The 57,671-nt window shown below is 47.0% G+C and carries 48 protein-coding genes and 2 pseudogenes; 23 read left to right on the forward strand and 27 right to left on the reverse strand.

What is annotated here, in order from left to right:
- Window positions 1-131, forward strand: a pseudogene (locus ACFS25_RS31905) (IS110 family transposase); the annotation flags it as partial.
- A 325-nt stretch (window positions 132-456) separates the two neighbouring features.
- Here ACFS25_RS31905 and ACFS25_RS27695 read toward each other — a convergent pair.
- The 4 genes from ACFS25_RS27695 to ACFS25_RS27710 form a co-directional block, all read right to left on the reverse strand.
- Window positions 457-723, reverse strand: a complete 267-nt coding sequence (locus ACFS25_RS27695; RefSeq protein WP_381507816.1) for a hypothetical protein — start codon at window positions 721-723, stop codon at window positions 457-459.
- A gap of 443 nt (window positions 724-1,166) precedes the next feature.
- Complete coding sequence (locus ACFS25_RS27700) at window positions 1,167-2,144, reverse strand: quinone oxidoreductase family protein (RefSeq protein ID WP_381507817.1); 978 nt, start codon at window positions 2,142-2,144, stop codon at window positions 1,167-1,169.
- 21 nt (window positions 2,145-2,165) lie between these two features.
- Window positions 2,166-2,579 carry a DoxX family protein gene (locus tag ACFS25_RS27705; protein ID WP_381507819.1) on the reverse strand — a complete coding sequence of 138 codons (414 nt, stop codon included), beginning with the start codon at window positions 2,577-2,579 and terminating at the stop codon, window positions 2,166-2,168.
- 96 nt (window positions 2,580-2,675) lie between these two features.
- Window positions 2,676-3,251 (reverse strand): Crp/Fnr family transcriptional regulator, encoded by a 576-nt coding sequence (locus tag ACFS25_RS27710; protein WP_381507821.1) that lies wholly within the window; start codon window positions 3,249-3,251, stop codon window positions 2,676-2,678.
- A gap of 815 nt (window positions 3,252-4,066) precedes the next feature.
- On the opposite strand from ACFS25_RS27710, the gene ACFS25_RS27715 reads away from it, so the two are divergent.
- Window positions 4,067-5,215, forward strand: coding sequence for an ATP-binding protein (locus ACFS25_RS27715; protein ID WP_381507823.1), 1,149 nt, complete (start codon window positions 4,067-4,069; stop codon window positions 5,213-5,215).
- A 501-nt stretch (window positions 5,216-5,716) separates the two neighbouring features.
- On the opposite strand, the gene ACFS25_RS27720 is transcribed toward ACFS25_RS27715, so the two are convergent.
- From ACFS25_RS27720 to ACFS25_RS27750, 7 genes are all read right to left on the reverse strand, one after another.
- Window positions 5,717-6,298, reverse strand: coding sequence for a TetR/AcrR family transcriptional regulator (locus tag ACFS25_RS27720; protein WP_381507825.1), 582 nt, complete (start codon window positions 6,296-6,298; stop codon window positions 5,717-5,719).
- Window positions 6,299-6,348: 50 nt separating this feature from the next.
- Window positions 6,349-7,098 (reverse strand): SDR family NAD(P)-dependent oxidoreductase, encoded by a 750-nt coding sequence (locus tag ACFS25_RS27725; RefSeq protein WP_381507827.1) that lies wholly within the window; start codon window positions 7,096-7,098, stop codon window positions 6,349-6,351.
- Window positions 7,099-7,701: 603 nt separating this feature from the next.
- A complete protein-coding gene (locus ACFS25_RS27730; protein WP_381507829.1) occupies window positions 7,702-7,941 on the reverse strand; it encodes a carbohydrate-binding protein in 240 nt (79 codons plus the stop codon).
- A gap of 351 nt (window positions 7,942-8,292) precedes the next feature.
- The gene (locus tag ACFS25_RS27735; RefSeq protein ID WP_381507831.1) at window positions 8,293-9,828 is read right to left on the reverse strand and encodes a RagB/SusD family nutrient uptake outer membrane protein; all 1,536 of its coding nucleotides are present in this window, start codon (window positions 9,826-9,828) and stop codon (window positions 8,293-8,295) included.
- Window positions 9,829-9,878: 50 nt separating this feature from the next.
- On the reverse strand, window positions 9,879-13,259 hold the full coding sequence (locus tag ACFS25_RS27740) for a SusC/RagA family TonB-linked outer membrane protein (RefSeq protein WP_381507833.1): 3,381 nt from the start codon (window positions 13,257-13,259) through the stop codon (window positions 9,879-9,881).
- A gap of 53 nt (window positions 13,260-13,312) precedes the next feature.
- Window positions 13,313-14,182 carry a hypothetical protein gene (locus tag ACFS25_RS27745; protein ID WP_381507835.1) on the reverse strand — a complete coding sequence of 290 codons (870 nt, stop codon included), beginning with the start codon at window positions 14,180-14,182 and terminating at the stop codon, window positions 13,313-13,315.
- A gap of 654 nt (window positions 14,183-14,836) precedes the next feature.
- Window positions 14,837-15,274: a hypothetical protein gene (locus ACFS25_RS27750; RefSeq protein ID WP_381507837.1), complete on the reverse strand. Its 438-nt coding sequence runs from the start codon at window positions 15,272-15,274 to the stop codon at window positions 14,837-14,839.
- Between the two features lie 244 nt (window positions 15,275-15,518).
- Between ACFS25_RS27750 and ppk1 the strand changes: the two genes are divergently transcribed.
- A complete protein-coding gene (gene ppk1 / locus ACFS25_RS27755) occupies window positions 15,519-17,678 on the forward strand; it encodes a polyphosphate kinase 1 (RefSeq protein ID WP_381507839.1) in 2,160 nt (719 codons plus the stop codon).
- On the opposite strand, the gene ACFS25_RS27760 is transcribed toward ppk1, so the two are convergent.
- The 9 genes from ACFS25_RS27760 to ACFS25_RS27800 form a co-directional block, all read right to left on the reverse strand.
- A complete protein-coding gene (locus tag ACFS25_RS27760; RefSeq protein WP_381507842.1) occupies window positions 17,652-19,475 on the reverse strand; it encodes a cytochrome c peroxidase in 1,824 nt (607 codons plus the stop codon). The genes ppk1 and ACFS25_RS27760 overlap by 27 nt on opposite strands.
- Before the next feature lie 69 nt (window positions 19,476-19,544).
- Entirely contained in the window at window positions 19,545-21,023 is a 1,479-nt protein-coding gene (locus ACFS25_RS27765) for an alkaline phosphatase PhoX (RefSeq protein ID WP_381507844.1), read from the reverse strand.
- Window positions 21,024-21,412: 389 nt separating this feature from the next.
- Window positions 21,413-21,856, reverse strand: coding sequence for an energy transducer TonB (locus tag ACFS25_RS27770; RefSeq protein WP_381507846.1), 444 nt, complete (start codon window positions 21,854-21,856; stop codon window positions 21,413-21,415).
- Window positions 21,857-21,984: 128 nt separating this feature from the next.
- Window positions 21,985-22,266 carry a hypothetical protein gene (locus ACFS25_RS27775; protein ID WP_381507848.1) on the reverse strand — a complete coding sequence of 94 codons (282 nt, stop codon included), beginning with the start codon at window positions 22,264-22,266 and terminating at the stop codon, window positions 21,985-21,987.
- Between the two features lie 298 nt (window positions 22,267-22,564).
- Window positions 22,565-23,947 (reverse strand): metallophosphoesterase, encoded by a 1,383-nt coding sequence (locus ACFS25_RS27780; protein ID WP_381507850.1) that lies wholly within the window; start codon window positions 23,945-23,947, stop codon window positions 22,565-22,567.
- Between the two features lie 26 nt (window positions 23,948-23,973).
- Window positions 23,974-24,528, reverse strand: a complete 555-nt coding sequence (locus tag ACFS25_RS27785; RefSeq protein ID WP_381507852.1) for an alkaline phosphatase — start codon at window positions 24,526-24,528, stop codon at window positions 23,974-23,976.
- Window positions 24,462-25,820 carry an alkaline phosphatase gene (locus tag ACFS25_RS27790; RefSeq protein ID WP_381507853.1) on the reverse strand — a complete coding sequence of 453 codons (1,359 nt, stop codon included), beginning with the start codon at window positions 25,818-25,820 and terminating at the stop codon, window positions 24,462-24,464. The genes ACFS25_RS27785 and ACFS25_RS27790 overlap by 67 nt, the downstream gene beginning before the upstream one ends.
- Window positions 25,821-25,896: 76 nt before the next feature.
- Window positions 25,897-27,414, reverse strand: coding sequence for a RagB/SusD family nutrient uptake outer membrane protein (locus ACFS25_RS27795; RefSeq protein WP_381507854.1), 1,518 nt, complete (start codon window positions 27,412-27,414; stop codon window positions 25,897-25,899).
- A 12-nt stretch (window positions 27,415-27,426) separates the two neighbouring features.
- Window positions 27,427-30,546: a SusC/RagA family TonB-linked outer membrane protein gene (locus ACFS25_RS27800; RefSeq protein ID WP_381507856.1), complete on the reverse strand. Its 3,120-nt coding sequence runs from the start codon at window positions 30,544-30,546 to the stop codon at window positions 27,427-27,429.
- A 21-nt stretch (window positions 30,547-30,567) separates the two neighbouring features.
- Here ACFS25_RS27800 and ACFS25_RS27805 point away from each other — a divergent pair, with 21 nt between their 5' ends.
- From ACFS25_RS27805 to ACFS25_RS27815, 3 genes are all read left to right on the forward strand, one after another.
- The gene (locus ACFS25_RS27805; protein ID WP_381507858.1) at window positions 30,568-30,732 is read left to right on the forward strand and encodes a hypothetical protein; all 165 of its coding nucleotides are present in this window, start codon (window positions 30,568-30,570) and stop codon (window positions 30,730-30,732) included.
- 344 nt (window positions 30,733-31,076) lie between these two features.
- The gene (locus tag ACFS25_RS27810) at window positions 31,077-31,448 is read left to right on the forward strand and encodes a hypothetical protein (protein WP_381507860.1); all 372 of its coding nucleotides are present in this window, start codon (window positions 31,077-31,079) and stop codon (window positions 31,446-31,448) included.
- A gap of 208 nt (window positions 31,449-31,656) precedes the next feature.
- The gene (locus ACFS25_RS27815; RefSeq protein ID WP_381507862.1) at window positions 31,657-32,334 is read left to right on the forward strand and encodes a recombinase family protein; all 678 of its coding nucleotides are present in this window, start codon (window positions 31,657-31,659) and stop codon (window positions 32,332-32,334) included.
- A gap of 295 nt (window positions 32,335-32,629) precedes the next feature.
- Here ACFS25_RS27815 and ACFS25_RS27820 read toward each other — a convergent pair whose 3' ends face one another.
- The gene (locus ACFS25_RS27820; protein WP_381507864.1) at window positions 32,630-35,383 is read right to left on the reverse strand and encodes a bifunctional YncE family protein/alkaline phosphatase family protein; all 2,754 of its coding nucleotides are present in this window, start codon (window positions 35,381-35,383) and stop codon (window positions 32,630-32,632) included.
- Window positions 35,384-36,307: 924 nt separating this feature from the next.
- Window positions 36,308-37,547 (reverse strand): annotated as a pseudogene (locus ACFS25_RS27825) (IS3 family transposase).
- On the opposite strand from ACFS25_RS27825, the gene ACFS25_RS27830 reads away from it, so the two are divergent.
- Both ACFS25_RS27830 and ACFS25_RS27835 read left to right on the forward strand, forming a co-directional pair.
- Entirely contained in the window at window positions 37,546-37,716 is a 171-nt protein-coding gene (locus ACFS25_RS27830; RefSeq protein WP_381507866.1) for a hypothetical protein, read from the forward strand. The pseudogene ACFS25_RS27825 and the gene ACFS25_RS27830 overlap by 2 nt on opposite strands.
- A 289-nt stretch (window positions 37,717-38,005) precedes the next feature.
- Window positions 38,006-38,203, forward strand: a complete 198-nt coding sequence (locus ACFS25_RS27835; protein ID WP_381507868.1) for a hypothetical protein — start codon at window positions 38,006-38,008, stop codon at window positions 38,201-38,203.
- A 264-nt stretch (window positions 38,204-38,467) separates the two neighbouring features.
- On the opposite strand, the gene ACFS25_RS27840 is transcribed toward ACFS25_RS27835, so the two are convergent.
- Window positions 38,468-38,563: a barstar family protein gene (locus tag ACFS25_RS27840; RefSeq protein ID WP_381507870.1), complete on the reverse strand. Its 96-nt coding sequence runs from the start codon at window positions 38,561-38,563 to the stop codon at window positions 38,468-38,470.
- Window positions 38,564-39,201: 638 nt separating this feature from the next.
- Here ACFS25_RS27840 and ACFS25_RS27845 point away from each other — a divergent pair.
- The 8 genes from ACFS25_RS27845 (at window position 39,202) to ACFS25_RS27880 (ending at window position 47,522) form a co-directional block, all read left to right on the forward strand.
- The gene (locus tag ACFS25_RS27845; protein ID WP_381507872.1) at window positions 39,202-39,618 is read left to right on the forward strand and encodes a hypothetical protein; all 417 of its coding nucleotides are present in this window, start codon (window positions 39,202-39,204) and stop codon (window positions 39,616-39,618) included.
- Between the two features lie 1,266 nt (window positions 39,619-40,884).
- Entirely contained in the window at window positions 40,885-41,013 is a 129-nt protein-coding gene (locus ACFS25_RS27850) for a hypothetical protein (protein ID WP_381507874.1), read from the forward strand.
- A gap of 516 nt (window positions 41,014-41,529) precedes the next feature.
- Window positions 41,530-42,192 carry an AAA family ATPase gene (locus ACFS25_RS27855; protein WP_381507876.1) on the forward strand — a complete coding sequence of 221 codons (663 nt, stop codon included), beginning with the start codon at window positions 41,530-41,532 and terminating at the stop codon, window positions 42,190-42,192.
- Window positions 42,164-42,457 carry a hypothetical protein gene (locus ACFS25_RS27860; RefSeq protein ID WP_381507879.1) on the forward strand — a complete coding sequence of 98 codons (294 nt, stop codon included), beginning with the start codon at window positions 42,164-42,166 and terminating at the stop codon, window positions 42,455-42,457. Before ACFS25_RS27855 ends, ACFS25_RS27860 begins: the two co-directional genes overlap by 29 nt.
- 1,083 nt (window positions 42,458-43,540) lie before the next feature.
- Entirely contained in the window at window positions 43,541-44,449 is a 909-nt protein-coding gene (locus ACFS25_RS27865) for a replication initiation protein (protein WP_381507881.1), read from the forward strand.
- 546 nt (window positions 44,450-44,995) lie between these two features.
- Window positions 44,996-45,565, forward strand: a complete 570-nt coding sequence (locus ACFS25_RS27870; protein WP_381507883.1) for a hypothetical protein — start codon at window positions 44,996-44,998, stop codon at window positions 45,563-45,565.
- A 184-nt stretch (window positions 45,566-45,749) separates the two neighbouring features.
- On the forward strand, window positions 45,750-45,983 hold the full coding sequence (locus ACFS25_RS27875; RefSeq protein WP_381507885.1) for a PG0870-related protein: 234 nt from the start codon (window positions 45,750-45,752) through the stop codon (window positions 45,981-45,983).
- 381 nt (window positions 45,984-46,364) lie between these two features.
- Window positions 46,365-47,522: a DUF819 family protein gene (locus tag ACFS25_RS27880; RefSeq protein ID WP_381507887.1), complete on the forward strand. Its 1,158-nt coding sequence runs from the start codon at window positions 46,365-46,367 to the stop codon at window positions 47,520-47,522.
- A 259-nt stretch (window positions 47,523-47,781) separates the two neighbouring features.
- Here ACFS25_RS27880 and ACFS25_RS27885 read toward each other — a convergent pair whose 3' ends face one another.
- On the reverse strand, window positions 47,782-49,302 hold the full coding sequence (locus tag ACFS25_RS27885; RefSeq protein WP_381507889.1) for a sensor histidine kinase: 1,521 nt from the start codon (window positions 49,300-49,302) through the stop codon (window positions 47,782-47,784).
- Window positions 49,299-50,012, reverse strand: a complete 714-nt coding sequence (locus ACFS25_RS27890) for a response regulator transcription factor (RefSeq protein ID WP_381507891.1) — start codon at window positions 50,010-50,012, stop codon at window positions 49,299-49,301. The genes ACFS25_RS27885 and ACFS25_RS27890 overlap by 4 nt, the downstream gene beginning before the upstream one ends.
- Window positions 50,013-50,244: 232 nt before the next feature.
- Between ACFS25_RS27890 and ACFS25_RS27895 the strand changes: the two genes are divergently transcribed.
- Entirely contained in the window at window positions 50,245-50,487 is a 243-nt protein-coding gene (locus tag ACFS25_RS27895; RefSeq protein WP_381507893.1) for a pentapeptide MXKDX repeat protein, read from the forward strand.
- An 85-nt stretch (window positions 50,488-50,572) separates the two neighbouring features.
- Here the strand turns inward: ACFS25_RS27895 and ACFS25_RS27900 are convergent, their stop codons facing one another.
- Entirely contained in the window at window positions 50,573-51,343 is a 771-nt protein-coding gene (locus tag ACFS25_RS27900; RefSeq protein ID WP_381507895.1) for a hypothetical protein, read from the reverse strand.
- 79 nt (window positions 51,344-51,422) lie between these two features.
- On the opposite strand from ACFS25_RS27900, the gene ACFS25_RS27905 reads away from it, so the two are divergent.
- On the forward strand, window positions 51,423-51,656 hold the full coding sequence (locus tag ACFS25_RS27905) for a hypothetical protein (RefSeq protein WP_381507897.1): 234 nt from the start codon (window positions 51,423-51,425) through the stop codon (window positions 51,654-51,656).
- Between the two features lie 484 nt (window positions 51,657-52,140).
- Window positions 52,141-53,481 (forward strand): lactonase family protein, encoded by a 1,341-nt coding sequence (locus ACFS25_RS27910; RefSeq protein WP_381507899.1) that lies wholly within the window; start codon window positions 52,141-52,143, stop codon window positions 53,479-53,481.
- A 387-nt stretch (window positions 53,482-53,868) separates the two neighbouring features.
- Here ACFS25_RS27910 and ACFS25_RS27915 read toward each other — a convergent pair whose 3' ends face one another.
- Entirely contained in the window at window positions 53,869-54,846 is a 978-nt protein-coding gene (locus ACFS25_RS27915) for a GlxA family transcriptional regulator (RefSeq protein ID WP_381507901.1), read from the reverse strand.
- 145 nt (window positions 54,847-54,991) lie between these two features.
- Here ACFS25_RS27915 and ACFS25_RS27920 point away from each other — a divergent pair, with 145 nt between their 5' ends.
- The 4 genes from ACFS25_RS27920 (at window position 54,992) to ACFS25_RS27935 (ending at window position 57,624) form a co-directional block, all read left to right on the forward strand.
- Window positions 54,992-55,702, forward strand: coding sequence for an SDR family NAD(P)-dependent oxidoreductase (locus ACFS25_RS27920; protein WP_381507903.1), 711 nt, complete (start codon window positions 54,992-54,994; stop codon window positions 55,700-55,702).
- Window positions 55,703-55,858: 156 nt separating this feature from the next.
- Window positions 55,859-56,722 carry an SDR family NAD(P)-dependent oxidoreductase gene (locus ACFS25_RS27925; RefSeq protein ID WP_381507905.1) on the forward strand — a complete coding sequence of 288 codons (864 nt, stop codon included), beginning with the start codon at window positions 55,859-55,861 and terminating at the stop codon, window positions 56,720-56,722.
- Window positions 56,723-56,754: 32 nt separating this feature from the next.
- On the forward strand, window positions 56,755-57,216 hold the full coding sequence (locus tag ACFS25_RS27930) for an SRPBCC family protein (RefSeq protein WP_381507909.1): 462 nt from the start codon (window positions 56,755-56,757) through the stop codon (window positions 57,214-57,216).
- 30 nt (window positions 57,217-57,246) lie between these two features.
- A complete protein-coding gene (locus ACFS25_RS27935; protein ID WP_381507911.1) occupies window positions 57,247-57,624 on the forward strand; it encodes a SnoaL-like domain-containing protein in 378 nt (125 codons plus the stop codon).
- Window positions 57,625-57,671: the final 47 nt, after the last annotated feature.

Below are 57,671 nucleotides of genomic sequence, written 5' to 3' on the forward strand. Positions count from 1 at the left end.
GGAAAGTAGGCGATGGCAAAAACAAAATGTTAGTACTGAACGCGGTTCGCAACAAACTCATCCATCGTGTCTGCTCGGTGGTTCACCGCCAACAGAAATATGATAAAAACTATGCGCCAACGCTTGCATAAGCCATGGAAATCCGTGCGGTCGAATTGCATAACTTTACAGGGTAAAAAGTAAACGAGTTGACCGACACATAGACACCTTCAATACGCCACGGGGCGCCCCGCTTGCTCATGGGCCACGAACCCGCATTTCTATGGCTCCGGCCACCCGGTTGAAGACAACGTCTAAAAATCCCAGCAGAGTCTTTAATCGGTCCGCACGGGCGGCCCCGCATAGGTCGTTAGCCTTGCCGACGCGTTAAGGTGTATCTGCTGGGGTTGGTCGCTCACGCTTTGTGAGTGGCATCAAGTTACACGACTCATCTTGGAATCGTACAGCGGCTCAAATCTAAAGGCCGATGCGGCCAAACTTTTTTCGGATCGGGAGTTGTAGCTCATCCTGGGCTATATCGAGCATCGCGTTTAGCAGCTTATTGCGTAGGCAATCCTGCTCTAAAAGCTTCTGGAGTTGCTCAACGCTGGCCAGTTGATCGGGTTGGGGCTTCATGGGATCTGAAGATAAGCCCACGCCTTTTAGTTTGGCCTGTTGACGCGCTTTATACTTGATCACACATCGATTTAGTGTGGCATGGCTGATGCCATACTTTTCTTCCAATTGTGTCGGTAGCTACACCCACCCAGCAAGTATTCTCGTACTGCTTTTTGTCGTTCGTCCAACTTACAGTTCAGTTGGGGGCTGTAAACCTATTTTAGGACGTGACAGCAACAATCCTGCGGCATGAGCTACCATTAGATTATAACGACTATACCGGGAAAGCAGTGAATTCACCGACGAATCGGGCGGAGTCGTCCATTAATAGGACGTGGTATAGTAGGTATGATTGGGATAACACGAAGCCACATGCGAATCTGGATATTGGCGTCTTGAACAGTTGTTAAACAGCAACAGTAGCCCTAATATACTGCCAAGCAGACATATGTAGTTGAGCCGGTGGACAGGCATGAGTAGGAGGTTTTGAGCGAAAGGTCGATTGAAGAGTCTTAATTTAGCCAATCCTGTAAAGCGTCCACATACGTCCTAGACCTTCTATACAAGCGTTAATTCATGGTCATGACGAGTCGCTTTCCATCAGAGATGGCTATGTTGTAGATGGATTCAATTTCGGATAAGTCCACCGTAACCGTATCCACCTCAAGCCCTCCGTCAGCCGCCAATTGAAACATTTCAGGTAAGATTTCATTAAACAGTTTATCCACTTCTTGACGCGTCCAACTACCCAGACCCGAGCCCGACAGTTGAAGATTAACACTCCGCAAATTTTCAGCCGATAGCTGTAATTTATCGCCGGTTATACTTCCGATTGAGACAAAACGTACTGGATGGGTAAAGGCTCCTCTGCCTTTCAGCGAAGCCAGTAGCAGTTCCGCCGAGTGACCCCATAGATAATCGATGATTACATCGAATGGCGTACTACTATAGATCGTCCGGATTTGAGCCAGATAGTCTTCGTCGCTTTGATTTACTGAAATAATCTCATCCGCTCCTAAGCGTAGCAAGGCCTGCAAGGAGTCGGGATTGCGCCCCGTGGCAATCACTTTTTTAGCGCCATAATGTTTGGCGATCTGTACGGCCACCCGGCCTGTAAAGCCTGTTGCGCCATTGATCAAGACTACATCGCCGGGCTGAATACCTGCCCGGAAGCGTAACCCCATAGCCGCCCCAATTACGCCGTTAGGCAAGGCCGCTGCCGTGGCATCATCTAACCCATCAGGTATGAGAACCATACGGTTTTTTTCTACTACAGCTTGCTGGGCGACCATACCACTCACACCCATCGCATAGACGCGGGTGCCATCGGCCAACAGGCCCACTCCGTCGCCCCCAATGACCTTTGCCTGATTGGCTTGTTGAGCATCGGCTGAATAATGTTTGCCACTCGCCTGGCCACGGTCAATATGCTTAATCGCAGCCGCCTTAACGGTCATTAATACTTCATCCTCGTTGGCGACAACGGGACTGGGAACCTCCGCATAATGCGGCCCATCCCCTGGCTGATACATGATGGCAGCTTTCATGATTGTTTTCAAGTTTACAGGTTAAACTACGGCCGTCAAAACACCTATAGCTGTTGATTTAGTAATCGATTTAATTGGTTGTAAGCGGTGGTAGCTGGCATAAGAAACCAACACCAACACCAAGGCCAGCAGAGCCGATGTCGACTCGCGGAAGGAGTCACCAGATGCTAGATGGGCAATAAAGCCTGACACCACGGTGATGAAAAAGCCGGCGTAGGCCCATTCTTTGACCCTCCCTTTTAGCCTAGGTAGCACCAGTACGATTACGCCAATCAGTTTAGCCACTGCCAACTCGATGCGGAAATAGTTGGGGAAACCAAAGTGAACACACAGGCGTCGGGCTTCTTCTGAGGTTATATACGCATAGGCATTGGCGAGCATCCACAGGCTGAACAGGGCCGTCGTCACCCAATAGAGAATCGTTAGTCGTTTCATTGTATCGCTTATTTTGCTTGTTGCTGATACAAAAGTAGAGGGGCAATAGCCCCTCCAACGATAACATTTGTTATTAAATATAAACGCCTGCCTTTCCTATTTTGCCCGGGCGATTTTGGCTTTGATCCGGCTGAGGTGAACACTGCTCACGCCGAGGTAGGAAGCAATATAATGCTGAGGGACACGCTGGACGATATGCGGGTCTTGAGTCAACAGCTTCTCATAGCGTTCTTGAGGTGTATCCCGGATAAATGAAAGAAAATGCTTCATATAATCCAGGGTGCGCCCAAATAAAGCCTCCAGAATTTGGCTCCTCATAGCCGGTAGCGCACTGACTTCTTCTATAATTTTATCAACACTAGTTTTGTCAATCCACCATAAGGTACAGGGCTCAATCGTCTCAATGGAAAACAAGCTCGGAATACTCTTTCTGAAGCTTTCAATGGAAGAGACGGTCCTGTTCTCAAAAAAGAACTGGAAGGTGATATCCTCCCCCTTGTTATTGAACCAAACACGCAGGCATCCTTTCTCGATTAGATACGCTTTGCGGGAAATATCACCTTCTCGAAGCAGAATGGTCTTGGCCGGTACATGGATGGGTCGGAAGTAGCTGATATACTCATCCCATTTTTCGGGCGACAATGGAAAGTTTTTTCTAAATTTCTCGAACATAATGGATTAGCTAATTTGGCTACTAAGAATGGCTGCCGCAAAGTAACCAATCGACGGGTGGGTTTTGCCATCTGTCCACCGCAGTTATGCTATAAGCGGTCGATAGAGAGAGCCCTGAGGTGGAGAAGTCATGCGTAGAACTGAACAAACAACACCATCTCGAAAAACGCCCCTTTCCCCAAGTAAGTGCAGTAGTCTTGTCAATTAAGATCTAGAGCTGTTGACAATATTCTCAAATTGCCACCTGCATGGGCGGTCCCATCACTAATCAATGTCTCATTTATGCGCAAGGGATGAGTTTGTAAAACACAAACCATCTTCTACATCAGGTTTAACATTTATCAAACGGGCATTCAATAAATGAAGCTTCAAAGCAGTTTAACGTTTATTAAACGTCCCTTCAATTAAGGTTGGAGACATCTACAAAAAAGTACGGAAGGGGCCGCCCCGATAATCCTCACTGCTTGGTTGCGGTCTCACTCCGACGTACTTCGCTACGGTAGATTTCATAGCATTTTGACCGGGTCGCCCGAGGGTTAGCCGTCGTTGTTCTATGGAAAGGGAATTAAGCGGGGCCGCACTGCGGTGGTCACCGTGATGCGGTCAGTACCATCCAAATCTTCACTTTACACCAGATAGCTTGAGCTATTTCATGGCCAATAATCTGGCGCTTTTACCGCCCCGGTCCAGCGTTTAAGCAACTATTCCACATAATTATTCAACGTAACTAAATATATAAGAAATAAATGTTAATTCAGTCACTACGCAAGACAAATTAATAGTTAATTTGCTACTTAACTAGCTGAATTAACAGTTTGATCTATCCGCGAACGATCTTTCCCGCTATTCAAGAACAACTTCAAAGCAATAAAGTCATTGTTATAACGGGCACACGTCGAGTGGGCAAGACGGTGCTACTTCGACAGATTCAAGAACAAACAAGGCTAGTAACCTTATGGCTGAACGGAGAAGACTTTGACGTGCAGGCACTGCTGGCGCAGCGGAGTGTGGCAGCCTATGGACGATTGTTGGGTGATACCGAACTACTACTTATCGACGAAGCCCAAGCAGTACCCGAAGTTGGGCGGGTGTTGAAGTTGATGATCGACTCCTTCGCCAAACTAACCATTGTTGCCACAGGCTCATCGGCGTTTGATCTAACCAACCAGACAGGCGAACCGCTAACCGGTCGACGGATACATTTTGACTTGTTTCCTCTTGCCCAATTGGAATTAGGGCGTAATGAGAATAGCCTGCAAACTCGACAGCAACTCGAAGACCGACTCGTTTTCGGGAGTTATCCCGAGGTAGTCGGCTTGGCAACTTCTGTCCAGAAAATAGATTACTTACGTGAGTTGGTCAATTCTTACCTGCTCAAAGATATCCTGATGTATGAACAGGTGAAGAACTCGGCCAAGTTGCTCCAGCTTCTGCAACTCATCGCCTTGCAAGCGGGTGGTGAAGTATCCTACGACGAGTTAGGTCGGCAATTAGGTATCAGTAAAAGCACGGTCGAACGATACCTGGATCTGTTAGCCAAAGTGTTCATCATCTTCCGACTGGGTGGTTACAGTAATAACCTGCGCAAGGAGGTTACCAAAAGCTCCAAGTGGTATTTCTTTGATAACGGCATTCGAAATGCCCTGATTCCCAACTTTAGCTTATTGGCCCAACGCCAGGATATAGGGGCGTTATGGGAAAATTATCTGATAGCCGAACGGCGTAAAGTCAATAGCTACCAGCGTCGTGCGGTCGAATCCTATTTCTGGCGCACGTATGATGGGCAAGAGATTGATTTGCTCGAACAAGAGGATGGCCATCTATCCGCGTTTGAGTTTAAATGGCAAAATCGGCGGGTACGGGTACCGGGTTCGTTCGACAAGGCTTATCCGAATGCGACATTCGAGGTGGTTCACCAAGAGAATTATGTAGACTTTATCGTGCCCTCCTATCCTGCCAGTTGACATAGGTTATTCTGGCCACGACTGGATAATATACCATAACCGTTCAGTAAAACCTCCCGCCTATCAAAAACTCTGAACGATTAAACTGAACGGGTTTATTGGACGCAAAAAGGGCAGTTTAGGAGCACTTCACTCCTACTCAGATACCGTTCAGAAAAATCTCCAAATATGAGATTGAGGGTATCTCACAATTAGCTGTACGCTAACAGGGATAGAACGGTAAAGCTATAGCCAAGTTGTGACTGCCACGGCGGACCGTGATTTTTCAGAGCGGCAGCAGCGGCTGACGAACTGTGCTGTATCTTTTTGTCATTGCACCCTGTTGACATCGGTCCCGCTATTTCGCAGCGCTCTACCCGAAAGGTCATAACTGGCTTTGCCGAATAAGGCATCGTGCCGATTAAACTAAACAGACCGGATTATCTGTCTGGAACAGGCTTAAACAATGCGTTTAATCGTATATATAAAGCTTTGCCATCGAGACGCTTCAATGGGGATGAGTTAGTCCAGAACCAGGAGTGTTGTCCGAATGATATCATCAAAAAAGCGACGGTCATTGATAGACTTAACGGAAACCTGCATGCCTTTAATCGTGTTGTTTAAAAAGCGGGCGAGCGCCTGGGCATTTTTCTCTTTTCCGATTTCCCCTTTTTCCTGGCCTTGATCAATAATCCGGATAAAGGCCTCTTCCAATTGCTGTTCGGTTTCGCTCACCAGCTTACTGACCTGCGGGTCGTAGCTGGCCAGTTCAACACCGGCATTAACCATAAAACACCCTTTACGCTGTTCGTCGCTGAGCAGGTCTGTGACGACCATGTCTAATAGCTTTTGTATGGAGGCCTTGGCCGAAGCGGCTTCGCCGGTCAGTCTACATAACTGACTTCCATACTGTTGTTTGTACGTTTCAAGCGCTTTCAGGTAAAGCTGGTACTTATCACCAAAGGTATCATATAGGCTGGACCGGCTTATACCAAGGCCATCCACCAAGGCCTGCATAGACGTGCCATTGTAGCCTTTTTCCCAGAAAAGGCACACCGCTCGCTGCAACACGGCTTGTTCATCAAAATCTTTTGTTCTGGCCATAAACGATAAAAGCCCGCTCAAGGCGGGCAATTTAACAATTTCTACCTGGATTAGCGTATGCCACCGCTGGCAACCAGTGTTTCGCCGGTTAGCCAACCGGATTCGTCGGACGCTAAGAATACCGCAATCGGCGCAATATCAGTGGGCTGACCGATACGGCCAAGCGGGGCCGTTTTTTCAGCATTTTTATGAAAATCACTGCCAATAAAACCAGCGGTATGAGTCCCTTCGGTTTCAACCATCCCTGGATTGATCGAGTTGACACGGATATTTTTGACGCCCAATTCTTTCGACAATACCTGCGTTATGGAATCGACCGCTGCTTTTGTTGCCGTGTAAATAGCGCTTCCAGGCGGTGTAATAGCCGTAACGGCAGACCCAATATTAATGATGCTGCCTCCTTTTTCGCCAAAATGTTTAACCGCACCCTGGGTCGCTAAGAGTAGCCCAAGTACGTTAATATTAAATTGACGATGAAAATCTTCTTCATTAATGTCCTCAATGCTACCAAATTTGTAAACGCCCGCATTATTGACTAAAATGTCGGCTTTACCAAACGCTTTTTCGGTTTCCCTAAATAGACGATCAACATCGGCCGGGTTAGCGACATCGCCTTGTACTGCAATTGCCTGGCCGCCATTCGTTACGATTTCGGCGACAGTTTGTTCAGCACCTTCTCTGGCGGAAGCATAGTTTACAACGACAGAAGCTCCTTCTGCAGCCAACTGTTTGGCAATACCAGCACCAATCCCTTTCGAAGCCCCGGTGACGACCGCTACTTTACTCGCTAATTTTTTCATAGTCTAAGACGGTCATTATTTTATCGGAATGAACGTTCCATATATACCAACATTCTGGACTATTCGTTCCGGAATTGGAAAAATAAATAATGAAATGAATCGCAAGCGATGAATATAGAGCTATGCTTGATTAGCCCGGCCTTTTAAACAGAGTAAATACGTCTTCAAACAAAATGCCGGGTTTGTAAGCGTCATACCTTCGTGCGTCAGCTTTTTACTCGTATGACTCCATTAGATCAGGTTCTGGTCACCGGCGAATCAGGTTTTATCGCCAGTTAGTGTCTTGTTGGACTTTTAAAAAAGGGAAAGGCCTTGAGTTGGCCTCCATTAACCTGGTTGGCATTTTGGGATCTGTGCTTGGTACCGATTATTCCCATTCGATCCAATTCATCAACCAGATGTTAAACAGCTAGTTGAAAGGCGTCTCCAAGATTACATCAGTTATGTAAACGTTCGTGTTGTCGCCGATTTGCACCTTAAGGCCATGACGCATCCGAAAGCGAATGGCCATCATTTTCTGGCCACATCCGGTGACTCCATTTCCTTGTTAGACATCGCCACTATTTTAGATGTGAATTTGGTAATAAGGCAGGGGTTAACGACTTATGGTTGAAATTGAATGCGGGAGATATGCAGTAAGGGCTCATCTACCTTAGCTCTGGTATTCCGACCGATAATGTAACGTGTGTGGAAATCTGAAGTAGGCAAAGACGCTATCTTGATGGTACTATATTTAGTGGTTTTAGCTGCCGAAACAGGCGGTGATGTCCCCACGAGCGTACCCGTGGGCGAATCCAGGTGCAGTTCGAGGGTTACACCCAGCTCGACCATTAACGAGAGCACAACCGGTTAAGTCAATTCCATTCATCGCCAGGTACGATTGCAGATTGCACTATTTCTTGCACAGACCTGTCGGGTTTAAACCAAGTTGGTAAAGTCAAATGAAAACTGGCTCGTACAGCTTGATTAAGAATTGAATTAGAACCTGCTGCAAAAAGCAAATTCAGTAAATCATCCGTTGCAAATGGGAGGTTTTTTAATAAGTGTTATAGAAACTTAAGTTAAGGCCAGGGTCAGAATTTGTGTATGTGCGTAAATTCTAAGCATTGACAAATTCAGATTTAGGCAACAAAACCCTGCAACTGTATAAAAAGTGGGACGCGGCCAGTACATCCCACGGTTTGACTACATAGATTAATAACCCGGATTTTGGTACATACCCGTTGGATTCAGCTTGGCCTCGTTGAATGGAATAGGATAGTAATAATCCTTCGTGCCGAAGTTGACTAATTGAGCAGCCCCAAAATCAGCCTGGCTTTTCGAACGGATATACGTAACCAGGTCTGCCGGTGTGAAGAACCGCAACAGGTCAAACCACCGCTGATTTTCGAAGGCTAATTCTATGCGCCGTTCATGCAGAATGGCGAGCTTAAGCGTTGGGAATTTGGCGCTGTAGGTCGGGTTTACTTTGGCAACACTATAAAGCGGCAGTTTGGCCCGATCACGAACCTGATCCAGAAAGCTGATAGCTGAGGTTTCGTCACCCATGTATAGATTTACTTCAGCCAGCATCAGTATAACATCAGCATAGCGCATCAGAATCCAGTCGTTCCCCCCATACCCGTTGGGTCCAGCCGTCGAACTGGCATCCCGAAATTTAGTAATGAAGTAATCTTTCACTACAGCTGCATTAGCGAACTTGATCGAGAAATCTTTCCGCAGATCACCATCTTCGTACTCTTTCACTAAATCAGGCGTAACGTTGCCACCCACACCAGTTGTGGTTTTAAGTGAATTGATGGTTTCGCCCTGGGCCTGGGTATTAGCCGCAATGCTGGACGAGTAATTTATGTCACCCTGTTTATACACAATCTGGAAAATCGTTTCCGGATTAGTCGTTTTCTTGCTTACATCGAATACATCAGCATACGGAATCTCTTTTAACAGACCGAATGTTCGTTTGGTATACGCGTTGGTCAGAAAGGTTTTGGCCTGCGTCAGATTAGCGTTTCGGTTCGCCTGATCAAGTGTGGTTGCCATGGTCAGATAGACCTGTCCTAGCAGTGCATTACCAGCTACTTTCGAGACGCGTCCTTTGTTAGCTGCCGACTGTATATCGGGTAGCGGACTATTTATAACGTCGGTCAAGTCGGCTATGATCTGCTCGTATACTTTCTCTTTTTTTTCGCGAAAGGTGTTGGCCGTTACCTCTTCAGGGCTCGTTAATGGCTTCGTCACCAGCGGAACGTCACCCCATTTCCGAACCAGATGAAAATAAATCAATGCCCGGATAAACTTGGCTTCGGCTTGATACTGAGTCTTGGTTTCGGATTTAGCAAAGTTCACCGTTTCCGAACCAGCCAGCACGTAGTTTGCCCGTGTGATTGTCTGGTATAAGGCATTCCAGTGAGTTTGTAAATAGGAATTACTTGGCAAAAGGGCAAAAGCGTTGAACTGAAACGGCTCGCCCGCGTTCGACTGATTGTCGTTCCTTCCCGTATTATCCGAACGTTCTTCTGAGAAAAGACCGCTGTTCTCAGCAACACCATTGTTGTCGCGTAGGGCCTGATATACACCATTCAGTGCCAGCAGTACGTCGTTTTCGGTCTTGTAATAGTCGGCGGTAACAATGGCATTCGGGTTATTTTCAATCAGGAAATCCTGACGACACGATCCCAGCAGGATTAGTACCAGAACGGGTAGAAAACGAGAAAATGATATATGATTCATGAGATAGAACAGCTTTTGAAGGTAGACGAACCAGGTTGAAGGCGCGGGTTTTAGAATGTAATCCGAGCACCCATATTATAGCCCCGCGCCAGCGGGTACTTCCCATAATCAACACCCGGCGACAGATTTGCTCCGTTATTATAATCCACCTCAGGGTTGTAGCCTTTGTATTTAGTGAGCGTAAAGGCGTTGTTGACATTGACATACAAACGCAGCCCACTCACCCGGGCTTTCGTCAGTAGGGCAGCGGGCAGATTATAGCCCAGTGTAATGTTCGTGCAGCGTAGATACGAGCCATTCTGTAAATAAAAAGAGGACAAACGTGTGCTGTTGCTTTGCGTGCCACCCCGCGAGGCCCGAAAAACCTGGCCATTGCCAGGCTGATCTTCCGAGCGGTAGCGATCAGCCACCGTTGCATACTGGTTGCCCGATCCTTCCATGTTATAGACGTAATAGTCCTGACCATCAAGCACCTGGTTACCATACGTTCCGTTGAATGACGCATTCGCATCAAAGGCTTTATAGCTGGCGTTGACTGAAAAGCCGTACGTAAACTTCGGATATGGTGTACCAATCACCTGCTTGTCCGCGTCATTTACGACACCATCGCCATTCACATCCTGAAAAATCAGGTCACCGGGGCGGAGCGGATTGGTTGAGGCTGTTGACCGGGCGGGTCCTTTCAACACGTAGCCTGCCGGGAATGACTGCGTGGCTGCGTTGTAAACCGCATTATCGGCCGCCAGATTATCCATGTCTTTCTGCCTGACCATTCCCACCACCTTAAAGCCGTAGAACATGCCAACCGGCTGGCCTTCCTGGGTAATATGGGTAATGTACGAGCGCTCGGCACCCGCCACCAGAATTGTGTTGGCACCGCCCATATTCAGCACTTTGTTATGATTGAAGGAGATGTTACCGCTCAAACTAAGCTTAACGTCTTGGGTAGAGATAACTCGTCCATCAACTTGAAACTCGTACCCCTGATTGCGGATTTTGGAATTACGCAGATTGGTCAGCAGGCTTGTTGCCCCGGAAATAGCCGAAATCGGCTGGTTAAACAAGAGGTTGTAAGAGTCGCTGAGGTAGGCATTGGCAATTAACAAGAGCCGGTTGTTAAAAAGGCCAACATCAACGCCCAGGTTATACTGCGAAGTCGATTCCCATCCCAGTTTTGGATCTTTGAGCGCCCCCGAATAGAAGGCAGTCTGGATGGTTCCCGCGCCAAATACAGCCCCCGTGGGACTAGCCATCGTTTGCTGATAGCCATATAGCGGAATGTTATAATTACCCGTCTTGCCCCAGCTCCCTCGTAATTTGAGCGTCGAAGCAGCTCCGAGCCAGTCGGTATAAAAGGGCTCATTAGAGATGGTCCAGCCACCCGAAATTGAGGGAAAGCTACCCCAGCGATTAAGTGGTCCGAAGCGCGATGATCCGTCTGTTCGAAAGGCCGCTGTCAGGTAGTAGCGGTTATCGTAATTGTACTCCGCCCGGGCCAGGTAGGAGAGCAGCGTCTCCTCATATTTACCCGTTCCGGTAAAGCCAGTACTGCTGGTGTTGGTATTAGCATTCAGGAAAAAATTGCTGGGATCAGCGCCTTTGGCCGTAATTTCCTGAACGGCATCATTCTGAAACCCCTGCGCCGACACGCTGATCTGATCAAGATTCGTTTTCTGAGCAGTGTAACCAATAAGTCCGTTGAGGTGGTGTTTGCCAAGTTGTTTGGTGTACGTCGCGGTGAATTCGGCCAGTACATTTTGGGTCGTCAAGGTTTGCGCCGTGGCCGTAGCCGCAGCAAGGGCTTGCGCTGAGTATGGTGGATTGTTGCCGCTACTTAGGCTTGTTGGCAGGTAGTATTCATACTTCTCGTTGTAGGTCTGTAAGCCGAGGTTGGCTTTGGCGACCAGACCAGGAATGATTTCGTAGCTGGCTGTCCCGTTGTATGTGCCTCGCAATCCTTTGCGGGTGATGTTGGTCTCTAGGGCTAAGGCAACCGGATTTTCGACGGTCTGGTAGCCATAGACGGGTTGCTGCGCAGCCACTTCGTTTTTTACCAGATTACCATTATCGTCGTAAGCCCGGAAGGTTGGTGGATAGATGAGTGCCCCCAGTATCGGTCCCTGATTAAAACGGCCTTCCTGCACCTCGCGGTTGTTGGTCGAGGTCACAAAAAAGCTGGCTCCTACCTTAAACTTCTTGCTGATGTCGCCATCGATATTAGCTCTGAAATTTACCCGTTCCTGTTTCGTAGCGACAATAATACCCTGCTGGTTCTGGTAGCTGCCACTGAGCAGATAACGAACGCCGTTGTTACCACCCGAAAAACTGAGGTTATGACGGCTGACAGGTGCACTACGATAGAGTTCATTCTGCCAGTCTGTATTGTATTTAGGCGCAATTAGTTTCTGGGTCGCAAAGTCATAAATATCAGTTGGGATACTAACCGATCCCGCATTACCCACATTAGCAATACGGGTAGCATTATTGTCTGAAAACATGGCATCACTCCAAGTCTTTCCACTGTTCTGCACGAGATCACGGTATGTATTGTTGCGGCCATCGATCATCAGTTGGGCAAATCCATTGGCATCCAGCAGTTTTACTTTTTTCGCTAGTTGATTAATGCCATACTGGTATTCATAGTCCAGTTTACCTTTCCCGTCTTTTCCCCGTTTGGTAGTGATCAGGACAACGCCACCCGACGCCCGCGAACCGTAAATAGCCGCCGAAGCAGCATCTTTCAAAATGTCAATGCTCTCAATATCGCTGGGATTAATGAATACATCGTTACCAGCGGGAAAGCCATCAATAACATAAAGCGGATCGGAACTGGCGTTAATCGAACCAATACCCCGTACCCGGATTTTGGTCGTGTTGTAAGGAGCCCCGCCCACCTGTGAGACCTGAACCCCCGCCAGCTTGCCCACCAGAGCCTGTCCCAGTGTTGGGGCTGTTACGTTCAGTTCACGGGCTTTTACGTTGGAAATAGCACCGGTTACATCACTTTTTCGTAAGGTCTGGTAGCCCACGGCGACGACCTCATTGAGCTGATTGACATCTTCTTTGAGTCTTACATCAAGCGTCAACTGCGAGCCAACCACTAGTTCCTGTGTAGCGAAGCCAACAGAAGAAAACACCAGTGTTGAGCCGGTCGCTGCATCAATCGTAAAGCGCCCGGTAGCATCGGTAACCGTCCCTTTCCGGGTCTGTTTTTCGACAATATTAACACCCGGAATCGGTTGATTTTGTTCATCGGTTACCGTTCCCGATATACGGGCTAAGCGCGTAGCCGTCGCTCCGGGGGCTGGTATCCCAATAATCAACTCAGCGCCTGCAATCTCGCGAGCCTGGGTAACTTGATCGGGGAGCAGACTGCCTAACAGAATAAGGCAAATCAGAAGCCTGCTCACCTCAGTTGAGTAGCGATTCATGTCAATAGACGTTGGATTAGTTAGTTATAGGTATGAAAACAAAAAAGTCTATCCTACCAGGATAGACGCACAAAATGCAGGTTGTTCGTACGCGACGATGTTACAGCAAGGCCCGTGGTTTGGTCGTTTAGGAGTGTAAACCCTTCTAACTCATCGGTTTTGTCAATGTCGACAACCTTAATAACCTGTTGTTGCCCCAATTCAAGGGACCTCTTCATATCCACGAAGGTAAATCGCCACCGCTGGCCTTCCAGCTGATTTTGAATAAGCACGAGAATCCCTTTCGAGGGTATCCAATGCAGGTTTTGTACCCAGGGTGAGCAGGTGAATTTCTTAACTAAAACCCCGGGCTCGCTGGTCTTTTTCGCCTTGGCTAATCGCTCAGGGTCATAAAGCCGCACTTCATTACCCTTATCACCGTAGTCGGCTGTCGCCACATACCATTTATTCTCGTACTGGATGTATTCAGGTCGAGTGCCTTGAATGCAGGCATCATCGTCAATCGTATTGAGAATATTGTTATCGAGCGTTTTAGTCCGAAGGAGACCTTCCCAATTAACCGAGTAGATTACCGCTCGCCACTTTGTTCCCTCAGGATTTAACCGGATACTGTTTCCGATAAACGTGGGACCTTTCCCATTTTGGGCAATACCGGTTGGGTGATTAATCACGTCCTTGCCGCCTTCAGTTAATCTAATTTCCTGCCCTGAGTAGGTCAGTTCATTTTGTTCAACAGTATAGGTGCGAATAACACCGACTTCTCGATCACCGTACAGATAGGCTTTACCCTGTTGATAACTTGCTCCCTGACAGGCACCAAGAGAATCGATTGTTGTAGAGGACGTTATGCTCAGGTTGATATCCAATCTCTCAAAAGGAAATACCCCAGCCAGGCAAGCGGCAAAAACGAGTAATATCCTCATAAATGACACGTAGAGTGGTTGAAACCTGCCAGTTCAATCGGCCCTTATCCGTAGTTAGTCAATGTATAGACATGATACTCCGGTAAGTCGACAGAATTAGCCGTCGTTAAAAACACAAAGGACGTTTTTACTCGTTACCTGAATTTTATCCAAGTATGTCTAAACTGTTAAAATTATATTCGTTTGTTACTTGCTATTGGCTGTATAAAGAAACAAACCGAAGTAATACCCCGGTCGTTTCTAAATCTTTAACCTAACTGCATGAAGGGAATTCTATATCTGAATAAAAAACCGCCGGAACAATGTTCCAGCAGTTTCAATAGTATCTAATTGTCGTAACGTTATGGTATATTACTGTATTGGTAATTAGGCGTGTTGCTGAAATATGCTCAGGCTAATACTTACTTATTTTTTATAAAGGTAGAGCCTATAGATGAGTTATAAATCATTACCGTGTAACCGAATTATTAAGATTACGCCTACTATCCGTCACAAAAAATAAAGTATTTTTATTCCTAAATTTTACTACACAACCGGGTTTCTGTTCTAATGACAAAATCAATGACCAGAGCCAATATTGCGGATATTTCTAAAATTCTTTAACAAAAAATTCTAATTCATGAAATCCTGAAAGTAAAAATAGACTGTAGACGATTACTTACTATCTTGGTTATCAGTTTGAACATCAAGCGGCTTTGCCCTTAATTCATAGCCGCAAAGCTGTTTAATTGCCAACTGCAACTCATGCGCATAGCTAATTAGATTTGACCTGTCGCCCTGATATAGCCGCCACTCATTCTGACTATTTGCCATATTGATTATTGTATCAGGAATATCCAACTGATACCATCCACTAAACAAGGCGCTTGTACCTTTTACGAATCCAAACCGACGAAGTACATACGCATCCACATGCCTGGGTATGATTGTCGTTTTATCGCAAGTGGCTCTTTTTTTCCACTCATATATATCAACTAAATCAACTGTATAGTCGGCAATTTTTGTAATTATTGCCGTGTACGTATCCACGCCCCGATGCTGAATCATGGCCCCGTCAAAAAGTTCTTCTGGATTAACTGGAAGCCGTCGCATTGAATTTTTTACCTTAAAAGTAGGTCATATAACAATCCGCCAGGCGATTGCAATGTGACCCTACTATTAAGATTTTACGGCTGTAGATTATGTCTTTATTCTATTCTTTCTTTTTAGACCTGCCAGCTTGCTTAATAATTTAAGTAGCTGATAAATTTAATAATTACTTAACGAATCAATCCCTTTTTGCTGAGTTATATAGGTGCGATCGATCAGCTAGGACTCGGTTAGTCATAATCCCAGAATGATGGAGAACCAAAACCAGTATGCCGATCGAGACCTGAGTTGGTTATCGTTTAATTACCGCGTCTTGATGGAAGCGGCTGATACAACCGTTCCTCTGGCCGACCGGGTCAAGTTCCTGGCCATTTATTCGGCGAATCTGGATGAATTCTTCCGGGTACGCGTGAGTTCGCTACGGAGTTTAATTTCATTACGGAAGAAAAAAATAACTAAACGTCTGTTGAGCGATCCTCAGGATACACTTTCCCAAGTGCTGGCGGTGGTCGATCATCAGCAAGGCCAATTTAATGCCCTCTTTCAGGAAGCGATATTGCCCAAGTTGCAGCAGCACGGGATTACTCTATACCAACAGGAACCACTATTTGACACGCATCGCCACGAGGTGGATCGCTTTTTTCGGAGTACGGTGCTATCCTATCTACAGCCGGTGTTCGTTGATGCACGACTATCCAGAAAGGGTAAGCACCGACTTCCTTTTGTGGACAGTCAGGCACTTTATCTGGCCTTGATCCTGCGGCTTAAACCCGGTGGATCTGCCGGCCAGATTGACCAGGCTGGAGAGTTGCCTGACGGCAATCATTTTGCCTATATAAATATTCCGGCCGATAAACTTTCCCGTTTTGTGGCACTCTCTGCCATCGATGGCCAGCACTATTTCGCCTTCCTGGACGATGTGATCCGGGCCAATCTGTCTGTTATTTTTCCCGGTTATCACGTACTGGGCAGCTTTAGTTTTAAACTTAACCGCGCGGAGGACATCGATATTAAAGATGAATACCGAGGCAATCTGGTCAAGAAAATTAAGCGGCAACTTAAAAAGCGAAAAACAGCACCCCCTGTTCGATTTCTCTACGATGGCAGTACTGACGCTGAATTACTTGCTCCGTTTACCCATATACTCAAGGCGCATCCCGACGAGCTACAGGCCGGTGGTCGCTACCACAGCCTGAGTGCCTTATTGAAATTACCCTTACCAGTCGGTCCTGATATGGCTTCCCCGGCCCTGATACCCCTGTTGAAACCCGAATTTGACGTAGAGGAGTCCATTTTTGCCGCTATTGATCAACGAGACCGTATCCTGCATTTTCCCTACCAGTCGTATGAATATGTATTACGCTTTTTTAATGAGGCCGCAATAGACCCGCTGGTGTATACGATTGACGTGACCCTCTATCGAATTGCCGCCGACTCTCTTATCGCCAATGCCCTGATCAGCGCAGCGCGCAACGGCAAGCGAGTCAGCGTATTTGTAGAAGTTAAAGCTCGATTTGATGAAGCCAATAACCTGCGGTGGGCCGAGCAGATGGAAGCGGCCGGAGTACACATTTTCTACAGTTTACCGGGCGTGAAAGTGCACGCCAAGATTGCCCTGGTCAAACGGCGTCCACATACAACAACCGCCAATCCGACCCAGTACGCCTACTTGGCCACCGGAAACTTCAATGAAGTGACGGCGGAAATTTACGCAGATCATGGTCTTATGACGACTTACAAGCCCATGGTGCGGGAAGTAGGAAAGGTGTTTGCTTACCTGGAAAAGCATAAACCGATCGGTAAGCTGCGCCATCTGTTGGTCGCTCCCTTCACGCTTCAGGATCGTTACCTGGCCCTGCTGGATCGGGAAATCAGTTTTGCCCGGCAGGGGAAAGTAGCTCGGCTCACACTTAAGCTAAACGGTCTGGAGGAGACTCTCCTGATTGATAAGCTATACGAAGCTAGCCGGGCCGGTGTCGTCATCGACCTGCTCATCCGGGGAATTTGCTGTTTAGTGCCCGGGGTGCCCGGCATGAGCGAGACCATCCGCGTGATTCGGTTAGTAGACCAGTTCTTAGAGCATGCCAGGGTGGCTATATTCCATAATAATGGGCAAGAGGAAATCTATTTGGCGTCAGCTGATTGGATGACGCGCAATATTTACCACCGCGTCGAAGTGGGTTTTCCTATTTATGATCCGACGATACGAGCCGAAATTCGTCAACTTATCGACTTTCAACTGGCGGATAACACCAAAGCCTGCTTGATTGACCAGCAGGGTAACAACCAGCCGATCCGGGATGTGAATGCGCCCCAGGTCAGGGCCCAACTTGCCATTTATGACTGGTTAAAGCAGCAAGCCAATGAAACTGATACTTCCCTACAGGGCCTCCATGAACGCAACTAATGCTTTCTTTTCGTCGGTTGTCAGGTGTAATTGATCGAATGGCAAGGTTTGATTCTCCAGCTTAAAGCCTAGCCCATTTCCGCCACCCTTATTATAGAATTCGACTACTTCGTCCAATGTCTGGTAAATGCCGTTGTGCATGTAAGGTGCTGTACGGGAAACATGACGAACGGTTGGCGTTTTGAACGCAAACCGATGCGGCTCCCGATTGGTCAGGATAAACTTACCCACATCAGCGTCAACTTGTCGGCCAGCCGCCGTGGCCGGTATACCAATGACTTCGCTTTCGGTTTCCTGATAGGCTGGTGGAACGGTCCCGTTAAACAGCGGAAAGAAGTGGCAGGTGGCGCATTTAGCTTTACCCATGAATAAATTGAAGCCATGTTTTTCTTCCGCCGTCAGGGTTACATTCTGACCCCGTAAATGCCGGTCAATCCGAGAATCAAGACTGGTTAGGGAGCGGATGAAACTGGCAACTGCATTTTTGAGCGTGGCCTCCGTGACGCCTTGGGGATAGGCTCTTGTGAAAAGCGCCTGATACTGGGTGTGTTGTTTCAGGGCCTTGACGGCTTGCGGCAGCGATCCGTGCATTTCTGCCTCATTCTGAATCACGTCGCTCGCTTGGTCTTCCAGAAATACGACGCGTGAATCGGCAAACTGAACGGCCTGTAAAGCCGCGTTAAGCAAGGTTGGGGCATTACGGGCAATATGTTGCCCTCCCAAACCAATGGCTACACTTGCGGGCTCACCGTCCGTAAACGCGCGTGCTGGCTGATGGCAGCTAGCGCAGCTTCGGCCTGGCTGCCCCGATAAAATGGGATCATAGAATAGCAACTTTCCTAACTCGACCCGATCTGGAGTTGACCGCTGGAAATTGAAGTTGACAAAATAATCGGCGTCAAATGCCCCTGAATCAGTCAGTGTCCGGACTGAAGGGTTTAGTAGTCGACTTTCATTAAAGACAGGTACGTTCAAGGCTTTTTGGGCATCAAGCAGTAAGCTACTGAGTACATTAGCCCGTAGGGTAATGAATGTAAGCCGGTCGAACGTGTCGAAATCGGGTGCTGAGAGAAGACTGGTACGGGCGGCAGCAAACGCTCCATCGAGATGTTCGGCGAGATCACTATGTTGACTGACCAGGTTATAATGAACCAGTTGCTGTTGCAGACTTTCGAGCGCGCTGGCAGTTTCGGGCAGGGAGTAAAAGGCCAGGGGGGAGTCGAAACCAGTAAGGCCCAACGTAATCAGGCGAAACACTTCCAGCCGCATAGCGTCGAACACATGACTGTCTGTCACGTCGTTACCAGCCGAAATTAGACGAAGGCGATTGACATTGGTACGTAAAACGGCCGCATATTGCATGGCATCTGCCTGCCTCGCCGTATCAATGGTGGGAAACAGTAATTCTTCCAGCACCTGAAACCCTTCCGGCGCGTTAACGCGTAGGTCGTCATCTACTTCGGGGATATTAGGTCCATTGAGTGCCTTGGTGGTCTCGGGGCTGTAATAAGCCGATAAAAATTCGACTCGTTTGTAGGCCAGTCGGGCGCGCCGAAAAGCGGACTGGATAAGCGGACGCGGCTCCTGCGATGAAATGGCTCGTTGTAATTGGTTGACGGTACTATCCAGATTGTTAATGTCTTGCATGAACTGCGCCTTCACCGCCTGCGTGGGTGTCGGCTGTGGCCGTAGCCAGCTATATACACCAAACGCGCTTAGTAAACCTACCAGACTCCACACCAGCAGGCGAACTCGACGGGGCTTGGTAGGGAAGGTATGTATAGAATCGGAAACCATTCGATAGATAAGAAAAAAACCTGACCGGAATCTTGTCCCGGTCAGGCAGTTGGAAAGCGATAAGGATTATTAGCGGGGTAACCCTTCAATGAGAATAAGTTGACTGGCCTGATTTTCAGCTTTACGAACCGAACCACCATCAACACCCAGGTATTTATTATCCCGCCAGGTATGCGCTTGAATACCCAGCATGAACGTATTTGGGCGGCCTGTTACGTCGGATACGTCAATCATACCACTGCTTTCCCATGAACCCAATTTCGATACGCCACCCACGTTATATTTGGCCGCGTCAGTTTCCGTTCGGCGGTGGTCCAGAACAAGAATAGGCATCAATTTGCCAGAACTCAATTCGTATTGATACACATATGCGTCATGCTTCTCATCCCCGTATTCGTTGGGGTCCTCCATGATGTAGGCATAGTTAGTCGTCACGCAGATATTGTCCGGGTCCTGGAACATGTTAGCTGGGCCAGTCCGGTCGTCACCATTAAGTACTACCTCCAGCTTGCCCTTTGTTGGATCGGATGCGTCCAGCGTCAGTCGGTAAATACGGCCATATTTCGAGCGCGAGTAATCAGCATTGACGCCTGTGTTGTTCTGTCCAGTTACGACAAAAAACACTTCCCGGCCATTTGCCCCGCCCCCTTTGCGATAATCAACATCTTCGACCCGGCCAAATTTGATGGCTTTCAGTTCGTTTACTTTCCCATTGATCTGCGCACCTGTTAACGTTTTATGGTTATCAATTTTAACGAACTCAACATCGTATTTTTGACCCATTGTCATGTCCATTTCGCGTTGGTTACCATCCGTCCGTTTGAGCATGTGTAGTGCTCCATTTTCTAAATCTCCTACAGTGTTGGTGAGATAGAGAGCCACCTGCCCCCCGTTCACATCCGAATCGTCATCCCCAATAACGATCGCGGTTTTGCCTGGATAGGCCGTTTTAGGAAGAGGTACGGCATTTTCTGCACTCCAGCGTCCCAGCGCAGACACTTCCCGCGACATGGTGGCCTGTTGGGCATCGGCATTAACCGGCAACGCATGTGTGCGTGATTCCTGACCACTTTCACCACTAGTCAGAAACAACGGACCAAAACCATGTTCAAGCGGAGTGACCAGTGTGGCCGAGCAAAGCCGCCAGGTTCCCCCATCGGAGTTGAGAATGTATTCGCCTTTAACGGGTTTAAAGGAGGGGTCGAGCGTGATGCGTGATACCGCAAAATTGTCTTCATTGTTAACCAGAACGGTGTAGTTGCCATCGGGATTCTGGAAAATGCCCGCGCCATCAGCCGAACCGCCAAACACAAAAGAAGGGGACTGGTCCAGCTTATCATCACTACTTAGCAACGAGTAAAGTTTAATACCGTCTACCGCCAGACGTCCACCGGCAGCACTTGGTAGTACTTTAGCTAATACTGGAGTTACCGAGCGATTTTGAATGGTAATTGCCGGGCTGTCGGGTGCCCGATGGTCCTGGCAGGCCGCGAGTGCCAGGACAGACAATGCGGTTGTTGTGGATAGGAAAAGTTTATTCAGTTGCATGAATTCGTGTTAGTAGATTATTCTACAAAAAAACGAATATGCTTTTTCTCAAATGGCCGAATAAGATTACGATTCTGCAACCAATTGCACCGGCTTATTAATGTTATTTTAATCTGACTGAGGTTATCGGCTGCATGTTGGCTAGTTGACAAGTGCATTTTCGTCAAATAGCACCAGCTAGACACATACTTTGCTGGTTGAGATAACTTAATCGGCTTGGGTTACGGGCTAATTTTAATCGACCTTGTATCGCCTTCGCCAACGTAGTACATCAATTTTTAACCTGTTGATGTACTACGTTGGCGAAGGTCTTTCAACCCAGGCTTCTGCTAACTTTTATACCAAAACCTTCAACGGTTTATATTTTTTTGCCATTCTCTTTTCAACGGCTAAAGGAGCGTAAATGAAATAGGCAGGCTGGTTCTTACGTTAACCGGTTTGCCATTTTGCTGGCCGGGTGTCCAATCCGGCATCTGCTTGATTACCCGGACGGCTTCCTCATCGCAGCCTCCTCCGATACCCTGTCTTACTTGCACTTCAGCAATACGGCCAAGGTTGCTCACCACAAACCCAACGATGACCTTACCTTGTATGTTTGTTTTCTGAGCTTCGAGTGGATAGCGTAAATTCTTTATCAGGTAATTGCTTAAACCTCCCGTCCCACCCTGCGGAATGGGAAGTTGATCAACTTCGACGTCTGTATAAATCTTGCCTGTCAAGCTTGATTGGTCTGGAGCGGCCTCTTTGGGTGAGCACGTCACTAGCAGGGCCAGAAAAGTCAGTACAAGCGTGTAACGACACAAGGTGCTGAACGCATTCTGAATATTGCTCATCTTGTCAGTTGGGAGATTCACAAAGAACTAATTGATCTACAAAGTAAGTTACTGGTATTCAGTAATACATAGATGAATAAGGCATTGACTATAAGCATATTAACCTATCAAAACAAGACGTCGTATTTTCATTGTTCATTAGTGTTGTTTTGTGTTTCTAACTCGTCGACTGATGGTATTTGTTCATCTGGATCAGTAGCAGCCTTCTTCGACTTTTTCTTTGGCTTCTTATTCGTCTTCCCGTTGTCAGGGCTCTGTTCGGATTTAAGTTGACCGTATAATGCTTTCAGTAAGGTTTCCACCTGAACTAGTTTATGCTCAACCTTCTCTTGGGCTTGGGCGGACTTCCTTACTTTTTTTCGCAGATTTTTTAACTCTTCCAGTACTTCCTCTAGGTGTTTGGCTTTCATCTTTATTTTTCCATTTAGCTTCCCCATCGTTTAGGTATACAAAGCACTACTATTTTGGTGTACAGTCGCTAAATTGTATATCAACATTTTGTTAAACATAACCTTTGCTGCCGTATGCATTTTAGTTGGTTCAGCCTAAAGGCCTGTCTACGGGTAGCGGTCTGTTTAGTATTTTGCAGCCTTTTCTGAATCTTCGTCAACACCTTCTATTCTGAGAGGTGGGTTAATTCCATTTAAACATACTCTGGCTGACAAATAATAAAAGATTGGCTATATACATGAGCCAATCTTTTATTATTTACTGTTTCTTTGCCTGCTTACGCGCTTTGTATTCCTGAAAACGATTTCGATACTCATTTACCTGTTCAGGGGTGTATTTTTTCTGATATTCCAGGGGTAGGTCAAGCCGTTCGGGCGACAATACGGGTGCCTGATCGGTGAGGGTATTCTGTCCGTTGCTGGCTTTGGTCAGTTCAAATGAGTCATATTTCTCACCCGTTACGGTATACGATTGGTACGTCAGTTGATCGCTGTTTATAGATATGGTTTGATAGAGCTGTGTGTTTGAAGCCGCGCGATCCATCCAATCCTGTAAGCCTATATCGTACATCTTCGGCCCACTTACCGACACGACGTAGATGGGGCCATCAGGGTGTTTCCGACTTTTGCCCAAAGGCATATTCAAGCCCCGACCATAGGTATGATCATGACCCTGTAGCACCAGATCAACATGATATTTTCGGTAAATGGGTTCCATACGTTCCCGCCACAGGTTATTGTCGCGCCCCTTTGCCGTTGAGTAAATGGGATGATGGTGTGTCACTACCGTCCAGCGATTGGGATTTTTACTCAGCACCTGCACCAGCCAACTAGCCTGGGTCGTCATGGCCAACGTATCGAGAAGGGCGAGCTGCGAATTAAGTGCTATAAATCGAGTGCCTTGATAATCAAAATAGTAAGCTGTCTCCTCAAAGCCTTTTGGACCGTTTTCGGGTAGCACGAATGAAGGACGCCAGTGCTTCGATACCTGAGGTTTACCCTGTTCATCCTTATAATACTCGTGATTTCCTGGAACGGCCAACGTTGGTACCTGACCATTGATCCAGCCGCCTGCTTCGAACCATTCGGCCCACTGCCAGTCGGTGTTAGAGCTGTTGATCAGATCGCCCGCATGAATCATCAGGCTCACAGTAGGCAACGTGGAATATGCTCCGCGAATGGCCCGCGACCAAAGTGATCGGATGTCGTTCTGGGCGTCACCGAAGTAGAGAAACGAGAACGGAGCCGGACGATCCTGCGCCGTTTTGAACTGAAACCATTCCGTCCAGTGGGTGCTATCCCCAACCCGATAATTGTATTTGGTATCTGGCTTCAGATTGTTGAAATGAACGGAATGATAAAGCACATTTTTCCCATCAATCCTGACTCGTTCGGTAGTAGCTGAAACGAGCGTTGCTTTACCTTCTAAATCAGGAGAAGGATCGGCTTCAGCGATGGCACCAACCGCCTTCGTGACTGTCGAATCGGTGCGCCAGTTCACCGATTGGGACGTAGCAGGATTGACCTGCCAGCCCAGAATTACCCGGTCCGGATAAACCGATGGTGGATAATCTTTATGAAGCTGAGCCTGAGCCGACAGTGCCATCAAGGCAAGACAGAAAATTTGGAAAACGGGGCGCATACTAAATAATTTATGGCGTTCGTGTACTAGTTGCCGCTTGAATGATATTTCTGTAAAATGGCCATAATTTTGTGCTGGATTTCGGTATTTTCATAAACACCGCGAAAATCCAGGGAATGCGGACCGTAGGCGAAAACCGCCACCATAATACCAGAATGGTCATTGGTGCTGAAGTTACCATCAACGTAACCTCGCTTCAGATCCCCATCTAAAAGACTCAGCCCACCCGTCTCATGATCCGCCGTGATGATGACCAGCGTTTCACCATTTGAGTCGGCAAATCGAATCGCATCTCCAATGGTTCGGTCGAAGTCCAGCATTTCCTCCACCACGTACCGCATATCGTTGGCATGGCCGCCATAGTCAATCTGAGCGCCTTCGGCCATGATAAAAAAGCCCGCTTTATTGGGCTCGAGATCATGTATCGTTTTTAGAAGACTTTTCTGCAAAAAGTCTTTACGACCTTTGTTAATCGCCACGACTGACGAATCATCAAGCAGTACAAACGGGCGTTTCAGGTTTTCCAATTGCCCAAACGTAGCACCAATCTGATAACCCCGCTGACGTAGTGTATCCAGCACTTTTTCTTCGGTAAAATACCGATACCCGCCCCAATCAGAATGTCTACCGGATTTCGAAGAAAATCGGAGGCAATTTCCCGCTCGAACATACGGTCAGGTTGGTGCGCATAAAAAGCAGCCGACGTAGCGTCGGTCATGGTGCCCGCCGAAATCAGCCCACTTACCATAGTCCATTTCTTGATCAACGTCGGAATGGCGGGGAGTGACTTGCCCGTCGAATCGACGCCAATGGCCCGATTATTCGTTTTTTGTCCCGTCGCCATAGCCGTTGCTCCGGCTGCCGAATCGGTGATGTAGGTATCTGCCGCGCTGGTTTTGGAGAAACCGATGTTCAACAGTTTAGCCAGATTCAACTCACCCCGGTTGGCGGTAAGACCAGCATAAATCTGGGCAAGTCCCATGCCATCGCCAATGAGCAGGATTACATTTTTGACCCGGCTGCGGTTATCGTTATTGCGGTACGTTGGCTGATAAAGGACGTAGGGTGTTGGGTTCTGGTATTCAGCCGTTTGGCGCAGGCTGAGAAAATGACCAAGCGAGGAAATGTGATCGGTATTGATGTAATCAATGCCGAGTTTCATCAGGGATTTCCAGGAATTGACGTTGTCGGGCGTGGCCCAGAACCTGATTTTTTTGCCTTGTCGATGCACTTGCTGGATGACATTCTGAATTGTCACCCGTTCTTTTTTTACGATCAACCCTTTGCCATTCCAGCGGGTATACTGTGTGAAATCCTGGCTGATCAGGCCAACGTGCGCGAGTTGTTCAGGGGTATAAACAACCTCGGGCCTTCCATCGAACTGAAGCCAGTCTGGGTAATTATTGAATTGATCCGGTGATGGTACATTACCACTCACAACAACTTTTACGACTCCACCCGAGCCAAAAATGTCCGGATAGGCGCTTAAAGCACGTACCAAAATTGGCAACGACAAGCGGGCTGGCGTTTTTAAGTCGATCAACCATTGCAGACCGTAATTGGCATTAGCGTAGATATTTCCTTTGTTGGCACGTACTTTTTCGACAATGGGCTTGATGTACAACGCGTCCAGCGTCCGGGTGGACGTAATATCGGCGGAGTCGTGAGCCACGTAAAGCTGGCCATCACGAGCGTATATGTCCGCTTCGATGGAGCCGAATTTCTGATCATACGCCTGCCAGAATGGAATCGTTTGTTCGTAGTCGTTATGCGAATGCGCCTGAGCGGGCGAATAGACGCTACCGGTCTGGGCTCCGGCAACAGAAGTCGCAATAAGCCCGACGACTAGAGCCGATAGAAGTTGTTTTTTCATGGGTTTGTTAGATAAATGCCCGGCTGAAATATATACTCCAGCCGGGCATTCAAAAAGCTTGTTTACTTGTATGCGCTTACCAGCCCTGATTCTGCACCAGCGAACCTTTGCTATTTTGAATCTCGGTTGGCGGAATCGGCCATACGTTCATCACCTGCGGATTGAACGTACGTGCTTCGTAGATAACACGACCATCGGCATGGTGAAGCGGTTGTGCGTAGACCGCCTGCGCATCGCCCCAACGAACAAGGTCAAAATGCCGGTCGGTCCACTCGCCACCAAATTCGCAACGGCGTTCCCGCTTCAAATCCGTCATCGTAGCCCCAGCAAGAGCAGAAAGTCCGGCGCGAGCACGTATCTGGTTAAGTTCAGTATCGGCGTTTTTGCTTTGCATCAATTTGGCTTCGGCTTTCATTAGCAGGATATCGGCGTAACGTAGCAGCGGCACGTTGAGTGACGTCGATGGTTTATCGCCGTTGGGGTTAACTGTCGTGCCGATTGGATTGGCATACGTGTAAGGTTCCATATACTTACGGAACTGATAACCCGTTCGGTTACTGGAGCTTACCGTAAATGCGCCAACATTAAATGTACGCTCCTGACCAAAGAACATAAACTTGTCGCCGGTTTTTAGGATGGTTACTTCCCGACGTTTATCGCCTGTCGGATACACATCGTACAGTTCTTTGGTCGGATAGAAGTTGCCCCAGCCGTTGTATAATCCCCAGCCTTTATCTTCCAGACAAACGCCCGGAAAGATGCAGCCAACCCGCGTATCCTTGGCGCTCGACGTAACTGACCAAATATATTCTTTCGTCCAGTTATTCGCCGATTTGAATACGTCTTCGTAGGTGGTTAGCAAGTTATGTTTACCGCTACCAATTACCAAATCCGCATATTTTTCGGCATTCGCCCAATCTTTAGCGTACAGATACGTCCGAACCAGATACGCCCAGGCCGCAGTTTTGTGCGCCCGTCCGTAATTATCGGCGGAGTATTCCGAAAAGTAAGGCAGGAGGTCGGCTGCTTTTTTGAGATCTTCAGCAATGTAGGCGTAATTCTCGGCTACATTCTTCGTCCGCGACACATAGATATTTTCCGGGTTCGTGCGGTCCTGAATCGGTATGCCCGCACGGGCGTCACCGTAGCGGTAGGCCAGTTCGAGGTGCATAACGGCATGATTAAAATAGGCTTCTCCCAACATCCGGTTTTTGAGCGTTTGGGTCATGGTAATGCCCGGCAAATTGCTAATCACATCATTGCAGCGCTTCATTACCTGATAATGTTTGCCCCAGATCGGGCGCGTATCCGACTCGTTGCCATCGACCTGAAAATTCTTGATCCGTTCGGCATTAGCGCGCGGTTTAGTACCTATGTCATCGCTGGCGTTATTGAGCCAGAAGAAGCCCCGGCCATACATGTCGTCGTCGCTATAGAGTTCATAAATGCTGTTGACTCCAGCCAATGCATCGCTTTCTGTCTTCCAGAAATTACGCGTTGTGGGGGCGCCCTGCGGTGTAAGATCCAGTTTGCTGCTACAGGCAAACGTCAGCCCGCACAGGGTTGCTATAAAAAGAGTATGTGCTTTTTTCATGGTTGCTTGTCGTTAGAAAGAAATGTTTGCGCCAATCATATACACGCGGGCCAGTGGATACTTGGCCACATCAAGACCAAAACTGCTGATACCTACTTCGGGGTCCATGCCCGAATAGTTGGTGATTGTCAGCAGGTTCTGTCCGGTCAGGTATAGCCGAGCGCCTATGCTTTTGGTGAATGTGCGGGGAAGCGTGTAGCCAATGGTCAGGCTTTTCAGACGCAGGTAACTACCATCTTCAAGATAGAAATCCGAGATGCGACCGAAGTTGTTATTTGGGTCTGAACCAGCCCGCAGCCGGGGAATTGTGCCACCTGTGTTGGTTGGGCTCCAGGCGTTTTTCACTTCTTCGAGCATGTTATAACCCGGATAAGCACCCGGATTCAGGGCCAGGTTCTTGACCGAATTGAAGATTTTGTTACCCGCTGATCCTTGAAAAAACACATTCAAATCGAAGCCTTTGTAGCCCACATTACTATTCAGACTGAAGGTCTTTGTGGGGAGAATGCTTCCCAGCACTACCCGGTCGCTGTCGTCGATTTTGCCGTCGCCGTTGCTGTCTACGAAGCGAAAATCGCCTGCTTTGGCATTCGCCTGATAGCGCGTACCAGTGGCATTGACATAGGCGGTGGCTGCTTCATCGGACTGAAACAGCCCATTGGTCCGGTAGCCAAAGAAGGCACCGTACGGTTGACCGACAATATGAAAATTGGAGTTTGGTAGGCTACGTACCGTTGAGCCCGTTGGCTGTAAATCCTGACCCGGAGGCAACGCCGTTACCTGATTCTTAAGCAGCGATACGTTCGCCGTTACGTCAAATTTAACGGCCCCAAAATTCCGCTGATACGTCAGACCCAGTTCGATGCCCCGGTTTTGGGTCGATCCGGCGTTGATGGTCCGGCCACCCGGCGCACCCGCTACACCCGGCAGCTGCTCCTGAAACAACATGTTTTTGTTTTGTTTCGAGAATACGTCGATTGAGCCGACAAGCTGATTCCGGAATAGGGCAAAGTCAAGACCAATATTAGTTTGGGTCGACGTTTCCCAGCGCAGGCTGGAGTTTGACAGCGCTTTTTCGGCGTATCCGAAATTAATAGTTGGATCAGACCCAATCAGGGAAAGCGTTTGTCCAAGTGGGACGCTATAGGCATAGTCGCCCAGACCGGCCAGGTTCCCAATGCGACCCCAACTGGCGCGCAGTTTCAGGTTGGTTAGCCAGTTCGCTTTTTTCAGGAATTCTTCATCACCAATCTGCCAGCCCGCCGAAATTGATGGATACCACTCCCAACGGTTCTCACTCAGCAACTTGGACGTACCGTCGCGCCGGACGATTGCCGACAATAAATATTTATCGTTGTAACTGTAATTGAGTCGCCCAACATACGACTCCAGGCCGCGCTGAATGATGGATGAATTGCCCGCGTCGTAGAAAATTTGCTTGGCGTTCGCCAGATACCGTTGGGAAGGATCTTCACTGTCGAAGCCCGTGCCGCGCACTCCAAATGATTCTATTCTGGTTTTCTGATACGTATAGCCTGCCAGTGCATCGAGGTTGTGCTTGCCGCCGAAAGAGCGTTTGTAGGTGAGCAACTGTTCAGTTAGCAGGTCGTTCGATTCATAACTACTCTGGTATAACTCGTTGAAGTCGAATATTTTACCAGGCTCCGTTATCTTGACGTTGAACTGCTTCCGGTTATTCTTGATCTGGGTAATGCCCCAGTTACTGCGGAAAGTCAGTCCGTCGATGATTTGCCATTCCAGATACGGATTAACAAACAGATTACTAACCGGATTGCGACTATCCAATCGTTTCAGGTAAGCGACCGGGTTGACCAGATCGCCGTACGAACCGGCAAAATTAGCGAGTACGCCACCAAATTTCCCCGAGCCATCTTCCGTGTAAATGGTGGCATTGGGTGGGTAAAAGATGGCCGTCAGAATCGCGCCTGTGTAAGCGCTGTTCGTGTTACCCGATTGCCCATTGTTGATATTGTACGACAGGTTTTCGCCAATTTTTACCCGTTTTGTGAGCTGGTGCGAGGAGTTCAACCGGAGGGTGTAGCGATCCGAATACGTGTTTAACAGAATCCCTTCATTTTTACGATAGCCCCCCGACAGAAAAAACGTTGATTTTTCATTACCGCCACCCACCGATGCATCGACGTTATAAAGTTTGCCCATCTGGAAAAGTTCTTTCATCCAGTCGGTTTTGGTAGTGCGGGCGGTTGGGTTTACGGCTGGATTGAACGCGCCAATTCGAGGTAAATTAGCATTGTCGGTTGCGGTGTTCATGGCATCGGCAAAGCCAGCGGCATCGAGTGGTTTCAGCATTTTGGCCACTTGCTGAAGTCCCTGCTGGTAGTTGACATTGACTCTCATCGGTCCACTCGTCCCTTTTTTGGTCGTGACCAGAATCACCCCCGCCGACGCCCGTGCGCCATAAATGGCCGCCGAAGCATCTTTCAATACGCTAACCGACTGAATATCATTCGGATTGATGGAGCTGAGCGTTCCGGGATAAATAACGCCATCGACAACTAGTAGAGGGTTTTCGTCGTTGAGCGACCCGATTCCCCGAATTTTGATTGACGGACTCGCCGTTGGATCGCCCCCTTCGTTGACGACCGTAACACCGGGCAGTGTACCCTGCAATACCTCAGCGGCTGAATTGTAATTACGGCTACCGATTTCTTTCGTCGGCACGGTCGATACGGCACCAAGAACATCTCGTTTTTGCTGCGATCCATACCCAACTACGACCAATTCGTTGAGTTGTTTAGCCGATTGAGAGAGAGTAATACTAAGCTGCGAACGGCTTCCCACCTTTACCTCGACGGACTCATAGCCGATATAAGAGATAACCAGGATTGTGTTATCGTCGGGTACGTTGATCGAGAATTTACCTTCGGCATTGGTAACGCTACCGACATTCCGGCCTTTAACCACGACACTAGCGCCGGGTAATACCTCCCCGGACTGCTGATCAGTGACGGTACCGGTGATTGTACCCTGGTTTGTTTTTACGGCACTAGCTGACCTGCCCTGTGACGTAGCGGGCCATTGAGCCATCAAAAAACCTGCCAGCAGCAGCCGTTGCCCGACCTGACGGGATGTTACATAGATTTTGTTCATACAGTACATTTCATTGGATAAGTGAATAAATACGCAGAATCAGCAACCGGTACCAGCGATGATGATTGTTGCACCCCTTGGCTGATCGGTCGCGTTGAGGTAAGTGCTCAATATATGGACACGTCGGGCAGTGGTGACTTTTATGGAATAATTGGCGGCTTCAGTGTACAGGTTCGCCGATCTTAATGCCTCGTTGATTTAGTGTCAGATCGACCACTGGTGCGTTTTCCTGCGTAAAATTAGGTAGAGACTATCTGGCAGGAAGGCTATTTGGGCATTGTTAATAGATTGATAATATGACTAGGACGCCAGCCATAGTCCTTACTGATTGGTTATTTTACAACCCAGTGCGTTTTCTTTTTAAAAAGTAAAAACCTCCTCAAGCTGCGCTCATGACCAGGATTGACGGCCTATAGCTCTTATTTAATCACCCTTTTGGATTCCACTTTTCAGGCATAAAGGTCTAATAACTAGTAGATTAATCGTATCTTGGCCTGAGTAGTTTATTGAACCGATAAATTTGAGTCATTATGACCAGTGATTCATTAACCGAACTCTATCGATGGGCTCGCAATCATATTGGCCAACCGCTGATGTTAGACTATGAGCTTTACAAAGTCAATGGCCAGACGGCAGGTAGTCTCTTTCTGCTACTGCGCCAGCATGGCTCGCTGAGGCCTGATGTGGAAATCCAGATTGAGTATACCCCCGATCGGCCCTTATTTTACCAAGTTGATTTTAGGTTACTCCCGGTCACGAGTCGTCTTCCTTGTCCCGAACGGCTTCACGTTAATTTAGCTAATCAGCCTGAGGTCATCCAGTGGCTACTAACAGGGAACAAACGCATCTCGTCTTCAGCCAGCAGCGAGGCTGGTGATTCTCAGAACAGTTTCTTAATATAACGACCATACATAACTCTTTTTGAAAAACACAAGAATTGCAGAGAGCGAGGGATTAGAACCAACAGCATCTATAAGAGTACTGTTAATTAACGCTCATAGGCTTACGAATGTCTACGTTCGGATCTGAAAGCATTTTACATTTATTAAACGTCCGTTTAGAAAATGTAAAATAGTTCTATCTTTGGCTCATCAGTCATTCTTTTGTGCCGTGGAACATCATTTTGGACACAAACAGTACGTCGCTTACTTTCGGGTATCGACTCAACGGCAAGGCATAAGTGGGCTCGGCCTCGCAGCTCAGCGCACAAGTGTGAGTTCTTACATTTACAATCGAGGAGAAATTGTTGCCGAATTCACCGACATCGAGTCGGGAAAGAAAAACAACCGGCCCGAATTGCTCAAAGCCATCGCGCTTTGTCAGGAGAAGGGAGCCGTCCTGCTTATTGCTAAGCTCGACCGGCTAACCCGCAATGTAGCGTTCATCTTTACACTTCGGGATTCAGGGGCAGAGTTTGTCTGTGCCGATATGCCGGAAGCCAACACGCTCACCATTGGCGTAATGGCTACGATGGCCCAGCACGAGCGGGAAGTTATTGGCGATCGTACCCGGAAAGCATTGGCTGAAAAGAAACGGGCTGGCTATCTATTGGGCAAGCCCGAAAATCTCACTTTAGAGGCCACTCAAAAGGGATTAGCGGTTCGACAACAAAATGCCCGCGAGCATGAGAATAATCGCCGGGCAGCTGCGTTTGCCCGGTCACTACGTGGGGCGGGAGAGACTTGGAGTGGTGTAGCGGCTATGTTGAATGAGCATGGATTCCGTACCCGTCGGGGGAAGCAATTTCAAGCGGTGCAGGTGCAACGGATCATTGCGCTTTTCAACTAATTAGAGGGATTGGATGGACTAAATTGAGTAAGAGTTTTTTGGCACTTTTTATAGATAAGCCCATTCGCTGTCCAACTCCATTAAAGTGGCCGAAATGGCACAATTCCTAGGGCTCTTTTTTGCCTTTATGACAGGTTACTTCAAGGGCTCTCTCATCCCAAATCAGTTTTGCAACTGTCACGTCCGATTTGGACCCTAACTATAGTGCTGGTTTAGTTCTGCTAAATCTAATCCGTGGTATATGCACTCTTACAAACCAGCAAATCAATTGCTTGCGGCAAGAAAATTAGTGAAGCTATGGGTTCAGCAGTTGTTGTCGATAATGCTCTGCACGTTGATCAGCCCGGTCATCCATTTGCGGTCCTTTCTGGATTGTACGCCAGTCAATGGTTTTTTTGTAAGGTTTCATAGCAGCCTGCGGGTCAAAAATACGGGCATCGGGAAAAACAATGTCGTAAGGGCGATAGTCCGGTTTGTCGGTGAAATAATCCTGTAGAAGTGAAGCGGTCAGGTCATACTGATTGACATAAGGCACGCCAAGTATGTTGTACATGGTTTTCAGGATTGAACCGAAATTTGCGTGGCGATGCGATACATAGCCACGTTTGACATACGGGCCAGCCATCATCAGGAGCGATCGGTGCGCATCGATATGATCGACCCCGCCCTGCGGATCATCTTCCGTGATAATGACGAGCATATTCTTCCAGTATTTTGTCCGTGATAAAAAATGCAGCATCCGGCCAACGGCCAGATCATTGTCGGCCATGTACGAATGAAGATAGGGGTACCCAACCGTTGGCCGGGGTCCTGCTCCGTGATCATTGGGAATCTGTACCGTTACGAATTGGGGCAGCCGCTGTTTGCCTTTTAGCCATTTAGCGGTGAATTCCCGTTCAAACTGTTCCATACGGTACTGATCGGGAACGTTGGTGTTATAACCGGCGAAATCACGAGACGTATGCGGAAAGACTGCCTTGGGCATCGGAAACACAACCGACTGTGCAGCGCCAAATGAAGTGGTGGTCCATTCTTCAACTGCACCCGCGTACTCGTTTGCCTGGCCGAAATTATAGAGGGAAACGTTAGCCCGTTCGAAAGCCTCCCACAAGCCTCCAATTTCATTATAATCTTCAGGATCAATAGCCCCGGATGCTTTTGGAAATCGTCGACCCGGTGCTTTAGAATCAGGTTCCAATCGTCCGGCCGAAGCCGCATTCGCTTCTACCCACTCATTCGGAATGGTGCCCAGCATCCAGTGATGGCCATGAATGCTGGCGTCAGAATCGCAATAAAAATTATCCGAGAACGCAAACTGCTGCGCAATCCGCCGGTGATTCGGCATAATATCCGCAGCCGTTATGCGCACACTATCGCCTTGGTTATCCATCGTTCGGCCACTCGTGCCCCGGGTGGTTGAGAGCCGACTTTTTATGGTTACACCCACGCCAAAGCGGGCCAGTGTGGAGTCTCCCCGGCCAGTGGGAAGTTGCCCCAGTACTTCATCGTACGTCCTGTTTTCTTTGGTAATGTACACGATGTGTTTGATGGGTGATTGACGCGATTTAGGCAAAACGGGCAGTGGGTTTTTGCCATCGTCGCTGACCGTAACAGTCTGGTAGGTATTCGCTAAAACCTGTTTAGTGTAGATCGCCAGCTGAGCCGCATCAGGGACAGGAACCGCCTGAAATGTACCAAGTTGAATGTCGCCAATGTATGTACCCTGTGGCGGCTTCACAAAACCCTGCCCACCATTCGGGCCAGCCCCGTATCCTCTTGCCGATAGAATGTACAGCGTTTTCTGGTCTGGGGAAAGCTTTACTCGGGTGGGGCCCCATCCCGTCGGAATCAGGCCCCGCACCCGGCGCGTCGGGAGATCAACAACAGCTACGGCGTTGAAAGCTAGCAGCGCTACATAAAGCGTTTTTTCGGAATTATCAGTAGCATCCAGAGGTAAGGCAAGACCAAACGGCATCAGGCCCCGATAGCGATCAAGTTTTGGATCTACTTTTAAGGGAATGGATCCGACCAGCTTTTTGGTTTTGTAATCGATTACAGAAATGTTGTCGTTGGTCGCATTGGAGACGTAGGCATACCGATTGCCGACCACGACCGAATTAGGCGAAGCGCCACCGACTACTTCAGCTTCTTCGATCATTTCGCCAATCTGAACGCCTGTTTTGAACCGGCTGATGACCTTGTTAGTGCGTAAATCCACCGTCCAGACACTCATGGCTTCATCGGCCAGTGGACTGCCTAGTCCCGGGATTCGCCGGCCTTCCACTTCTACCCCCGCTGCTGATTCTTTGGTATGAGCGGCATAAGGCGGAAACTTGAGTGCCATCGTGTCTTTGTTGGTTTTAGTTACGCCGGGCACTTTAGGGTACGCATACAAACCCACATTGGCCACAAACGCCAGTCTACGGTCAGGACTGATGGCGAGCCCAAACGGTTGTCGCCCGGTTGGTATTGAGGCTGTGATTTGCTTGGTTGTCAGATTAATACGTACCAACCGGAAATTGGCTCGGTCAAGGACTAACAGTTCGTTTCCATTGAGTAATAGATCGGATGTGAAACTATCCGTATAACCATTCCCATCCAGATTGATACTATCTGTCGTTCGGAGTTGGTCAGTATCGAAAATAAGTACTCGGCCTTTGTCTCCATTACTCAAAAAGACAGTCCGGTTGTCGGAGGCAAACGCTACACCCAGAAAAGATCCCTCTTTTAAGGCCGCCGGGATTGTACCCGCATAATCAGGAATTCGGGTTCCTTTTAGCTTAACAAGGTCGAGTACGGTCAATATACCATCATGAAGCGACACGGCCCGCTGTCCATTGGGTGAAAGCGTCAGGCCGAAGGGGTCATTGGCAATTCGAATCGTCTGACCTGCCGGGGTCACATACCGACCACTCGGCAAAATCGACTGGGCTGTGGTATCGATCCGGCAAAATTCAGTGCGACCGGGTACTTGAAGGGTTGTATAGGTTCGCTGTGCAATACCAGGAAGCGAGAGAAAAAGGAGCGTAAAGAGAAGAAATAGATGCACCGTATTGATAGTCAGTTAATTTGATAAGTGTAGGGACCCATATACTATTTTTAACCGAATTGGCAATTCGGTTCAGTAACTAATACCCTATCTACCAGCTACGCTAAAGTGGACTAGCTTAGCCTACTATCACAGCTGGTAGATAAGGTCGATTCGTTCAAAAACTATAATAGTATTTTGATTCCGTTAGTCCCCATGTTGGACTGACACGCCAGCCGCCTTGTTTACCGTTTATTATCCAAAGATAATTCCAGTCTGACATTGGTATGTTACCTCATTATTAAGGATTTAGATTCAATCGGCACTATATTCTTCCTCTTGAGCCTGATAAGTTAGATACTTCCCGGGGAAAAGGACTTATCGTAGACGTATCCAGAAAAGTTGAAACTCAATTGATCGTTGTTTCGATGTGTCAGTAGAAAGGAGTGTCACTACTTTTTTGTTTTTTTGCTGGACTTGCCAAAAACACTTAAGGCGGTCCCTGCCGACGTGGAACGGGACAAATCTTTAAGCAACCTATTGGAATTGCCCATTATGCTAATTAAAAGGAAAAAGATAACCCAGCGCTGGCCGTATTGGGGCGCCACTGCAATGCTGGCGCAGTGCCATCGATGCCAATTGTACCGCACGGGCGGCCCTGCATCTTTACGAGATTGGCTCCCAATTTCCACATACCTATAGAAATCTATTCGTTCAGATTACAGTCGTTTAATTGAAAGCTACTATCCTGCACCTATTTTATTTGTAAAGTATATAAATCTAAATTTTTATCCGAGATTACTTTTGGCTTAAATATGATTAGTGAATTTTCTAATTTCGTTCAGCTAATCCCTCTTTTAATTGGTTTGTACGTAACCTAAGTTGTTCCATTTCGGTCGGCGCAACGGCTTAATCCCTATGAGGTCCTCCCGAAAAGCGTACCGGTCAAAGATTGAGGATCGGACGTTCATTTGCTTGCTTTTCCTTCCCCTTTCCAACCTCATCCGGCGTCAATCCGCCTAGGGAACTATGCGGCCGAAAGTCATTGTATTCTTCCCGCCATTGCGCGATTTTCTCTCGGGCATCGTCTAGCGACAGGAACCAGTGAGCGTTCAAGCACTCGTCTCGGAAACTCCCGTTAAACGATCGCACCGGCGACCCGGTCAATAAACGGGTTATCCGTTGGTTTACCAAGCCGTGAGAAGTCTAGGGTCACCTCATGCTCATAGGCCAATAAGTCTAACACTTTTGAAATAAATTCGCTACCATTATCGACCGCTCAGGCGGCCCTGCTGAATACGGTTTGGCACTCCACCTAATTCGACTCGCAACGCATCCATAATGGCCACCACATCGGTTCCCTTTAAAGACTGTCCGACATGGATCGCGACACATTGGCGACTAAAATTATCGACTATAGTTAAAGCCCGTATTTTTCGACCGTCAAAGAGTTGATCGCCTACGAAGTCCATGCCGCAACGGCGGACCGTTCCAGCACTGATCAATACTAGAAAGTTCTGGTCGTTCCAGTCGGTGAGCGGCTGCCCGTTTACGTCTAGGTCGCTTGCTGCGCAGATTCAAGCCCTCCAGACAGTACAATCGATGAATCCGCTTATGCCGGGTGGCCGGTGCCATTGTCCCGCCAACCTTCCCGCCTGAGCAAGGTGGCGATGCGACGGCTCCCATAGCGTACACGAGTTTGTGCGATGTCCCGAATCCGCTTACGAAGCACTGAATCATCACGTGATTTCCCTTTGTAAAACCAACTTGATCGTTTGATCGTTGCAAGGCTACCACTTTGCAGGCCCTCCGGTTGGATACCTGATAGTCTTTCATCAAGCTCTGGGCCAGCCCTCGACGCTGGACTGACCCGCACGGGCGGCCCCGTCAAAGCTTTTTTTGAGCATATCCTGAAGCATTTGTTTGTCCAGGCTCAGGTCGGCCACTAGCTGTTTCAATTGACGATTTTCTTCTTCCAACTGGTGTAATCGTTGGAGCTCAGCAACACCTAACCCGCCATATTTCTTACGCTCCGGCGCCCCGGTTCCAATTATAATAGGTAGCCTCGCTAATACCCATTTTACGACATACTTCGGCCACGGCCACTCCAGTCTCAGATTGTTTGAGAGCAAAGACGATGGCTCCGGCCACCCAGTTGCGATTCGGTGAACTTCGTTTTCTTCATGACAATTGTCTGCTTGTTTAAGGTAATACAATTGCCCGATTTTCTCTACTTTATACTGGAACGCTTTTCCGGGGGGACGTCAGTCGAGGCCCAGACCAGAGCGGCCCTGTTTTTGGGTAGAGACGCGGTAGTAAGCGATGTAGCGCATAATGGAGACAAGTTGGTATAAGCGGGGATAAATCGTGGGTAAGATAGGCAATTTCGGTTATCTACCACGGATCACGAACGCTCATTCCTGATTCGTGCCTACACAATAATCCGTTCATCAAAACGACCATACTAGCAGAAAGATATACCATTAGTTTGCTATATATAATACAACTAAAACAATTAGCGACTACTTTTAAGCCATAAATGGGTGCTACCGTGGTGCTGTAGGTCTACCTTATTAGTCTCTAAATAAGAAAACGTACAATATAAGGCTGGTATATTACTTCTCTTCTTTTCATTTGACTCCTATGCGCACTAAAAAGAAACACGTCATCCGGATCGTTTTTGATGTCCTCGATGAAACCAGCCACAACAACTGGCTGACCAAAGATTTGTCCGTGGCGGCTACGGACCCCGATGAAGCGATCGAGTGGGTCTTTGCTGAAATGCAACGGCAATTCAATCGGACGGATATCCGACTCGCCCGGGTGCGGATTTGTGCTTAATCGTCTGGGCACTTGGCCAGTTGGTACATCCGGGCTGTAGTACTACCGTGTCTAGCTACCTAGACGGATGTGATCCTAACCAACAGGTCAAGCCAGTACCCTGCCCGTATTCGCCCTTGTTTGGTTATAATCCTGGATGATCTGAGACGCAAAATCTGCCTAGCATGGGTGATTGTATTGGGCAAATTCGTCCCAGTGGCAGTGGGTTATGTTTACTTGAGCGGGCATCTAAACAACCGCCACCATATAATCTCAGAGAGCGTTCTAGCTTATCCCATACCAGTGGGGAAAATGGAGTTCTGCTTTGAAGAGCTGGTGAAGAGCCATTTTAGTCTTGATATCGATTAAATCAAGTGTCATGGTGGATTTTTACCTAGGTTAGCTGCCTGGAAGAACTAAATAAGGAGGCAATGGTATAATAACTCGTGACCATAAACGGTAAAGAAAGGATTGGATGGACTAAATTGAGTAAGAGCTCTTTGGTACTTTTTTTAGACAAGTAAGTTAGTTGTCTAACCTCATTAAAATTGCCAAAATTGCACCATTCCTAGATACCAACAAAAGACTTATTTACCCTAATGCATACACTATTTCCAATATGGAATTGGCTCAACAAATACCTTTACTCGTTGTATCTGATAGTTATAGGTAACCATCAGATTAACCTATTGATCGGTGGCTAGCCTCGAAGTGAACCCTATAGGGTACAGGTAAACAAATAGGCTCTCATAAGTGAAACAAGACCTATTCTATCCAATGCTATAGGTCTATAATCTCTTCCAATACTGCACAGAAATGCAGTAAAAAGAGTAACTTAAGGGAAAACAAACCATCGGGTTTTGTCATTGCGCTTGCCAACCAAGTTTCGCTGCCCTACTCGCAGCCAATTGACATGAGGCCTGTAAAGCTGGTCATACACCGCTTTACAGGCCTCATGCATATATTTTCACCGCAACCGACTTGAATCAACAAACCTGCCCGCACAGGGTCGTTTACCCATGAAGTACAGAAAAGAAAAAATGAGCAATGAGTTTACCAAACACCTATTCGATTTTACGGGTAATCCCACCCCTTTTCACATGGTGGTGCATCACTTTACGGACACTGACAAGGGGGGTCCTCATTGTCACCCCTTCCGGTTCACGACTCATATTTTGAAAGGCGGCTATACGGAGCGGGTTTATCAACTAACTGAAAAAGGGGATTGGCAGTATGCCGATGTGTTTCGGGCACCAGGTACAACCCACGTGGTCGAAGCGGACTGCATTCACGAATTAGTCCACTTACCTCATGGGGAGTGCTGGACGGTGATGATTCCAGAAGAGAAGGTACGAGAACCCCGGTTTTGGCGATTTAACGGGGATGGTGCTTTTTGGCGGGTTTGGAACAAGCGGAAATGGGTCAAACAGGAATAATAAAGGGGAAACTACTAGATGCTGGGTCCATCGTGGCGATTTTGGAGGGTTAACTAGCAGTATCGGCTGCCGTGGATTCCTGCCATTGGCTGATCAATCATTCCACCCTAAATTGCCCGGGTTGAGGAAACTCCGATCGTGCCATTCATGTAAGGGGACCGTATGCCATCAAGACCTAGCTGACTCCTGCTGGTCAATTACGCACCATTGAATGCTTGTTTGTTGAATCAATTGGGAGCGTTCAGTTAAGGAACCTATTTTTGAACATCTTCAGGTTTGAATAATAAGATCGTGAAGGGGCATTTACTTAAACCACATGTTCACTGATGAAAGCGATTAGATGGACAAAATCATAAAATGTAAAATTGTGTTTAAAATAGAAGTAACCAATTACAACTAGTTCAAAATCTTAGGCAAAAAATAGAATATTTCCAAAATTATAGCGATCAAGCAACCCGCTATAATTTTTCAACTGGGTTTCGATACAGGTAAGAAAATCAGGTGTATAACTTAAAAATAGTTGTTTCAACAGAAGGTCCCCTAGAAGAAAAAAGATGGCATGATCCACGAAAACTTACGGAGCGATAGCCGGAGACAAAACCTCTTGCCTTCGCTGTCTATAAGCAGCCAGTTCGTGATTATAGTCAGCATCTCGGATAAGTGGATGCCTTGCCCCATACCACAGGATTAATCGTACGAATTTTAGTCCTCAGTTCGTACCAGGGATTGGTTTTCGATTCTGTAAAATGGATAGGACTACTAAATTGGGTCAGCTGATCCTGCAAAGTATGATCTCGACAACGCTTGAGCTTATCTTAGAACGCCTGGTCGGTGAGTCATACATCCGCTTCGGTGATGGCCGATAGCCGCAGGCCGGTTTGAATGAGCTTCGCCATCAATTCGTATAAGCCAATTGCGTTCATTTTCGACCAGCTTAACTCATTGGCGCTTATGTAGGTGTACCCTAGCTCATCGACACCGATCTGGTTGTCCTCGCCAATGACTCGCTGCAGCAGCGGTCAATAAACCCATCGCGAAAAAAGTAGTTCAACCGGTCGGCCCACAATGCCGGGGCGGGTTGCTCCAAAATAGGGTAAGCCTCTTCGTCAATGAACTCATGCCAGTTGTAACCGTCCGTACTTGGCTAATATGGGTGGGATGTCGAATTATTCTAGGTAGAGAGCTTTCATCCGCTCATGGTAGCTCTGCCCCCTAAACACTTGATCAATTACGTGGGGAAAAGCGGTAATCTGCTCCTTTACTGAAGTGCCAAGCCAGCAGCATGACCCCCACCGAATGCTGAAAGCGGGGGATGGGCTGAGTCATCCCCAAAAAGCCCGTAATGCAGTGTTGCAGGATGTGGTTCAGTCGTTGAAAGGCTTGGGTGTTGACTAATATGCTCAACACGGGCTCCTCAGTAATAACCGGGCCGTAAACTGAATCGGAGTAGTGCGTGGGTACAATTCAGGAGATTATAACGTGTCCAGAAATCCGTCTAGGGACAAACTGGACTTGCTAGCTTCTAGGGGACAAAAAGCTAGCAAGTCCAGTTTACTAAGTTAGTTACCATTACGACAAGCTTAAGGGCTAGTATAAAAAAGCGGGATCACTATAGATTTACCCCTTGTTTATCCAACTAGAATGTTGACTAAAACAAAATTCTATTTAATTAACTTGCTAAATAACAACTTTTTATAAAAAAATAAATCATTTTTTTAATCTAGTTTTAGGTGTAGAAATAGATCTATTATTTAAACTAATTTCAGATCGCTTTTATATATTTTTTTAAATCTATAACTAGGTGTAAATTAATATTTTTTTAGATTTAAAAAAATACCATAAATAGTATTGATTTAGATCTGTATTCTATACTTTTACTGCATCTAGAATATATACTAAACCGCATTTTAAATGATCATCTCTTTTAACTCAATTAAAGGTGGCGTTGGCAAGAGTACATTAGCGGTCAATTTTGCTGCTTGGCTAGTTCGTGAAGGATATGACGTACTCCTGGTCGATGGTGATGAACAGGAGACCGCCAGCGACTTTACAGCTTGGCGTGAGCAGACTCTCGGCAACACTGGTTATACTTTGGTGAATATGACTGGCGCAAACCTTCGTAAGCAGGTTGAGCAGATGAGATCCAAGTACGATCACATTGTTATTGATACAGGCGGTAGAGACACCACTAGTCAACGAGCTGCTTTATCAGTGGCTGATGTGTCTATGATACCATTTGCGCCCCGTAGTTTCGATTTATGGACGATTAATAAGGTTATTGAAGTAATCGACGAAATTCAGGCTATCCGAACAGAGCCTATTATTCCATACGCTTTTTTGAGTCGTGCTGATATCAGGAGTGCTGACAATCGTGAAGTAGCCCAAGCGCTAAGCGATTTCCAGCAGATTACATTCCTGACGCATCCAATTTGTAACCGAAAAGCATTTAGCAATGCGGCAGGGGTGGGGCTAGCCGTTTTTGAGGTTGAGCAACCAGATTTAAAAGCAGTCTCAGAAATTAATGCATTATTTAACCACGTACTTCATGGCCACAACACTCCCGCTACCGCGTAAGAAGCCGACAGAGGCTGAAATAGATGCTGTTATCAATAAAGGTGGATCAACTACCAAAAGAGTTGATAAATCGCTTGAAGGCGATGATACCGTAAAGTTTTTTAATCTCCGACTGACCTCTGGTGTGCTGAACAAAATCGCAGGGTTTCGTGAAAAACGGCCGCGTAAATTAGCTAGTCCTAAACTTGGTATTTCGACTCATGATTGGATATTGGAAGCGATAGAAGAAAAGATGCAGCGGGAGGGGCGAAAATATTCTATGTAGGATATGCATTGTCAATACTACGAATCTATCAATTGAGCACTTGAATAGTAGATTAAATTATGGGATACTCAAGGACTAAATAAATAGGTCTATAAAAATACAATTATTATAATTACTTGAATATCAGTTATTTACTTGTTAATCCCGTACAAAAACCTCGCATGGTTGGGTTTCTAACAATATGAGATGGACAGATAGATTGCAATTATAGCTAGTTAGTTTCCTATCACAGGTTATATAGTGCTGATTATCAGTACTATATAACCTGGTCCGTACAAAAACCTCGTGAGTCTGAAAGCATTCGTTGATGTTATCAGTTTTTAAAACTTAACCTAAGTTTATTTTTTGGTAATCCATTGTAGTACAAAGGTTTAACCTTATTCCCGTACAAAAACCTCGCGGAATACAATAATTTAATATTAGTGAGGTATTAAAAGGAAAGATTACCCTGATTCTTAGATATCTAAACCTACATTTTAATAGTTTAATCAAAAAGACAGGAATGAAATAGATAACTATTTTTAAAGCTAATGCATTGATTATCAGATAAATATTTATATTTCCGTACAAAAACCTCGTAGATATCTATATAAGGTTAGTGTAATTGACCTAATAAAATAGGTAATAGAGAATATGTTTTAATGGTCAATCTATTGATTATCAATTGCTTATAGTCTAATCTCGTACAAAAACCTCGTGGATGTAGGTTTCATTAGGAAGTATTTGATGTTTTCCTTTCCCTTAGCTTACTCGTTTTCTTTTTTTAGTTTTTCTTAGCTTTTTCTTTTTTTCCTTTAATCGCTTCTTTTTTCAAATTATTTGTGATTCAATTATATTTTAACTATTTTGATATTTATTGTCTTCATAAGTTTCTGGTTTATAGAATGATACGGCTATATCCCCGTACAAAAACCTCGTGAGGTACGTACAAAAACCTCGTGAGGTACGTACAAAAACCTCGTAACATTTTGACTTATCCCCGTACAAAAACCTCGTAGCAGTTTTTGAAGTCCGTACAAAAACCTCGTCATTTCCGTACATGTTAATTTATTTATTAGGTTTCGGGGGAAAATGTGGATAAGTATGAAAAAGCGTACACCTACTAATCAATTATCGCTGTTGAATTATGCGCGGATGAGTGCTATTCTGTTTCAGGGAAATGCACTGACTACAGCTCATTATGATATGACGGCACTCCAAAAGAACATTCTCTATATGGTGCAATCTCAGTTGGGAGCTGAAGATGCACCGGGTAAGGAATACTTAGTTCGGGTACGCGATATTATGGGGCTGACAAGTACAAAGAATCCCTATGAAGATTTGCGCAAGTCAACAGAAACCATGATGCAGAAGATTATGACGATTGCAGTGCCTGATGGTTTTATTCAGGTAGCTCCTTTTTCGTCAGTACAATATAATACGAAAGAGGGGACGATTGCAATCTGTATCGATAGTAAACTTCGGCCATATCTATTTAATCTGGATAATCGCTTTACGACGTATGGTTTAACGGAAGCAATGAATGTACCGGGCAAATATTCAAAGCGGTTGTATGAAATGCTTTCCCAATGGAAAAGTATGGGTCTGATGAAAGTCAACATGCCTGACTTGCGCTTACAGTTAAAACTGGAAGATAAATACCCAGATTGGGACAATTTTAAGCGGAGAGTATTGGACCCCGCTGTGGCTGAGATAAATCAGCATACTGATTTATTTGTCAAATACTATCCTGAACGCGAGAGTCGGCGAATTGCTTTATTAAAGTGGACCATCAAACTAAAAAGTACACATATTATACCACCAACTTTATCTGAGCTTGAGCAACGCCTAATCAGTGAATTTAAATTACGCCCGGATCAAGCTAAGTACATTACAACTAATTTTGATCCGGTCTTTATTTATAAGAAACTTCATGAGATAGTAATTCATAATGCAGACCGAAAGATTGTTAGTATGGGTGCCTATACAGCAAAAGTATTCGGAGTATTATGAGGCAAAATGCTCTGTTGCTAGTTCCTCGAAAGACAACGAATTTACTTAGACAATGGAAATGATGACATGCTCGGTTTGTAGTTGCAGTTAAATAACTTTTAGTTTTCTCAAAAATATGGGTAACCCTTACATCCAGAGGCAAGTAAATCATTTAAACCTATTGAAAGTTCTATTCATTTAAGTTTAAAATAGACGCTTTTGCCTCTAATAGACAAATTTGAATCATTTATTATCTCCTAAATAACTACTTTAAATTACTTATTTAGGATTTCAAGTCAATCAAAGAAAATCTTTGATAAAGGGGATACGCGTTGATTTATGGAAAGGGGAAAGAAAACTTAAGGCAGGAATAGTCTATTTTATTTACCTTTAGGGGAAATAAAATAGACTATTCCTATGGCTCTCAAGCGAAACGACCAAGCACCCATAGCCGCTATCCGGCTGGTGCTCAACCAGCACGCCGTTACCCTAACCCCCATCATTAACCAGGTCAGTGCCCTGCCCTAGGAGCCCCAGCTCGAATACTACTTCGTCCCCATGCAGCACATGGAGCAGTACCGACCCTACTTCCGCCCCGGTAAACCACTCAAAAACCTTAAACTCGTCAACTTCGAGCGACCCGCCATCTCCCTGTCCTTCTATATGAAGCATAAGTATAAACTCGAGCGTAACGTGTCGCCTGAGCAGGTCATTCACCATCTCAAAGAATACCGCGATGAACTACTCAATCGCTCCCTGGTCGAGCAACTCAGCCCCGCCCAGACGCAGGACCTACAAAGGAATGATGAACTCCTGCGCGCGATCCGAAAAACACCTGATGACTATCAATACTGTTTTTCCAACTATCATCATTACTACCGCTATTGGTACTGTATCTTTCGCTATTTCGCTGATGCCACCCTGACCCAGTTAGACAGTGATAATGAACATTTACTAAAGCATACTGAACGCATTAAGAATCAGGTCCATGAGCGGATAAATATTATCTTCATTGATCCCTACTATATTACCCGGCCCGTGCCCCAGGACAATAAATTTATTGACCGCGAGTTGGCCACCTATCCCACCCAGATCCGTCAGGGCATCACCACTTTATACATTCGCAAAACGACTTAGCTCTAGTAGATAAATTTCAACAAAAGGCTACGACAAGATGTCGCCTACGCGTCTAATGAACAAAACGCCTGAGCTCTTGGGACGTTTCAAACTGCTTCTAAGCGTCTAATTACTATCTATAACGATGCCGACTGAAATCGTTACAAAAGGGCATTTGTTTTGGAAGGACCGGCTGCTGGTGTGAATGGCAAAAAAGGCCGTAGGAAATTTAGTTGGAAACAAATCGATAATTTTACCTCCATGCCGGCCAACACGTTCTGCTATCAGCGGCCCCAAACACCGCAAAACGTTGAGTCGCTATGTAGACACGCAAACGGGCGAACCTCTGCCCGGCAAGTATGGACGCTGCGATCAGGAAAGTAACTGTGGTTATCACCTCAAGCCGTACTACAAAGGGGAAGTATTTTACCCCAGCTAGTGGGGATACCTCAATAGTAGTTAAAGTCCAATCAAAACCGACTTACAAAAGGGGTAAGACACCGCAGTTTCGGATACATTTTGACTCGATAACACTAAGACAGTTATAAAATCAAATACTTTCACTTAATATAATTTTAAAAATCGAGTAAAGATGAACCTATCTAACACCCAAAGAACTGTAAAACTCATCAGTAATCTTATTACTAATTATGATCTCACTCCTCAATACCTTAAACATAATTTATTGAGCAAAAAATTTCCGGTAGATCTACAGTTACCGTGGTGGTCTTATCGGGCAATAGACTATGTAGACACTATCGTAGAGTGTAAAGGTATTTGTCTGAATACTAGCTATTTACAACTATAACCTGCCTGTGCTGTGACTGACACTATTTTCATCCTCTTTGTTCTTTGCCTGAATGTTATTATCTGTGAATGGCTCAGTAAAAAGCCAGGCTTTCGGCATATCGGAACTGCTTTGCTGGTTATCATTCTGACGGCTATTGAAGCAAACGTTGGGCTGGTTCCAACGACCGAAACCCTCGTTTACGAAAGTATTTTCAATTATGGAGCTCCATTTTCGCTGTTCCTGTTGCTGTTAAGTGTGAATCTGAAAGACCTTCGCCGGGCTGGGCTACCAATGCTGGTGATGTTTCTGGTGGGTTCAGTGGGCACAATTATTGGTGTATTTGTCAGTGTGTGGGTTTTTTCCGCGCCCCAAACCGTTGGGAATTTATTTTACGCCTTGGCGGGGATGTTTACGGGAACCTACATTGGCGGGGGTATAAATTTCCATGCGGTAGCCCTTCATTACGGCGTGTCGAAGGCAGGCAATTTGTTTGTCGCGGCAACGGCTGCAGATAACATCATGACGGCCCTCTGGATGGTAGCGACATTGAGTTTACCAAACTTCCTGCAACGCCGTTTCCCACGCCACCAAACGCCACTTCAAACAGCCAGCAGCAATGTAGATCTCCTCACTACGGAGGCAAGCGCGGATGTATTTTCGGATTCCGAAACAATGAACCCGAATGATCTGGCTATTTTGCTCGCCTTGGGCTTAGGGTGTATCTTCCTCTCTAAACAGATTTCCGCAATAGTGACAGGCATTCCGTTTGTCTTAATTCTCACTACGTTTGCCCTGCTGTTGGCTCAGTTTCGAATCGTTAATAAGTTACGGGGTAGCCGCTTGGTGGGGCTTTTCGGCATCTATATTTTTCTGGCTGTAATTGGTGCATACTGCGATATTGTGACATTGCTGCATGACGGTCGATTGGCCATCGTATTGTTCGGAATGATTTTGTTACTAGTGCTTATTCATGCGGTAATTGTGTTTGGTGTGGGAGCTTTTTTCAAACAGGATTGGGATATTCTGGGTATAGCTTCCCAAGCCAATATCGGTGGGGCTACCTCTGCCCTGGCCTTATCCAGAAGCCTCAATCGTCCTGACTTACAGTTACCGGCCGTTCTGGTTGGATCGCTGGGCAATGCGATTGGAACTTATCTGGGAATACTAGTGGCGGAGATTTTACGGTAACAGTAGTTTCTAAATGGGAGCGCTCAAAGCGGTTATTCAGTACTCGAAGTGGATAGGTCTGTAGCTGTCTTTCAGAAACAATTCCCGACGAATTACCTAGCACCCATGCTGGCTGCCAGCTGGCTGCCAGATTGATACTTATTCCTTAATTGAGAACACACCCTGTATAGAAAAGTAATCACGAAAGTATAACGTTTTGAGTGTGTTACGACAGCTTGCTGGCACGCCTGGGTAGTCGAGATCACCAATGAATTACTAACTACTTATTGAGCAGCTTTGAGCTGATTTGCGGACTTGACGTAGCATAGGACAGGATATCAAACGAAAAACAGATTTCTGTTTCTGACAGGTGGGTAACCTGCAGGTGGGAATCATGCAAACTTAGAATCTTCAGCACAATCGCTAACCCTAAGCCTGAATTGGGTGGGCGTACGCTCCCGTGTGCGTTTTCTATCCGATTGATCTGCGTTAAGTAATCTACTATAGCCTCTGGTAACGTCGACACGGAATTAATGACGGATACGGTAGCATATTGATCGGTGGAAGCCAATTGTATTCGCACATAACCGGCTTCCGGCGAATAGTGGATGGCGTTTTCCACTAAGTTCTGGAGTACATGCTCAATCATATTAATGTCAGCATAGCAGACCGACGGCAATTCACAATTTAGGCAGGTGAACGCAAGCTGTTTCTGCTTGGCGATCAGGTGAAAATTTGTGTAGGTTTCGGTCAGTAGGTCAGCTAATAGAAAGGGCTCCTTTTCGGGCTTTCGTTCTTTGGCTTCCAGTTTCGAGAGTTCAAATAGCTCATTGATTCGTTTGGTCAGTCGGGCTGTACTTTGTAAAATAGCACCCACATACTGCTTCTGGGTTGGATTGAGGGAAGCGTCCATATCCAGTGTTTCAGCAAAACCCCGGATGGAGGTTATTGGTGATCGCAGATCGTGGGAGACATTAGCAACCAGGTCGCGCCGGAGCTTCTCGGAGGTTTGCAGTTGAGCCAGGCTGCGGGCTAACTGATCAGCCATGGTATTAAAGGCATTGGCCAGGGGAACCAAATCGCTGGTGGGTGGCAACTGGGTACGGGCAGTTAAGTCGCCATCCCGAAAGTGCATAACGGTTCGGATAATTCGGGTCAGGTCACGAGTCAGCAGGGTAAAGACCACAAAGCCCACGGCCAAGGCAGCCAGCAGCATAAATAGGGTTGTTTTAAGCCCCCATTCGATGGAGTAATCTTTAAATAGCTGTACCAGCGTTGTGCCATAGCTTTCCCCCAGTAAAACGACATAGACGTATCCCAGCAGATGCCCTTTGTCTTGTACCTGAGCGGCCGAGAACACCTGCTGACTGGTGGCTTGCCGGGGATTATCGCCTTGAATAAAGACCAGGCCCTGGGTCTGAATAAACTGACGGATAGGGGCCAGATTAACCTGGTGCCGTTTTATTTTTCCGGTCGGTGCCTGATAGACTATAATTCGCCCCGTCGTGTCCAGCAGATATACTTCGGCACTGGGATTGGTTACCATGGCGTTGAAAAAAATGCGCTCAGTGGCTTGGTGGTTTACCTGGTTCATGCCTACAAAGGGCTCCGAAAACTTGGCAATATGCGTCGCCACTTCGCGGTTAAGTCGCTGGTGGGAGGCTTTAAAATAGCGAATCGCGATATAACCACTGAGTAGACTGTAGCCTGCCACCAGCAGAATCATTAAGACCGACAAGAGGCCCGCTAACCGGCCATAGGTAGCTGGAAACAGTTTGATCAGGTTGGATTTATTATTCATGAAGCGATGGGCTTTTCAGGCTCGGCAAATCGATAACCAATGCCCCAGGTGGTCAGAATGTAGATGGGTTGGGCAAAGTCCGATTCGATTTTATTGCGCAACCGGTTAATGTGGGCCGTTACCGTATGCTCGTAGCCCACAAAATGATAATCCCAAACGAACTGAAGTAACTCTTTGCGACTATAGCTCTTTCCCGGATTTTCGGCCAGTAAGACCAACAGATCAAATTCTTTTGGCGTGAGCTCGATTCGATTGCCGTTAAGGGTCACAATTCGATCAATCGTATGAATCCAGAGGGAACGGTGCGTAATAATCGAGGGGGGAACGGCTAAGGCTACCTGGGCTAGACCCGACCGGCGGAGCAGCGCCCGAACCCTGGCCATCAGTTCCTGAATGCCAAACGGTTTTGTCAGGTAATCATCCGCGCCTGCTTCCAGTCCGGCTACTTTATCCGCTTCCTGAGCTTTGGCCGTCAGCATGAGAATCGGGGTAAAATTGTCTCGCTGGCGAATCTGACGACAAATCTCAATGCCGTTCATATCGGGCAGCATCACATCCAGAATGCACAAGTCAACGGATTGCTGAGCGAGTTGGCCCAGGCCGTCATGGCCCGTATTCGCCGTAAGCACCTCGGCAGGTAGGGTACAGAGATGAATACGGACTAAATCGACTATAAGAGCATCGTCTTCAATGAGCAGAATTTTTTTCATAGATGGATTCAGACAAACAAGTCGGGTAGTCAGTCCGCAAAATTCCCGATTACGACTGAACGGAAAAATTTGATTATCAAAATGTTATACTTCTGTGATAACTATCCAGAGCAGAAAAAGCTTTTACCCTTCAGAACATTACCCGCCTTACAGCAGCCATTCCGTTTACTACTATGGCGACGCATTTGTTTCTGATAGACTCGTTTCACCCAATAAAAACAAAACATTTCTCATGAAAAAAGTAATCGCACTTGCTTTTATAGCAGCTCTGAGCCTGACCACAGCGACATTCGCTCAGGACAAAATGAAGAAAGACAAGATGTCGTCTCCAAAAATGAAAGACGATAAAATGGCAAAAGACAAAATGTCGGACGGCAAGATGATGGATGACAAAATGGGCGATGGCAACATGTCGAGTGGTAAGATGAAGAAAAGCAAAATGAAAAAAGACAAGATGAAGACCGACAATCCGTAAATGATTTGATCTGTCGAAGTAGTCAATGTCGTCAGGAGTAGGATGGCCTGTTCAGATCAAGTTCGTGTCTGGATGGGCTTTTTTTCTATTTTCTGGCGTTAAAGTGGTAAGAAACCGCCAGTAAAACACGCGTATTGCTACTGCGAAACCGGTTGTTATCCAAAGTTAGTTTGCGGCTGGTGGTGTATTCATTGAACTGAAAACTCAGTCCTCCGCGCAAACTGCAGTGCGGGTTAAGTCGGCACCGGACATATCCTTCCGAGTTTAGGCTTCCCCGGTCGCTTTTATCGCCAAGCAGCATATTAACTGTCGTTAGCCTGGCTTCCTGGACCGTACCACTTAGTGAGGATCGGATTGGACTATTGGCGATGAATGTACCCGATTGGGTAGGCCCGAACGAAAATCCAATCACGTCGATATTGACCCCCAGATCGACCCGGCGACTTACCGCATAGTCCAGGTTGAAGCTAATGTTAACCGAATGCCCTTGGGTTTTTGGTAGACGTAGCGTATCGATGTTCTCCTCCAGATCTTTACTGAACAAACCAATTACGCTGCCTTTCCCCTTACCCTTGACTAAATCAGCCGGTGCCGTACGGTAGTCGGTAGTGCTGCCAAATGCCGATGTGAGCCGAAGACCATAGCCAATGCTGAACCGATGCGAGGGACCCAGACCATGTAGGCGATTAATTGACAAAGCAACTGTTGTCAGGCTGCCTTTGGTGGCCAGACTTAAATCGACCGTTTGCGTTATCGAACGGATATCAGGCATCGTTTTGTCAAGCTGCGCCCATACAAACGCTGGTGAATAGAGCACTAAAATCCAGCCTAGTAGCGTAGTTGTGAATCGAATCATCGCGCTGGTTGAGTTGAGTCCTGAGGAATAAAGTGATTCATGTGACTTTGCGGTTGCTCTATAAACGATCAGCTCCGGATTGATTACCTCAAACACTCACTTTAAGCTGGGCCAGTCGAGTCGTCAGTTCAAGCATCTCCGCGTGGGGTACAATTGTAATCTGACAAAACTCCTTGAGCAGCGTTTTATAAGCCTGAGCAACGGGCCGGGGCTTTCGTACGAGCACTCGATACCGGTAGCGAACATGAAATCGGCGATGTTATGGGTGGGTAATCCGTTGCCAGCGGCTCCGCCAAACTGGTCGCCAGCGTAGTTGCCAACGCCGAAATGTTTTTTGATCGTGTCTAAAAATCCCTTGTGGGCCATACGCGTATTGGTTAGGCTGACCAGTGTAATAGTTCAGTGGCGTTATATTTGATCGGAAGCCGGTAGAATATTTGGTAAATCTTAAATTCAAGGAAGAAACTACACTTCTCGTGGAGAAGTTATCACAGGAGTATAACATTTAACCCCTTTGTAGCCCTTGTATACCGGTTCCCCATGACCAAGATCACCCAGCCCGTATGGGAGTAGATTATCCTAATGTCGGTCAGTGGTAACCCTTGTTCTATATGCCAGTCTCAGAAAACTAGCCCTTATTGCCTGGAACAGTCAGAATCAAGCCCCTATACGTCACTCAATCGGTATTCTTATCCTGGTGTTAACCATGTTCAGCTAACATTCGCCAGATACTGTTTTGATTCTAATGAACTGAAAATGTTATACTTCCGTGATAACTATGAACTAAGTCCTGGGTTATGACTACTGAACTAACCGTAGTCAACGTGATGAACAAAACTGTCTTTACTACCGGAAATAGCCATCCATTTTCGTATCGATATGGGTTGATGTTGATTTTTGCCAGTATAGTTTTTAGTGGGTGCCAGGACCACAGAATACCAGAAACACCTGATAGTAGTTTGCCAACGAATGTACTCTACATTGAAAACAACGTGCCAGTTGACAACCAGAATGCTATTCTGGCCTATCGCCGGGGTGCCGATGGTACGTTGACGGCATTGGGAGGTAGCCCATTTGTCACCAGCGGTAAAGGCGTGAGTAACCCCACCCAAAAGCTAGGCCCTGACGATTCGGATCAGTGTATTGCCCTGAGCGATGATAAAAAACGGTTATTTGCGGTCAACTCGGGGAGTAATACAATCGCCGTGTTTAACGTGGCTACCGATGGTTCATTGACACCCGTACCGAATTCCCCGTTTCCTTCGGGAGGAATAAATCCAACCAGTGTAAGTGTCGCTGGTAACAAGCTGTATGTTGTCAACAAAAACGACGATCCCCTGCAACCCAATACAGGCAAACCAAATTACACGGTACTCACGATCGAAACTGATGGTCGTCTAACCCCTTTGGCTGGATCAACCATTGAAACCACAGCCAATGTTTCGCCTAGTCAGGCGCATCTGGCACCGGGCAAAAAACTTTTATTCGGCGCTGATTTTCTCGCCTTTATGTTGCCAACGCCCATTGGAAGCCTACGGGCCTTTACCATTGGAGGAGATGGTAAACTCTCCCCAACGGCGGGTACACCCATGAATATCAGTGGTATGGGTGGAGCTTTAGGGTTATGGGCTCACCCCACGCAAAATGTGTTGTATGTTGGCCACCCCATTGAAGGTATGATTGGCGTGTATTCCTACGATTCAAACACGGGAGCGCTGACATTCCAGACGAAAGTAATGGCTGGCAAAGCGGTTTGTTGGTTGCGGGTCAATAAGGCAGGAACGCGCCTGTATGCGCTGGTAAGTGGTGAAAATAGAGTGGCTGTTTATGATCTTACAAATCCGCTGACTCCCGCTAATTTGCAGTTTCTGGACTTAAAAAATTCAGGTCCTTCTTATGAAGTTCCCATGGCTGGCCCCTTCACAACCAGCGAACCCTTTCACGAGGAATTATCACCGGATGAAAAATATCTATACGTAATTAACCAGCATACCAATCCTGATTTTACCATCAGTGGTAATTATAATTACCTGCATACCCTTGTTGTCAGTGCCAATGGGCAGATTTCAGAACCGAGCGAACCCCTGCAAATTCCGGTTGACAAAACGGTACGCCCACAAGGAATCGTCGTTTATTGATTCAGAATGTGTTGAGCTGTTGGCTAATACAAGGGTAAATTAATGCCTGGTTAGCTAGTGTGACAGGGTTCGTTTTGATAACGCATGTAGGCCGGGTGTAGGACAAGTTTATGTTGACTGATTATCGGCCCTGCTGTAATCCTGTCAAAAAAAAATTGTTCTGCACCTTGTAGGTCTTTCTCAACCAACCTTTCGCATTTTTCAATCTGGCCAATAATGGCAGGTTACATACCGCTAGTACAATGAATAAAAAATAGATGACTAATCCGGGTACTGACCAAACCATGGGAGGTATGCATAAACAAATGTATAAATAATTGTAAATCTAGTCACATAAATTATTTACAATAACTGTCACTACAATCCGTGGCATACGGGAGTTTTATATTACACCGAAGCCGATTCTTTATTGTATCTCGCTTTATACGCCAATGGCGATAAGCTGGTTATCTTTCTGAATACCTCCCTGAACGCTTTGTCGTCGGAATAGCCAACTTCGTCCATTACTTCGAAAATTGATTTTCGACCTTTCTCCAATGACTTTTTAGCTACTTCGATTTTTACCCGCTGCAAATATTCGACCGGTGTGTTGCCCGTGGCTTTGATAAAACGCCGGTCAAAATTGCGTCGGCTGATGGCCAGTTCAGCCGCTAATTCCTCAAATGAGATCTTTCCGCTTAGATGTTCTTCGATGTATGTCTGCGCCTGCTCGATTAGGGAATCGCCATGATTTTTCTGAGTCTGGAAAATAAAGAAAGGCGATTGCGAGCTGCGCTCCATATCGATCTGAAATATTTTTGAACAGTAAATAGCGGTCTGTCGATCAAAATATTTTTCGACTAAAAACAGGATCAGGTTCAAAAAAGAGTAAGCCCCTCCATTCGTATAGATTCCTTTCTCGGCTGTAATGAGTTTATCGGCCTGCAGGTTGATTTTGGGGAACATCTGCCTGAAACTGGCTTCCGCGCTCCAGTGCGTCGAACACAGTCTGCCGTTTATCAAGCCGGTAGCCGCCAGCAAAAAAGCCCCGGTGCACATACTCGCAATTTCGGCCCCACCCAGATACTGTTCCCTGATCCAGCCGATCATTGCTTCGTTCTCTCTGATCAATTGCGCCGAGTAGGGCGCCGATGGAATAATAAGCAGGTCCGTTTTGGCTATCTCCTGGATATGGATTGGATGCACCGTAACAAACCCGGCATCCAGCTTCAGTTCAGACACGGTGCTGGCCAGGGTAATCTCCAGCATAGGTTTGTTGCCCTGCTTTCGCCAGTACGCGTTCGCGCTGGTCAGAATTTCATGCGAACCAGTTATGCTGCTGAGGTTGGCGTTGCCTTTGGGGACAAGTATAGTAACGTGTTTCATGGCCCGTTTTTTGGTCAAAACTACGGCTATTTTTTGTCCAAATCAACCCGGAAGAATGTCTAGTTTACACCCTGACACGCCGACATCAAGACACTACTTTTGCTTCGTTCTTAGTGACTAGGATTCAGTAACCCAACTAAAAACGATGTTGTTAACAAACAAAGTAACTGTTATCTACGGGGCTAGCGGTGCGGTGGGTAGTACTGTCGCCATGACCTTCGCCCGGGAGAGAGCGACGCTTTTCCTGACCGGTCATTCACGGACAGGGGTGGGCAAATTGGCCGGGGAAATTAATGCCGCCGGGGGCTCTGCCGAAGCCGCCCAGGTCGATGAGCTGGACGAAAGAGCCGTCGAGGTGCACCTGAATCGGATATCGAGCGAGCGGGTAGACTTGACATTTCATTTAATGCGATTGGGCTTCGTAACACCACCTTACAGGGTACTCTACTCACCGACCTGGCTCTCGCTCGATCAGTTTATGGCACCCATCCAGACACACGTTCAAGCCAATTTTATCACCGCAAGACTGGCCGGACGGCTAATAGCCGCGAAAGGCTCGGGGGTGATCATGACCGTTACGTCAACGCCCTCCCGGATTGCCAATCCCCTCATGGGCGGAGTAGCCGTAGCGATGGCCGCCCAAGAAGCGCTGATCCGTGATCTATCCGTCGAACTGGGACCAAAAGGTGATCGCGTGCTTGGCATTCGGACACACGGAATGTCGGATAGCGACACGATAAAAGAAGTCTTCGGCCTTCACGCTAGGGCGTATGATATTACCCGCGAGCAATTTCAGCAGTTGGTTGCCGAGCGGACGCATCGAAAGCGCTTGCCTTCGCTTCAGGAGATGGCCTGAGTAGCCGTATACATGGCGTCTGACAACGTAAGCGCTATGATGGGCACCGTGGTAAACATGAGTCTGGGAGCCATTGCAGACTAAGTAATACCCTTACTTAATGAACAGAGGCCTGGTAACCCGGGAACAACTACATCATTTACCAGTCAAAAAAACATGAACAAAAAAGTTATTTTAATCACCGGTACCAATAGTGGTTTTGGCTGGCTAACGGCCAACAGTTGTGCGGCTTCAGGGCATCGTGTCTACGCGACTATGCGCGACGTAAGCGGCCGAAATGCCAATCGGGCACAGGCGCTGGTGCAGCAGGCGGGGATAATCGTGCTGGATGTCGACGTGACCAGTAGCTCGTCGGTGACTGATGCGGTAGCTACCATCCTTGGCAAGGAAGGCCGTATCGATGTGCTGATCAATAATGCCGGACTTTACGCGACCGGTATCACGGAAACGTTCACGGACGATGATCTCGACAGCGTACTGGACGTGGATGTGAAAGGCCCATGGCGCCTGATCAGGGCCGTTTTACCCCACATGCGCCAGCAGAAAGAAGGATTAATTATCAATATGTCAAGTGTGGCGGGCCGCTTCTCTGTTCCGTTTCAAACGGTGTACAACAGTGCCAAATTTGCCGTTGAAGGACTGACTGAAGGCTTGTATTATGAAGTGAGACCTTTAGGGGTAGATGTGGTCATGGTACAGCCCGGCCCTTTTCCAACGGAGATTTTCGGCAAAATAGTCACCGGTTCAGACGCCACCGTCATTGCCGGCTATGGCGATCTGGCCCAGGTTCCCGGGCAGATGGGGGCCGGTGTGGCCCAGTTGTTTACCACCCTGAAGCCAGACCCGCAACTGGTTGCCGATGCGATCATTCGCTTGATTGACACCCCCGCTGGTCAACGACCCTTGCGGACGGTTGTTGACCCCGTTGCTGGCCGCTTTACTGAACGTGCAAACGATTCTGTGAAAAAGGAATACGACCAGTTCATGACGGCATTTGGCATGGAGAGTTTCCTGAACTGAACGTTCCACTTTTTACTCCCCGAAAAACAACGATGATAACATCCGATTACACCACATCGCTAGTGGTGGACCAAAGCCCGGAAGAGGTATTCAATACGATCAACAACGTTGAGTGGTGGTGGAGCGAGAATCTGGAAGGGACTTCACAAAACGTGAATGATGAATTCACCGTCGACTTTCCCGGCATCCACCTCTCGACGCAAAAGGTAGTGGCGCTTATTGGGGGCCGAAAAATTGAATGGCTGGTTACGGACAGTAACCTGACCGGTTTCCAGGATAAACAGGAATGGACGGGTACAACCATCCATTTCGACATCACTGCGATAGGAAACAAAACACAGATTCAGTTCACGCATGTGGGACTGGTGCCCGACGTAGCATGCTACAACTCCTGCACAAGAGGCTGGACGTACTTCATTGATGGCAGCCTGTACAAGTTGTTCACCGCAGGGAAAGGGCAACCTGGTAAGTCATCGCCCAAAGCTGAATTGTAATAGAAGAAATCAATCTAACATCAAACCAAAATGATCCCAAACAAAACAGCCCTGACAACCGAGGAGGTGGTAGCCCGATTTGACGAGCTCGCCCAGCAAGAAAAGTGGTTTGACATTCTCGACGAGCTTTTTGACGATGCTGTGAGAAGCATCGAACCCCCAAATTCCCCCTATTTTAAGAATGCGGAAGGTAAACTCGCCGTTCGCAAAAAGGGAGAAAACTGGGTTAAAAAGGTGCAGGAGTTTCATGGTGCTTACACTACCCATCCCATTCTAGGTGGCAATCATTTTGCAGTAGGCAGGAGCTTTGATATTACCGTAGAAGGGTTTGGCCGGATAAAGATTGAGGAACTCATGGTATACGAAGTGAAAGACGGTCAGATCGTCGTCGAACAATTCTTCTATTAGAAAAATGCGGTAGTGAACATCCCTCACGAAAAGAATTCGCATCATTG

The sequence above is a fragment of the Spirosoma flavum genome, assembly GCF_042686045.1.
GTDB lineage: Bacteria > Bacteroidota > Bacteroidia > Cytophagales > Spirosomataceae > Spirosoma > Spirosoma flavum.

Bases quoted from the DNA above. Each gene is read 5' to 3' on its own strand.
- ACFS25_RS27700 (WP_381507817.1), bottom strand. From the start codon at position 2,144: ATGAAAGCTGCCATCATGTATCAGCCAGGGGATGGGCCGCATTATGCG.
- ACFS25_RS27705 (WP_381507819.1), bottom strand. From the start codon at position 2,579: ATGAAACGACTAACGATTCTCTATTGGGTGACGACGGCCCTGTTCAGC.
- ACFS25_RS27710 (WP_381507821.1), bottom strand. From the start codon at position 3,251: ATGTTCGAGAAATTTAGAAAAAACTTTCCATTGTCGCCCGAAAAATGG.
- ACFS25_RS27720 (WP_381507825.1), bottom strand. From the start codon at position 6,298: ATGGCCAGAACAAAAGATTTTGATGAACAAGCCGTGTTGCAGCGAGCG.
- ACFS25_RS27725 (WP_381507827.1), bottom strand. From the start codon at position 7,098: ATGAAAAAATTAGCGAGTAAAGTAGCGGTCGTCACCGGGGCTTCGAAA.
- ACFS25_RS27735 (WP_381507831.1), bottom strand. From the start codon at position 9,828: ATGAATCATATATCATTTTCTCGTTTTCTACCCGTTCTGGTACTAATC.
- ACFS25_RS27740 (WP_381507833.1), bottom strand. From the start codon at position 13,259: ATGAATCGCTACTCAACTGAGGTGAGCAGGCTTCTGATTTGCCTTATT.
- ACFS25_RS27745 (WP_381507835.1), bottom strand. From the start codon at position 14,182: ATGAGGATATTACTCGTTTTTGCCGCTTGCCTGGCTGGGGTATTTCCT.
- ACFS25_RS27750 (WP_381507837.1), bottom strand. From the start codon at position 15,274: ATGCGACGGCTTCCAGTTAATCCAGAAGAACTTTTTGACGGGGCCATG.
- ppk1 (WP_381507839.1), top strand. From the start codon at position 15,519: ATGATGGAGAACCAAAACCAGTATGCCGATCGAGACCTGAGTTGGTTA.
- ACFS25_RS27760 (WP_381507842.1), bottom strand. From the start codon at position 19,475: ATGGTTTCCGATTCTATACATACCTTCCCTACCAAGCCCCGTCGAGTT.
- ACFS25_RS27765 (WP_381507844.1), bottom strand. From the start codon at position 21,023: ATGCAACTGAATAAACTTTTCCTATCCACAACAACCGCATTGTCTGTC.
- ACFS25_RS27770 (WP_381507846.1), bottom strand. From the start codon at position 21,856: ATGAGCAATATTCAGAATGCGTTCAGCACCTTGTGTCGTTACACGCTT.
- ACFS25_RS27775 (WP_381507848.1), bottom strand. From the start codon at position 22,266: ATGAAAGCCAAACACCTAGAGGAAGTACTGGAAGAGTTAAAAAATCTG.
- ACFS25_RS27780 (WP_381507850.1), bottom strand. From the start codon at position 23,947: ATGCGCCCCGTTTTCCAAATTTTCTGTCTTGCCTTGATGGCACTGTCG.
- ACFS25_RS27790 (WP_381507853.1), bottom strand. From the start codon at position 25,820: ATGAAAAAACAACTTCTATCGGCTCTAGTCGTCGGGCTTATTGCGACT.
- ACFS25_RS27795 (WP_381507854.1), bottom strand. From the start codon at position 27,414: ATGAAAAAAGCACATACTCTTTTTATAGCAACCCTGTGCGGGCTGACG.
- ACFS25_RS27800 (WP_381507856.1), bottom strand. From the start codon at position 30,546: ATGAACAAAATCTATGTAACATCCCGTCAGGTCGGGCAACGGCTGCTG.
- ACFS25_RS27810 (WP_381507860.1), top strand. From the start codon at position 31,077: ATGACCAGTGATTCATTAACCGAACTCTATCGATGGGCTCGCAATCAT.
- ACFS25_RS27830 (WP_381507866.1), top strand. From the start codon at position 37,546: ATGACAATTGTCTGCTTGTTTAAGGTAATACAATTGCCCGATTTTCTC.
- ACFS25_RS27835 (WP_381507868.1), top strand. From the start codon at position 38,006: ATGCGCACTAAAAAGAAACACGTCATCCGGATCGTTTTTGATGTCCTC.
- ACFS25_RS27840 (WP_381507870.1), bottom strand. From the start codon at position 38,563: ATGACACTTGATTTAATCGATATCAAGACTAAAATGGCTCTTCACCAG.
- ACFS25_RS27845 (WP_381507872.1), top strand. From the start codon at position 39,202: ATGAAGTACAGAAAAGAAAAAATGAGCAATGAGTTTACCAAACACCTA.
- ACFS25_RS27855 (WP_381507876.1), top strand. From the start codon at position 41,530: ATGATCATCTCTTTTAACTCAATTAAAGGTGGCGTTGGCAAGAGTACA.
- ACFS25_RS27860 (WP_381507879.1), top strand. From the start codon at position 42,164: ATGGCCACAACACTCCCGCTACCGCGTAAGAAGCCGACAGAGGCTGAA.
- ACFS25_RS27865 (WP_381507881.1), top strand. From the start codon at position 43,541: ATGAAAAAGCGTACACCTACTAATCAATTATCGCTGTTGAATTATGCG.
- ACFS25_RS27870 (WP_381507883.1), top strand. From the start codon at position 44,996: ATGGAGCAGTACCGACCCTACTTCCGCCCCGGTAAACCACTCAAAAAC.
- ACFS25_RS27875 (WP_381507885.1), top strand. From the start codon at position 45,750: ATGGCAAAAAAGGCCGTAGGAAATTTAGTTGGAAACAAATCGATAATT.
- ACFS25_RS27885 (WP_381507889.1), bottom strand. From the start codon at position 49,302: ATGAATAATAAATCCAACCTGATCAAACTGTTTCCAGCTACCTATGGC.
- ACFS25_RS27890 (WP_381507891.1), bottom strand. From the start codon at position 50,012: ATGAAAAAAATTCTGCTCATTGAAGACGATGCTCTTATAGTCGATTTA.
- ACFS25_RS27895 (WP_381507893.1), top strand. From the start codon at position 50,245: ATGAAAAAAGTAATCGCACTTGCTTTTATAGCAGCTCTGAGCCTGACC.
- ACFS25_RS27900 (WP_381507895.1), bottom strand. From the start codon at position 51,343: ATGATTCGATTCACAACTACGCTACTAGGCTGGATTTTAGTGCTCTAT.
- ACFS25_RS27910 (WP_381507899.1), top strand. From the start codon at position 52,141: ATGACTACTGAACTAACCGTAGTCAACGTGATGAACAAAACTGTCTTT.
- ACFS25_RS27915 (WP_381507901.1), bottom strand. From the start codon at position 54,846: ATGAAACACGTTACTATACTTGTCCCCAAAGGCAACGCCAACCTCAGC.
- ACFS25_RS27920 (WP_381507903.1), top strand. From the start codon at position 54,992: ATGTTGTTAACAAACAAAGTAACTGTTATCTACGGGGCTAGCGGTGCG.
- ACFS25_RS27925 (WP_381507905.1), top strand. From the start codon at position 55,859: ATGAACAAAAAAGTTATTTTAATCACCGGTACCAATAGTGGTTTTGGC.
- ACFS25_RS27930 (WP_381507909.1), top strand. From the start codon at position 56,755: ATGATAACATCCGATTACACCACATCGCTAGTGGTGGACCAAAGCCCG.
- ACFS25_RS27935 (WP_381507911.1), top strand. From the start codon at position 57,247: ATGATCCCAAACAAAACAGCCCTGACAACCGAGGAGGTGGTAGCCCGA.